We start from the raw sequence: 57,069 nt of genomic DNA on the forward strand, positions 1-57,069 counted from the left end.
CGCGGCCTGCCTGACGTACCGCGATTACTGATTTTACGACTGCTTCGCAGCCGAACGCAGCCTCGCGGGCTCGGCAGCTGCTACAGATCGCGTTACCGAATAGGGCGAGTGCCCGTCTTTCGCGTTCACGGCGCACCAGTAAGGCGCCTCTGTATGCGGACCAGGCGCGAGGCTGGAATGCGAACTCAGTCCCTTGATGTCCAGCTCGGCCGGGATCTTGTTCAGTCCGCCGCTCTTCAAAGATCAACACGCAAACCAGGCCATCGGAGTAGGCACCCAGCAGTTCGCATTGGTCTTTCGAAAACAGGAATTTTAAATGAATCGCTGCCAAAGGGGCTTTGGACTTGGCCCTGGCAACCGTTGCGGATGTGGCGATAGGAGGTGGGAAATTGTCGCTTCGAAGGTGACCGGACCAGTGCCGAATCAAATCGCAGGCATAAAAAAACCCTGAATCTTTCGATTCAGGGTTTTCGGTATTTGGTGCCAGAGACGGAATCGAACCACGATCTAAAAGTCTTGTTTTTAAGAGTTTTACTGCTTTGTTGGAAATGAAATGACCCTAAAAGTGTCCCTAAAACAAAATGTACCCTCCCCCAGTACGACTTCACTCACACAAAACCGTGTCTGCGGGTTACCAAAAAACTATGGATTAGTGTTTGAACGTGACAGGGAACGGTCTTTGAGTTGAATGGTCTGGACTTTTTATCCTCCCCCCTGGTAGGCGGTGTGCGCACGTTCACTCTCAAGGGCCGGTCAAGGCTCATGCCGGTCGTCACTGACCGTAGTAACCCGATGCTTTCAATAAATGATGGGCCACGGCACAGCCATCAATCGCGTTTTTATTTCAGCACCGTAAACGGGCTCAATCTGACTTGCATATGCCGCGAGCCCAAGCAAATGGTTGCGCAGCCCGGCAACAGCTGAAAAACCACGGTGCTGTGCATGTCTTACTGGGCCAATGTCTTCATGCTCAAGGTAGTGGAGATGCATGCGCATTTTGTTCTTGAACTCACGAGTCAGACACGGTGCGTCTCGGTCTGCCAATAGTCCGAGGACTATCTTCCGTGCTCGCGGCGGAACTACTTGAGTCTTCGCAAGATTTGGTTCGAGTCCAAATCGCCCAAGCACTTGATAGACCTGCTGAATGAGAGAGCCTGCGGCAGCTCTGTCGAACTTAGGCTTAGTTGTAGAAAAGGTCAGGTCGTCAGCGTACCGCGTGAAATTGAGGCCGTACGATTTGGCAATCTTGGAAAGTTCGATGTCCGCTTCGCGCATCACCAAGTTCGCGAGCATTGGACTGGTGGGGGCGCCTTGGGGTAGGTGCCCGAGTCGTGGAAGCGCGTAGTTCCTAATAGTTGAGACGTGCAACGGCGCTCGTCGCCACCAGCGCTGCGTTCGAGTAAGCCATGTGTTGGGACCAACACGTGTGCATAGCCTTGCAAGCTCAAGGGAAACGAGAGGTTGATAACCAAGGCGCCTAAAGACTTTGTATACAGAAATCTCCGATATTGACTCGAAGAACCTACGCACATCAATCTTGATGAGCCAGCGGCTGCCACAATGAGGGCGAACCGCATCAATTAGCCTTGCCTTCGGTGCAAACGCGGTGCTTGCCGAATGCGGCCGGCCATGGACGAGCACGTGCCGAGCTATCCATCGCTGGGCGTCGCCAAGTCTCGCGTCGGGTACGCAAATTACTCTGAACCTCAAACGTCCGTCTGGTTGAGGGCGCTTACGAACACGGAAAACCTTGTACGGGTCTGGCTCGTCACGGCTCACGAAGCTACGCAGGTCTTGGTATGAAACGCCGCTCAAATGGGACAGATGCCCAAGTGTCAAAATGGGAGGGAGGGATGTGTGAACGGCAACTACTGCCTCGCTAGCAGCGATTGCCGCTTCGAGCACAGCCTCTGAGACTCCCAGTTCCTCAGCGGCACGGCGATAGGGTTGAGGCTTCCAATCTGTCATCTACTTTGACACCCGCAGGGTGAGGGCTCCCGCCGCAAGCCGAAGCCCTCGCCACGTAGCCTTGTGGCGGGAGCGCTTAGCCGTAAGCGGGGGCTAAAACATAGAGCAGCAGTAGTCTGCGCCCGGTTGATGCGTCGAAACGCATCAATGGTGGTTGCGTCCTTAACAACAACGCGCACCGAATCTAGACTTCTGAGATTGGTTGCCTCAACGATTTCGGATAGTACGGTGTTTGTTGAATTTGGCCAACACGCTGTAGACGTTCTTGCATCTGTTCATCCACTTTCCTGCGAGCGTGCCGAAGTTGCCCCACCCCCGCGTCGGTCAGTCGACGTTGAGAGTCAATCCACTTGTAGCTGGCCATCAGTCGGCAAAGGCGCGCCACAGTATGGGTAGGCAAACCTGTTCGGCGGGACAGCACGCTGTCATTGAGTCTTGGGGGGCGGGAAAGAGCGCCAAGCAAAAGAAACACTTCGCCTGTTGGAATGTTGGACTTCACGACAGCAGCTGACCTAGCCAGGGCAGCATGTCCAATGCTTTCCAAGCGTTGCTGTATCTTCCCGCTAGTCATGCTGACTCCAAAGGAGCTGCTGTCGATTCCGGCCGTCACCCGGGAAGGGAACAGCGGAACCCACTGCGAGTCTTTGCGCTTGGAAGCCTTGTGGAACATCAGCGGTACGTTGTTCGGTGCCCCGTGAGCGAACACTAGAAGTGTTCCGGTACCGCCATAACCTAGGCTGGCGCTTCCCGAAGACCAGGGCGCGATATCTGGGTCACCAACTGTGGGGTCGTATGTTTCGCACAGCCTCTTTATCTTTCCGGCCTTGATCTTTGACAAGGCGGTATCGATAGTGGGGCAAGGCATGACATGAATCACGTCCGGCCGGCAACGATGGCTTCGAACGTACCTTTCACCCATCTCTGTACTAGCGTACGTGACAACAGCGAACTTCAGAAAGCGGCCGGACCACCAACTGCGAACAGACCTAACTAGCCACGCTGCTTGAAGGTATCGGTAAGCGCGCTGGCCGCTGCCTACGATATCCGTTACAACCCAAAAGGCCCGAACCTTCTTTCGCCGAATTTGCTCAGGGCCGGGATGGCTTATGAACCGCCGGGGAAATTCGCGGCAAAGGTCTGTAATCAAGCGAGCGACGATGCCCTCGCTGCCTACAGATGGGTCATATGCCTTCGTTGCCTTGACCGCCGCTGGCCCGGCGCTGCCCTCAGCACGACGTGGTGGCTTGCGTGACGGTTCCTTAAAGAGCTTATGGGGGACGCCGAGGCGGTGTCTGAGTTCTCGCTCAGCGTAGAGCGCGATAACCCCACCAACTTTCTCAGCTCGTTCAAGGATAAGCGCTCGGAGGTGGTCATTAAAGTCGTCGCGCGAGACCAACAGAAAGGCTCCCAGCAGCTCCTCGGCAAGTGGACGGTCACCCATCGAAAACTGGTCGAGCCACTTTTGTCCTTGCTCGCTAATTATGACGGAGTGATGGTCGGACATGGGGACTTCCAAAGAGAATGCGCCAAGAGTAGCCCAGTTTTTCCATGTTCAGTCACTGCAACTCGCTTTTCAGCGATCCAACAGCGGAGATCAACGCTCGGTAACTTTGGGTCGAAAGTAACCGGTGACAGCTTCACCAGTTGACGATATGCCAATCAACCTGTTGCGGGTTCCAATCGGGAGCACTGTCGCTGCTATGCTGGGGCTTTCTTGAAAGGAATCGACACCCATGCCAAGCGATTACTCACTGCCAGATGTACTGGAAAGGCTGTACGAAAACCAGCAGGCTCTGGAGGCGGCCATTATGGAGTTGACACTGCTAGTTGAGGAGCAAGGGGCACGAGAAGTGGGCGGAAATGTCCGTGGTGCACTGTGCTCCATAGGTGAAAACGCTGGCCATATCAAACAAGGCATAGCTCGATTGAAGAAATTGGACATCGGTTGACCGATTGCACACCAAAGGCGCGTCGACAGTCATGTCGAGGTGAACTCGGTTCCAGTCTGGTTCACCTCACAGGCAGCTATCGGCCCAGAGCGGGAGGGTGGCTCTAGGTATATATCCACTTCGACATTGGCTGTCGAAGTTAATACGAGATGGCTTTCGAAAAGCAAGAAGAATGTTGCTAGCTAATGTACTTAGTCGCTTTAACTGACAAGTGAGATATGCGAGATGGATTTTTCGGGGGTTATAAATTCTATACTTCAGTTCGGTGTTAAGGTTAATCAAGTGCTCAACGAATTTGGATGTTGGGTAATAACTGCCGCGCGCGCAGCAATTGTAGACGAAAAAAGTGCGGTTTGGGTAACATTGGTAACTGATATAATTACCATTGCGGCAGCCTTGGGTGCACTTGCACTTCCAATATCTTTAAATGTCATCGAGGCGACTAGGACACGCTACAGAAGCCCTTCGCTATTAAAGATAACCTCTTCACTTTCAGGGATAGATGCCAAAAAATTAAATCAACATCTGTTCATGGTTTTAGCGGTTTCCCTCGCTGCTAAGTTGATCATATCAATTCGAGTATTCGATTTGATTTCCTTGGTTCCATATTTGTGCGGGCTAACGGTCTGGTTCGGGTCTGTGGTGTATCAAGTATATCGACATCTTAAGTTTACATACACTTTTATGTCGAATATAGAAGAGATACACGAACGCATCTATCGGAGCATTAATAATTATGCGCAGGCCAGCTTTCTACGGGCTGATGGTGGGCAGGGTCTATTGTTCTCCAGGTCACTAAGAATAAAAGGGCTGTTTTCTAAAAAAGTGAGGATTCAGGATAACATTGCTGCCTTGATAGAACTCGAGTCCTATTTGCTCTGCACTGACCCGGCCAAAGTTACCTTGGATAGCCGAATCACAGATATTTCGTACAAGGCGTTTAATAATCTAGATAATTATGAAGCAAACGAGTTTGCGCGTCACTTGCTGGCTTCTCTCCCGTCGGTCTTGGCCGCAGTTGAAGTCTCCAGAGAAGTAGATGTTTACCAATCCATAGCAGGGTTTTATTTGTATCTTGTAATGGGGGCGATCCTTTCCAAAGAAGAATATAGATCACAGATTGGTGTGATTGAAAGGATCGCGAGGTTCAGGGAGGAAAAACTTCCCTCGTACGGCCGTTTTTGCAGAAATGGTCGTTTATTTCTTAATTTTGCTAATAAAACAAAGTCTAGCAATGAGGCGTACACGTATCTCCAGGAGCATTTTAATTTTCTAATTGAGACCTCTGTTCGCGAGCAGCCAGCAAATATACCGGAGCTTTTGAGTAATGTCCGTTATGTAATACAGTTCAAGAGCAATTATCAAGAAGGTGGGTGGGGTCTCCCTAAACATGTTGCAGAGTTGTGGGGGTGCTCATGTTTACCGGATTTCGATAGCGACGTTGCTGATACATATGCCGGGCGTACAACAACAGACGAGCTTAAAGAAAAAATTGAAAATAAATATAAGCCGGAGATGCAAGCATATCTCGAAGTAAAAATCTCGGACAAGGAATTAATTAAGGAGAAGTTTGAAGCTATAGATGTGGCGTTAGGCAAGTGCTGGAAAGGTATAGCATTAAAAAAATTCTCCAGTGAAATAGAAACTGGGACTTTGAGAGCTCTAGCCACATTGCTGTCCACACATCCGGAGATAGTGGTCGAGTGTAGGGAGTTGCGTAATCCAGCTGGGTCGCGTTCGTTCAATGTGGGTCACTCACCGGTTCCAACATCTTTGGGTGAATGTATCGGAGCATTTTTATCTTCGAAGAATTTTGGCGAGTTTTATACGCTCCGCCTGGACGACCTCCAGGAATATAAAATAGTAGATGCCATAGGGGCACTTATAGTCTACGAGCTTTGGAATACTTACATATTGGGTGCAACTGGCGCTACCATCAAACCTGAAATGTCTACACCTACAATTCCAACTAGCTTGTTGGGTGAGCTGAAAGACGCTACTCAAAGAGTCCCGTTGCTAAAAACGTCACTACTTAAAACTTTAGCCAACGTTAGATTTATTGACAGGCTTGGAGTTTTGCCAGAGCAAGCGTTAAGCTTGCGAGAATATGCTTGTAAGTTTTGCGATTTGTTGGGAGAGGCGCTTGAGCAAAAGACAAAGTCTCAGATTGCCAGTCAGAAACTGGACCTCGTATCGTTGGAAAGATTTAAGCGTGAGGTTATAGAGCAACTCGGCTCGTCCGTAAGTGAATATTCTTTGTTCAAAAGACTCACGCTAGGTCAAGTGCAACCTATAGTTTCACATTTCAGCCTACCGCGCGTAGCTTTTCTTTCGGGAACTGATACTCATTACTTTTTCGATATGTATGGCTCAGATTTAGCTCGGGAAGTTCATGACTGGTTAAGTGCTCAAATACTACTCTACAATCACCGGACTGAAAACTCAGAATTTACACTCCCTACTCGTAAAGCTGAATGGATGATTTGCTCTTCCGGTGCGCTGAAGAAATTTTTATCAGTCGGATTTGCGACTTCGGGTAGAAATATTATATGGCCCGATGGAAAAGGAAGAATGAAATTCATCGAGGTAGATTGCGATGGCACTGGGTATTACCTGGTTTTATCGGGTGAAAGCCTACTTACAGTAAGTTATGAACATCTAGAAAGCGGACTGCCTATAGATATTAGCTTCACCGATAATGGTGAAAGTGTCAGCTTTAAAATTGAATACTTCGTTAACGCGCGACGCTGACTCTTTATATTGAACCCATTGGCCACTCAAAAAAGCCTAACGGCAGCATGGCAGGTTTGGAATAGCGGCTCACCATCGCCCCATCAGCGCTGTTGTTAGCCGCGCTGTCTTCTATGCGGGTGGTGGCGCCCGGCGGCAATGCAGGCCAGGGTCATGGTTTCATTCTCGAACATGTTTTTGTCGAGGGGGCAAAGGGGATGAAGGGGGCAGCCAGTAATGGCGCGGTCTGTAGCGGCCCCCTACGTTTTTTCAGTGAGGGGACAGAGGGGGCAAAGTTGTTCGTGTGTCCCCGCTGTCCCCTTTGAGTTTTCTGAGGTGGGGGCGGCACTAGCCCTTGCGGCACTGGGGCGCCCCCTTTGTCCCCGCTGTACCCAGCAGAAAAAGCAAAGGGCGTTTAAGTTTCTGGCTCTAGCTTCGTCGGATCGATGAAATACAGCTTCAGCTTGGTGCCGTCGGGCAGCCGCTTGGTCGCTTGTGCTCGGCCTGCTTCCCGCTTAGTAATTGCTCCGACTGAATCAAGCGCCAGCACTACACGGCCAAGATCGTAACCTTTGGCGGCTTCCTCCAGGCCGGGGCGGTTGAACAGGAATAGACGTCCGCTCGGGGCGTCTTCCCAGTAGCCGGCGCGGTCCCTGGCTTCGCTGTGCAGATTGTCAGCACCAGAGAAACGAGTATCGCCATGTCGGGCGATGAAGTCGGCAATACTCTTAAGAATCTGGTGATTCTCGCTTGGACCTTCACCACGGCCAGCACGCCACACGTCGAACAGGTCCAGTATGGCGGCTAGGGCGGTGCCTGCTGGGATGGTAAGAACGCCGAATTTAATAGCCAGCTCACCAGCTAATGCGACCAAGGCAAAGCGTTCCGCGGCGCGGCCTTCTTGCCCATTGGTGCTGGGAAACTTAGCGACCATAGAAGCCAGCCACTCAGGTAACTTACCAACGTCACCTGACGCCAACAGCTTGCGGATAAACTCTGGTCCGGCGTGCCCGTAGTCGGTCACACTTGCGCGCTGGATGGCGTCGGAAAACTCCCGGCCCCCGCTCATGCCGTGCAAGTTGTCCCAAGCTCCAAAGGCGCGACGCGCTGGAATATCCAGAAGACGGATTTCTTGACCGGCACGGCTGCGCTTACCGCCTTCGGCCATCAGTGCTGATAGCCCCAGTTCACCCGATGAAAACAGCATGACGCGCCAGCGTTTGATTGCCCGTGCTACTCCGTTGCGGCTGGCTCTGGTCTTTCCGCTGCCGTTGGCCATTGCGTAGACCACGTTGCCTATTTCCCGAGGGTCCGCTTCGCCTATTTCGTCCAGGGCTAACACCGTGTCATTGCGCTGGCTGGCGATTCCTTCCAGACCGTTGCCAGTGGCGCGCCATGTGCGCTTGAAGTCTTCACCGTGCCCCCATACCGAGGCGCCGGCCAGAATGGCGGAACTCTTACCAGTGCTTGAGTCACCAAAGATGTGAAACCCACCACCTTGGCGCTGGACATGAAACAGCAGCGCACCGGCCAGTGACGCGCAGACGCTCAGCACCAACAGCGGGTTGCCTTCACAGCGTGCGCCAATGTTCGACTGCCATCCGGCCAAGGTGCCAGCGTGCCGGTAATCGTCTCCATTGGCGGCCTCACTCTGAAAAATAGCGTCACCTATACCGATGTTCTGCCGGGGCATGATGAACAGCTCGGGCGTGTGCCAGCCGGTAGATGTCGCAGCGATAACCCGACGTTGCGGGTTTTGGCTGGCGATGAACTGGCAAACTTGGTAGCGACGCTTGTAATCAACGTCTAGGCCCATGCTCAACAGGGCAGCCAGAATCGAATCAGGCTTGCCGGCCAGCAGTTCGTTGGGCATGGCCCAAGTCAGCCAGCGGTTATCGGAATTGCGAAAGCGCAACAGCCGGCCATAGTCGCCGTCCTTGCCTTCGTTGCGGGTGACGGCATCTACATGCAAAGGCGCGCACAGCCACTCATCGAACGGCATGCGGTCGCCGGTTGCCTTGTCTTCCTTGTTGCCGTGATACCAGACGCCAGCCCGAAGCGTGGAGCCGTCCAAGGTGAGTGGATGGTCATAAACACGATACTCCGGGCGGTCTATTGGGGCGGCGGCGGAGTCAGGAATCAGCGGGGTAATGGTGGCGGCTGTCATTGGCAAAGCTCCCGCCATTGGCGCAGATCGTTGAAGTCGGAAAGATTTTGCGGTGCGTCGGCGGGCCACTGCGGCAGCACCAAACCACAACCCAGCACGGTGGCTGCTTTGGTGGCGTAGCTGCGCCCCGGATTGCCCTCGGTCTGTCGGTCGTCGTCACCTGCCACGATCAGTATGGAGTCGGGGTGCTGGCGCTGGAGTTTCCGGCCAACCTCCAGCAGGTTTCCGGCGTTCATCGCACAGGCCACCGCAGCACCAGTTTCGGTGTGGATCGTCGCGCCGGTGGCCCAGCCCTCACACAGGTACAACGGCTGGTCGGCGGTGATGCTGCCCAGTGGCGAACAGCAGCCCTTCACCATGCCACCAGACAGAAAACGCTTGGCGCCGTCCGGGTAGATGCGTTGCAGGTTCACAATTTTCCCGGCAGAGGTCAGTGGCACCAGCAGCATGTCACCCGACTGGCGCAGGGCAAAAGCACGTACCCCCTTTGCGACCAGATACGGGTGGTCGGGATCGGCACGGCGGGAGTCACGCCATAGGCGATTGGCATATTCAGCCGTGGATTGCTGGCGCTGGTGTATCTCGGCTTCGCGCTGACGCTGAGCCTGCTCGATACGCTGGTGAATCAATAGTGCTTCTTGGTGATTGGCTGGTTCACGACTGCGCCAAGTGTGTGATTTGCCAGCCTTCCAGGACCCAAAACAGCCGGACGAGATGCCGTCAGCGAATAGCAGATACCAACCGTTCAGTGTGCCTTGCCGGTCGCCGGAAATGTGGAAGCGGTGAATATCGCCGTCAGGAATGGGTACCAGATCAAGCGGCCCATAGTGGCTCTGTAGAAAATCACGAAACAGAATCACGCAATCCATAAGGTCACCTCAATAACGATCAACAGAACAAGGTCAGCACTCGCGGAGGCTAGGGTGAACAGATAGCGGTGAGCCAAATTTGGGCAAACCTTCGGCGTCGGCGGGGTAGTGCCGTTTTGAACTTTCATGGGTTATGCCTCGGTTTGGGCAGGCGCGGCGCTGGGGCTCAGGAAGTACAGCGCGATACCGTGATGGGTGCGGCCTTGATCATCTGTAAGGCTGATGCGCTGGGTTTGGATCGAATGGCCGGCTGCGCGCAGTTCGGCGACACGCCCCCCTGGGTGAATAATGTTCAGCTCACGTCGAGCGGTGAAAGTGTCCACTGGTTCTAGTTTGAGTTGCGCGAGCAGCCGGGCGCGTTGCGCGGTGGTGCTGGTATCATTGGCGGGTGAATTGTTGGGGCTGGACGTTTGGTTGGCACTTTTTTTTGTGCTCATGTTAGGCAACCTCCCCGCGACATGCGGCGATGCGGTCTTCGCACCACTTGTGTACTTCACTTGCCAGCCACGCTACGGACTTCGGGCCGAGGGTGACCTGAGCAGGGAAGGTGCCGGCTGCAATGCGCCGGTAAATCTCGGATGTTGAAAGAGTGGTCAGGGCTTTGACTTCGACCAGCTTGATAAAGCAGCGTGGGAGTTGGGAGGTGGCGGTGTGTGCGGTCATGGGTTTTCTCCAGACGAAAAAAAACCCGCACGATGGCGGGCCGAAATGAAGAAGCCCGCATTAGGCGGGCTTCTGGGTATGTGGCGAATTTTGAGCACAAAAAAACCGGCTCCTTGGCCGGTTTATTTACTCAGTGCGCAGATACCACACACTAGGGTTTAAAATACGCCATCCGGACATTCCGTGCAATACCTAAACCGCCCAATCAATTCTTTTGTGGTGTTTTTTGATATGCAATCTTTCTCGCCGCCCAGTCTAGGCAGGTTCGACATACCCTAAAAGTCGAGCCTGTCGAGTCTCTGATTTTCTCGGAATCTTTGGCTGTAGCTGGTTTCTTGCAGGTGCTGCAAGTCATTTTTCTTCCCCGGCTGGATATGGTTCTTAGGTTTTCTGGCCTGAGGTCAAAAGGATTGCCGCTTATGACTTCGACTTTTTGTCCTTTGATGTGTGTCCCATTGGCAATCAACTCGGCTAGTGGAAAACCACCAGTGGCATATTCGCCAGCCAGCCGAACAGATAGGGGGGCGTCCCATGGTCTCGACGTTGTCAGGTTGTCTACGATGCTTTGCAGCCATTCCGCGTGGGTGCCTTGCGATCCAAAATCCTCCGCAAGCCTCATTTTACCTTTGTTGGTTAGGCTGCTAAATACTGCGCCTGGGGTGATGTGCGTTTGCAGTCCGCTAACTTCAACCTTAAGTCCGAGCCGCTCACTTGGTTCATCCGTGTCGGGGAGGACAATCCATTGTTCCGGCTGATAATGCGTATTATTTGTAGAGCGGCCTAGATAAATCCAGTGCTCGCCGTAGCGGAAGAATCCGCAAAGCATTAGCTCCAGAAGTCTTGATGGTGGCGGCGCGATGAACTCGGCAGTGGCCGGTTCGCCTTGTTTGGTCAGGTATTGAACTGAGTACGATCTACGTGCCCCGGTAGCGGGTGATAGTAGGCTGCTGGGTTTTGGGTGGATGAAAACCTTGTCCAGTCCGCAGATGAATTGCGCCTCATCTTTCAGTGATTCCAGCTTATGCCCCTGCAATCCGAAAAGAGCCCACCACTGACTCGCAGCTTTTCGCTCTAGCTTTTCGCGTATTCGTTGGGCTATGCCTTTGTCCAAGAAAGCATTTTCCTCAGCAGAAAGGCTGCCGGCCTCTCTGGCTTTTTCTTTGAGCCAGGACTGTTTTTTTTCCCAGTTAGATAAATCGACGTCAGGGGGCATCTGTTAAGCCTCGCGCTTAATGCTTACTACGTTAGTGCCTGCGCATAGCGCGTCGATTGAGTCGGCCCAGTTTTGCATCATTTCCCGTCGCTGCTCCAGGTAAGCGGCGTGGTTGTAGGTGGCGCGGATTTCATCCTTATCGCCGTGGGCCAGTTGGCGCTCTATCCAGTCTTTGTGGTAGTTGCGCCCGTTCAATTCAGTGCTAAGTAGGTGCCGGAATCCGTGGCCGGTCTGGCGGTCTTTGTACCCCATCAGGCATAGCGCCTTGTTGATGGTGTTTTCGCTCATTGGTCTTTCCGGATTTTGCTGGCCAGCGAACACCAGCGGATAACGCCCGGTGATTTCCTTAAGCTGGCGCAAGATGGCGACGGCCTGGTGCGGCAACGGCACCATGTGCGTGCGTCGGGCTTTCATGCGTTCTTTCGGGATCGTCCAAGTCTCCGTGTCTAAATCGAACTCGGCCCAAGGCGCTGCGCGCAGTTCGCCGGGGCGAACGGCAGTTAGTATTAGTAGGCGGATGGCGCAGCGGGTCAGGGTGTTGATGTTGGTGGTGTCGATCTTGCTTAGCAGTTCGGGGAGTTCGGCAAAGGTGACGTGCGGGTGATGGCGGGCGGACTTGGCTGGTGCGGCCACCACGTCCAGATCGGTGGCAGGGTTGGTGTCGACAGCACCGCGAGCTAGTCCGAAGCGAAATATCTGGTGCAGCCACTGGCGAATTTTGCCAGCGGCATTCAGCTTGCCCCGTGCTTCCACCTTGCGGACTAGTTCAACCAGCTCGGGGCGGGTAATAGCTTTGAGTGGGCGCGAACCGATACCCGGTATCATGTCATTTTCCATGTACAGCTTCGCCTTGTAGGCTGTGCTCTCTGCCCAGCGTGGCGAGTTGTAGGCATACCATTCCCGCGCTAGTGCCTCGAATGTCAGTCCGATGACCTTTCGTGCCTGCTTGTCGGCTCTCTTTTGCTCACCAGGGTCTATGCCATTCGCCAGTTGTTCGCGTGCCTCTGTGCGCTTCTGGCGGGCCTTGACCAGGGAGAGGTCCGGGTATGCGCCAAGGGATAGCGGGGTTTTCTCTTGGTCGGCAAATCGGTACTTGAAGCGCCACAGCTTTGAGCCGGTCGGTTTAATGTCCAAGTACAGGCCTTGGCCGTCAGTCAGCTTGTAGGGCTTCTCTTTGGGCTTTGCTGCCTTGATGGCGGAGTCTGTCAGAGGCGAGACTTTGCGAGGCATAGGGCACCTTCGTAGGGTCGTCGGAGATGATCGAACCGGTGACGTCCTTAAAGATGACCCTAAAACTTTGGGCTTGCAAGGGAGGGTAGGGGAATCACAGACAACAAAAAACCCGCACTAGGCGGGTTCTTTGTGGGTTGTCAGGTGTTTTTGGTGCCACCTGAAAACGAAAGGTGGTGCCCAGAGACGGAATCGAACCGCCGACACGGGGATTTTCAATCCCCTGCTCTACCGACTGAGCTATCTGGGCAACGGGGCGCATTAAACGGGTTTTTCAGGGGGTCGTCAAGCAAGTTTTCAAAAAAATTTTAATTATTACCGTCGCTTACGTTCCGACCCCCGATAAATCGGGGTTATTCCGATGGCGGTACGTAGCCTTCGGCCTTGGCGTAATCCTCGCCGGAGAAGTACTTGTCCATCTCGCCCTGAAGATATTTGCGATCTTCGGCGTTCATCATGTTCAGGCGTTTTTCGTTGATCAGCAGGGTCTGGTGTTTCTGCCAGTCGGCCCAGGCCTTTTGCGAGACGTGGTCAAAAATGTCCTGGCCTTTGGCGCCCGGGAAGGGAGCACGCTCCAGGCCTGGCAATTCTTCTTTGTACTTGCGGCACATGATGGTGCGGGTCATGACGACTCTCCTGCGTTCAATACGGCGGCCGCGCGTTCGAGCAAGGTTTTGACCGGGGCGGCAAGGCCCAGGCGCGGCGGGGTGGCGAGGTTATACCAGAGCCAGTCAGCCTCGGCCACGTGATGGCCGCTCTCCTGGACCTGAACCAGCCAGGGTTCGATGGATAACTGAAAATGGCTGAAGGTGTGCACCAGGCTCGGCAATGCCTGCTGGGTGCCCAGCTCCAGCGAGTGCTGCGCTGCCAGATGTTCCAGGTCGTCGAGTTCGTCGAGTTCCGGCAGGCTCCACAAACCGCCCCACAGGCCCGTGGAGGGGCGACGGTAAAGCAGAATGGCGCCTTCGGCGTTGGCAAGCATCGGCATCAGCGTGCGCTTTTGCGGGATGGCCTTGCGCGGCTTGGGGATCGGGTAACGGGTTTCCAGACCGAGCATGTGCGCCTCACAGCCTTTTTCCAGCGGGCACAGCAGGCAGCTCGGTTTGCTGCGGGTGCAGAGCGTGGCCCCCAGGTCCATCATCGCCTGGGTGTAGGCGTTGACGCGGTCGTGCGGCGTGAAGCGCTCAGCGTTGGCCCAGAGCTGTTTGGCGACCTTCGGTTCGCCGGGGTAGCCCTCTTGCGCGGTAAAGCGCGCCAGCACGCGTTTGACGTTGCCGTCGAGGATCGGCGCGCGCAGGCCCATGCTGATGCTGGCAATGGCACCGGCGGTGGACAGGCCGATCCCCGGCAGGTCGGTGAGTTTTTCCACGTCCCGGGGAAATTCGCCGCCGTACTGTTCGACGACGATCTTCGCGGTCTTCTGCAAATTGCGCGCGCGGGTGTAGTAACCCAGGCCCGTCCACAGGTGCAGCACTTCGTCCTCCGGCGCCGCAGCCAGGGCTTCGACCGTTGGCAACGAGGCCATGAAGCGGTCGAAGTAGTTCAGCACGGTGCTGACCTGGGTTTGCTGCAACATGATTTCCGAGACCCACACCCGATACGGGTTGATGTCCTGTTGCCAGGGCAAATCGTGACGGCCGTGGCGGTCGAACCAGTCCAGCACCGCCGTTGAAAACTGCTCGGCTCTCATCGCTTGAACAGCTCCTTGAGCGCGTCTTTCAGTTTCGGGTTGACCTTGTCGCCCCATTTCTCGTCGATTTTTTCGCTGATCCTGTCGCCAGCCAACTTGGTCGCGACCTGGCTCATGCGTTCGTTATCCACGCGGCAAGCCTTGGCGCCCAGCTCCAGCGGGCCACGGCAACGCAGCGGCCACTCGATGCCGATAAACTTGTCACCCACCTGGCATGCCGGGTCCGGCATGGCGCTGGTATCGCCTTCGACGATGATGCCGACGCGGTAGTCCATGCCCAGCACTCGCAGGTCGATGTCGCCGTCACCGTTGACGGTCATGCCCGGGATGCGCACTTTCAGGTCCGGGTTGCTGGCCACGCCGTTGCGCAATGTCAGGTTGCCCTTGAGTTCCTGAAACGGTGTGTCTTTGCCCCGGGGTTCGCCGCTGAGGGTTTTGCGGTTGAGTGTGGCGATGCCTTTGCACAGCTGTTGTTCAAGGTTGGCATTGAGCAACACGCCATTGTTGATGACGAAACTGGCATTGCCATTGAGGGTTTCGATCAACGCTTTCTGGCTGTTGCCGTTGCCGGTCAGGCTGCTGTTGAGCGTGACCAGGCCTTTGACCGGCGGATTCTTGCCCTGGCTTTCGAGGATTTTTTCCACCGGCACACGGGTGATCTTCGTCTGCAGGTTCAGCGCCGGCACTGGCTGGCGCACATCGAGCGTGCCGGTGGTTTCGAAGTTGCCCTCGTACAGCTCGCCGCGCAGGTTGGCCAGCGTCAGCAGGCCGCCCTGACCGGTAGCCTTGAGCGCAGCGTTATGGATCGGCAGTTTTTGCAGGGTCAACTGGCCGAAGGTCAGGTCGGCGTCCACATCGAGCTTGCTCAAGCGTTCCACTGGCAACAGGCGCTCGTTGCTCCACGCGTCCTTGGTCGGTGCTGGTGGCAACGGCGAGTTGCCGGCGCCGACCATGGCATCGGCTTCGGTGCTGGCGACTTCGGCCTGACGCACTTGCGTCGCGCTATTGGCCTCGGCGGACTTCGGCGGCAGGTAACGGTCGACGTTGAAGGTGTCGGCCTTGAGCACTGCGCGTAGCGATTGCCTGGCGAAGTCTTCGACGGCAATGCGCCCGCTGAAGGTGCTGTCGTCGACTTTCAGGTTGATGTTGTCGAGCGCCAGGCTGGTCGGTGTCGCTGCCAATCGGCTGACCAGCTCGACTTTACTCAGGCTGCCTTCGGCCATGGCCGGGAGCTTCTGGCCAATGCTTTCGACGAATTTCGGCAGGTCGAACTGGGCAATCGAGATGCCGCCGCTGACTTGTGGGGTCTTGTCGAGGTCGTTGACCTTCAGTTCTCCCAGCGCCCGCAGTTGGTTGGCGGAAATTTTGATACCGGTCCACTCGGCGACATTGGCGGCCTTGTCCAGCACCAGTTGGCCCTGGGCGGAGAAGGTCATGGTCTTGCCTTGCAATGGGTCGCCGGTCACCTCACCTGAAAATCTCATGTCTTCGAACTGATAGCGCTGCAGTGCACGTGCGATGCGCAGCTCACCATTGAGCTCGGTGCGCACTCGCAATGCGGGCTGGTTGGCTGACAGGAAAGCCGTGAGCTTGAGCGGGATGTTGACGGAGTCGTGAACCGCACCGGTGCTCAACTGAATACTCTCGGCGCTGAAACTCTTGCCGGTTTGTTCGTCGCTGTATTCGACCCGTGCGTTGTTCACGGTCAGGCTGTCGATATCCAGGCGGATCGGCTGCGGCGGTTTTTCCGCCGCGACGCTGGCTGCGGGTGCAGGTTCAGCCGCAGCGGGCGGAGTGCTGGTCGCGCCGGAGTTGGCCGGTGCCGGCAGCTTGCCGACGTCTTCCCAATTGCCGTGGCCGTCCTTGTCGCGGTTCAGGCGCAGGTTCAGGCCTTCGACGCGCACGTCGCTCATCTGCACTTCACGGCGCAGCAGCGGTATTACGCGCACCGACAGGCCGAGCATCTGCAAGTCGGCAAACGGTTCAGTCGGTTTGATCAGGGTCGCCACACTGGCGTCGTGCAGCTCCAGGCCCAGCCACGGGAACAGGCTCCAGCCGATATCGCCATTGAGCGTCAGCTCGATGTGGGCCTTGTCGCGGGCAATCTGGCGAATCTCGTCTTTGTAGTCGTTGGGATCGAAGAGGTGGGTCAGGGCAAAGCCCAGCGCCACAATGATCAGCAACAGCCCGAGAAGTACCAGACCCAGGATTTTGCCGAACGCTTTCATGGGCGAGTCCTTGTAATTAATCGAATTCAAAATTTAGCCGAGGAGTATAGCGCTCCGGAACGGACGACCGGTCAGCGATCATGCCGGCAGTACATCCAGCGGCAGTTTCAGCTTGGCAGCCAGTGCCTGAGCCTCCAGATGCCCGGCAGGCGCGAGCAGGCGCAGGGTCATGCCCGATTGCGCGGCCATTTTTTGGGCTTCGGCAACCAGTCGCTCGGCGACACCACGGCGACGGGTAATTTTTCGCACACAAATTAGTGACAAGTGCCAGGCGTCTTGGTGCCGTTGCAAGCGGGCGGCGCCCAGCAGGCGATCATTGAAGCGTCCGGCGATCAGTGTGCCGTCGCGCAAACAGTCTTCGATCAACTGCGTGGCCCCGGAAAAAGGGGCGAACAGCCAGTCCGGGGCATCGCAGTAGATCTTCTGCAGATCCTGCCGATCCTGGGAAGTGGCTTGGTTCAGCGGCTCGACAATGATCGGCATGGTGATTCCTGTGAGGTCATGAAGTGATAGAGATCAGATGACGTACAAAAGGTGATGTCAGTTTGGTTTTCCTGTCACTTGCAGATGGTAACCTTTGCCCGTTCGTCCGTCCTTCTGCGACCTGTTGTCGCACAACTGGGTGCTCCACCAAAAAAACGGTCATGTCTGCGTGCATAAAGGCCGGGAGTGAACTGTGGCTGGCGAACCATACTGATAATTGGGGGATACACAATGACCACGAGCATCACGGCGGACGGCTTCGGCGCCGACCAGCCTGCGTTCCTGTCCAAGGAGCGGATCATCGCCAAGCCTGGTTTCAACCGTTGGCTGGTGCCACCGGCCGCGTTGGCCATCCACTTGTGCATTGGCATGGCCTACGGCTTTTCGGTGTTCTGGCTGCCGCTGTCCAAGGCGCTGGGCATCACGGCTCCAGTGGCCTGCGCGCCAGACATGAGTTTTATCACACAAGTCTTTTCGTCCCAGTGTGACTGGCCGATCTCGATGCTCGGCTGGATCTACACCCTGTTCTTCATCTTCCTGGGTTGCTCGGCCGCCATCTGGGGTGGCTGGCTGGAGCATGCCGGACCGCGCAAGGCTGGCGTAGTGTCGGCATTGTGCTGGTGCGGCGGTCTGCTGATTTCGGCGCTGGGGGTGTATACCCACCAGATCTGGCTGATGTGGATCGGCTCCGGGGTCATCGGCGGTATCGGCCTGGGACTGGGCTATATCTCGCCGGTGTCGACCCTGATCAAGTGGTTCCCGGACAAGCGCGGCATGGCCACCGGCATGGCGATCATGGGCTTCGGCGGTGGCGCAATGGTCGGCGCTCCGCTGGCGGCGGCGCTGATGGGACATTTTGCCTCGCCAACCAGCGTCGGTGTCTGGCAGAGCTTTCTGGTTATGGCCGCGATCTACTTCGTGTTCATGATCGGTGGCGCGTTGTCCTATCGTGTTCCGCCAACCGGCTGGAAACCGGAAGGCTGGACGGCACCGGCGAAAAAAACCTCGAACGCGATGATCACCCATCGTCATGTTCACGTGAATGTGGCCTGGAAAACGCCGCAGTTCCGTCTGGTGTGGCTGGTGCTGTGCCTGAACGTATCGGCCGGTATCGGCATCCTCGGCATGGCGTCACCGCTGTTGCAGGAAGTGTTCGCTGGCAAGTTGCTGGGCAATGACCTGGCGTTCGGCCAACTCGACGCTTCGCAACTGGCTTCGATTGCCGCCATCGCTGCCGGCTTCACCGGTTTGCTCAGTCTGTTCAACATCGGTGGCCGATTCTTCTGGGCTTCGTTCTCGGATTATCTGGGCCGTAAAAACACCTATTTCGTGTTCTTCGCCCTTGGTTTTGCGCTGTACGGACTCATTCCAAACCTCGGTCACCTGGGCAGTGTCGCGCTGTTCGTGGCGGCGTTCTGCGTCATCCTGTCGATGTACGGCGGTGGTTTCGCGACGGTCCCGGCGTATCTGGCGGACCTGTTCGGTACGCAAATGGTCGGTGCGATTCACGGTCGTCTGCTGACGGCGTGGGCTGCCGCCGGTGTGCTCGGTCCGGTGCTGGTGAACTACCTGCGTGAGTATCAGTTGAGCATCGGTGTCGAGCGTGCGGCGGCTTACGACATCACCCTGTACATCCTCGCCGGCCTGCTGGTACTGGGTTTCCTGTGCAACCTGCTGGTGCGTCCGGTGGCGGACAAATACTTCATGACCGACGCCGAACTGGCCGCCGAACAGGCGCTGGGCCATGACAAAGGTGCTGACAGCAGCACCGTGCTGGAGTGGAAAGCCGCGCCGGGCAGCAAGCCGCTGGCGATTGCCGCTTGGCTGGTGGTGGGCATTCCGCTGGCGTGGGGTGTGTGGGTGACCCTGCAGAAGACTGCGGTACTGTTCCACTAACGCAGGTCCCTGTGGGAGCGGGCTTGCTCGCGAAGAGGGAGTATCAGTCGACACAAGTGTGGGCTGACCCACCGCTTTCGCGAGCAAGCCCGCTCCCACATTTGTTCTGTGTGACCTCAAATAGCTTGTACTGACATGTACACCCTCGGCTGTGCTTGATTCACTCCGTCAGGGATATCACCTCCCGTGTTTCTGTTTGGCGCCCGCAAGCCTATAATGGCTGCCTTTTTCGCCCAATGATTTTGCGGAGCTGGTGATGGCCGAACGTAAGGCGTCTGTCGAGCGCGACACTCTGGAAACCCAGATCAAAGCCTCGATCAACCTCGATGGCACCGGAAAGGCCCGATTCGATATCGGTGTACCTTTTCTTGAGCACATGCTGGACCAGATCGCCCGTCACGGGCTGATCGACCTGGATATTGTCAGCAAGGGCGACCTGCATATCGATGACCACCACACCGTGGAAGACGTCGGTATCACCCTCGGCCAGGCCTTCACCAAAGCCATCGGCGACAAGAAAGGCATCCGTCGCTACGGTCATGCCTACGTGCCGCTCGATGAAGCGCTGTCGCGCGTGGTGATCGATTTCTCCGGCCGTCCCGGCCTGCAGATGCATGTTCCGTACACCCGTGCCACCGTCGGCGGCTTCGACGTTGACCTGTTCCAGGAATTCTTCCAGGGCTTCGTCAACCACGCCAACGTCACCTTGCACATCGACAATCTGCGTGGGCACAACACCCACCACCAGATCGAAACCGTGTTCAAGGCTTTCGGCCGCGCCCTGCGCATGGCCGTCGAGCTCGATGACCGCATGGCCGGGCAAATGCCTTCGACCAAGGGCGTCCTGTAATGCAGACAGTCGCGGTTATCGATTACGGCATGGGCAACCTGCACTCGGTGGCCAAGGCCCTCGAGCACGTGGGTGCCGGCAAGGTGCTGATCACCAGCGATGCCAACGTGATTCGCGAAGCCGACCGGGTGGTTTTCCCCGGCGTCGGCGCCATTCGCGATTGCATGGCGGAGATCCGTCGCCTCGGTTTCGATTCGCTGGTGCGTGAAGTCAGCCAGGACCGTCCATTCCTCGGCATCTGTGTCGGCATGCAAGCCTTGCTCGACACCAGCGAAGAGAACGACGGCGTCGACTGCATCGGTCTGTTCCCGGGCCAGGTGAAGTTCTTCGGCAAGGATCTGGTCGAGGACGGTGAACACCTGAAAGTGCCGCACATGGGCTGGAACGAAGTGAAGCAGAAGGTGAGTCACCCGCTGTGGCACGACATTCCAGACCTGGCGCGGTTTTACTTCGTGCACAGCTACTACATCGCTGCCGCCAACGCGCGTCAGGTCGTGGGTGGCGGTCACTACGGTGTCGATTTCGCCGCGGCGCTGGCCGAAGGCTCGCGTTTCGCCGTGCAGTTCCACCCGGAGAAAAGCCATACCCATGGCCTGCAGTTGCTGCAGAACTTCGCTGCGTGGGACGGTCGCTGGTAAATGGCCGTCAAGAAGAAGCCGCCGATTCTGACCCTCACTCCCGAGCAGGAGAGTGAGGCCAATCGCAAGATCAAGCGTTTCATGGAAGACCGCTTCGAACTCGACCTCGGCTCGTTCGAGGCGGCGGAGATTCTTGAGCTGTTTACCCGTGAAATTGCTCCGCACTATTACAACAGGGCGATATTCGATGTGCAGGCGCACCTCAAAGAGAGGTTCGAAAGCATCGAAAGCGACCTGTGGGCGCTCGAGAAAAACTGATTTCCGAGCCAAGCTGAACATTCAATTCTGAAGGTTTGCCAGATGCTGATTATTCCCGCTATCGATCTTAAAGACGGTGCCTGTGTTCGTCTGCGCCAGGGCCGCATGGAAGATTCCACGGTGTTCTCCGATGATCCGGTGAGCATGGCTGCCAAGTGGGTGGAGGGCGGTTGCCGCCGTCTGCATCTGGTCGACCTGAACGGCGCATTCGAAGGCCAGCCGGTCAACGGCGAAGTGGTCACCGCCATCGCCAAACGCTACCCGAACCTGCCGATCCAGATCGGCGGCGGTATCCGCTCTCTGGAAACCATCGAGCACTACGTGAAAGCGGGCGTGAGCTACGTGATCATCGGCACCAAGGCTGTGAAAGATCCGGCCTTCGTTGCCGAAGCCTGCCGTGCGTTTCCAGGCAAGGTGATCGTCGGCCTGGACGCCAAGGACGGTTTCGTTGCCACCGACGGCTGGGCTGAAATCAGCACCATCCAGGTGATCGACCTGGCGAAGCAGTTCGAAGCCGACGGCGTCTCCGCCATCGTTTACACCGACATCGCCAAAGACGGCATGATGCAGGGCTGCAACGTTCCGTTCACCGCGGCGCTGGCTGCTGCAACGAAGATCCCGGTGATCGCTTCCGGCGGCATCCACAACCTGGGCGACATCAAGACCCTGCTCGACGCCAAGGCGCCGGGCATCATCGGCGCCATTACCGGGCGTGCGATTTACGAAGGCACCCTCGATGTCGCCGAAGCGCAAGCTTTCTGCGATTCGTACAAAGGCTGAGGAAACGACCATGGCCCTGGCCAAACGCATCATCCCTTGCCTGGACGTGGACAACGGCCGGGTGGTCAAGGGTGTGAAATTCGAAAACATCCGCGACGCCGGCGACCCGGTGGAAATCGCCCGTCGTTATGACGAGCAAGGCGCCGACGAGATTACCTTTCTCGACATCACTGCCAGCGTCGACGGCCGCGACACCACGCTGCACACCGTCGAGCGCATGGCCAGCCAGGTATTCATCCCGCTGACCGTGGGCGGTGGCGTGCGTACCGTGCAGGACATCCGCAACCTGCTCAATGCCGGTGCGGACAAGGTGTCGATCAACACTGCCGCGGTGTTCAACCCGGAATTCGTCGGCGAAGCCGCGCAGCATTTCGGTTCGCAATGCATCGTGGTTGCCATCGACGCGAAGAAGGTATCCGGTCCGGGCGAAACCCCGCGTTGGGAGATCTTCACCCACGGCGGACGCAAGCCGACCGGCCTCGATGCGGTCGAGTGGGCAAAGAAAATGGAAGGCCTGGGCGCCGGTGAGATCCTGCTGACCAGCATGGACCAGGACGGCATGAAAAACGGTTTCGACCTGGGCGTTACCCGAGCGATCAGTGATGCGCTGGGCATTCCAGTGATTGCCTCTGGCGGCGTTGGCAACCTGCAGCACCTGGCTGACGGCATTATCGAAGGCCACGCCAGCGCTGTACTGGCGGCGAGTATTTTCCACTTCGGCGAATACACGGTGCAGGAAGCCAAGGCTTACATGGCCCATCGCGGAATTGTGATGCGCTAAACGCCAAAAACGATACAGGCCAGTGGACACCATGGCGGGCCCAAGGCACTCTTGGGTACGCCATGGATTTCGGTAGCCAGACATGCTCAGACGCTTTCTTCTCGTCCTTGCCAGCGCTTCTCTGTTGTTGATCAACGGAGCACACGCTAAAGACAGCCCCGATACAGACCTGGTGTTGCTGACGGAAAACTTCCCGCCGTACAACATGGCGAAGAACGGCAAGAACTTCGCTCAGGACGAGAACATCAATGGCATTGCCACCGATATCGTCCGCGAGATGTTCAAGCGCGCCGACATTACCTACAGCCTGACGCTGCGTTTCCCTTGGGAGCGAATCTACAAACTCACCCTGGAAAAGCCCGGTTACGGCGTATTCGTCATGGCGCGGCTGCCGGACCGCGAGAAGCTATTCAAATGGGTCGGCCCAATTGGCCCGGACGACTGGATCATGCTGGCCAAGGCGGACAGCAAGATCACCCTCGAAACTTTGAATGACGCGCGCAAATACAAGATCGGCGCATACAAGGGCGACGCGATTGCCGAGACGCTGGCCAAGCAGGGGCTCAACCCGATCGTTGTACTGCGCGATCAGGACAACGCGAAAAAACTGGTCAACGGTCAGATCGACCTGTGGGCCACCGGTGACCCGGCCGGGCGCTATCTGGCTCGCCAGGAAGGAGTCAACGGGTTGAAAACCGTACTGCGCTTCAACAGTGCCGAGTTGTACCTGGCGTTGAATAAAGATGTGCCGGATGAGGTCGTGGCCAAGCTGCAAGCGGCACTGGATCAGATGCGCAAGGAAGGCGTGGTGGATGAGATTATGGGACGGTATCTGTAATCATCGCTTCGATAGCCTGAGACGGAGTGTCCGGCGTCGCGCTCAAGTACACGGCACTTGTAAACACGTTGTTCAACGTCGCCCTTGTCAGCTGCTGTTCCCCTGAGCTGACACCAATAATGCAGAGCGCAGATGCGCCGCTTTGCGGGCCGATTTCAGTATTGATGTAAGCATCTTCAGTGCTGATCGCGGCGCTATAGTTATTTGGCACCTGACAATCCCGAGCGTTATGGACCGTTTTATAGCGATAGAAGGGCGCCTCGAGGGAGAACCTGAAGTCCCGCGTAGGCAATACGATCTGCCCAACCGCGTTTTGCGTTCTATGAACGTATGACTTGAGTTTCCAGGGCTCCATGACAGTCAGCTCGACCGGCTCCAACGAACAGTCCGCCCCATCGCGGGTGAAGACGCCGTCAATAAAGCACTTGTGCAGGAAGTTGGCCGAGTAGCTGTAGTTGAAACGCGCAGCCGTGCAAGACGTCGAGTGCTCACAATCGGGCGGCACCGGGATATTGCGCCACATCGCGATTTTACTGACGATGCCGGTGATTTCATTGGTGCGGCGGTTCAGCATCGGGCTACCGGAGCTGCCAGCGTGAAGGTCGCAGTTGTTTTTCATGGCCAAAGGGAACACCCCGGGGTGATCGATGAACGTTCCGGCGGTTTGTTCAGCGCAGGCACTCAATCGAAGCCCGTCTTCGGCAAAGCCAGCCGGCGCGCCAACGTTAAGCACATCCTGACTCTCGTAGGTTTGATGGGACGCCAGTTTGAGCGGGTTGACCCCGGCCTGTATCAGCGACGCCAATGTCGCGTCGACTTCGAGTACTGCAAGATCGGTCCCGACCAGACTGCTCCATCGGGCCGTTCGGATGGCGTATTGGCGCTTTCGCTGTGGCACGTCATGAAAGTAGTGGAACGTGACGCTGGCTTTCAAAGGCAGATTGGTCCGCGCCGAACCGTACTCAAAGAACACACAATGACCGCTGGTAAGCAGGTAAGCAGGGCCAGTTGCTTGGCCTTGTCTGTTGCGCGTGTCCAGCAGCACGGCGCTGCAGGTCTCGCCCGATTGGAGGCTGAGTCGTCCCACGCCGCTCCAGATTTCATAAAAATGCTCACTGTTTTGCAAGGCTCTTGATGGTGAACCGTTGACGGTGCCTTCGCCCAAGTCGCGGGCTTGTGCGGCGGAAATAGCCAACAGGCCAATCAGGCCGGTGAAGCAAAAGAAGCTGAGATATTTCATGTCCATTCCTTGGTGATGAAATTCGGGGTGAGCGCTATCGTGGCACGCGTCTGTGTGCCGAAAGGTATAAATAGTTATCGCGAAATGGAGTGGGCGGCGAAGAATTACCGCGCGGTCGGGAGGCGGTACTGGCCATCCTTGCCGTGAGCTGCGGTCGCCTGATTGCCGCGCACACTGATCATCTGCCGGATATCAATCCACTCGATGCCCTGAGCCTTGAGCTTGGGCAATTCGCGCTCCAGCACCGAAAGTGTCTGCGGATACGGATGCCCGATCATCACCGCCGAGCCTTGCTTGTGCGCAAGGCTGATCGCTATCTGCAACTGAGTGAAGATCGCAGCTTCAGTACGCTCATCGTCGAGGAACACGTCCCGCGAAACGCTGGCCAAACCGATCTTCTGCGCTTCGGCAGCGGCCACGGTCAGGGCGCTGGTGCGGCTGTCGACGAAAAACTTGTGCCGTCGTTGCAAGTCCGCCATCAACCAGGCCATCGCCGCTGGTTGCGCGGTCATGCGGCTGCCCATGTGATTGTTGATGCCGCTGGTGTACGGGACCATTTTGAACGCGGCGTTCAGGCGCTTTTCCAGCTCATCGACCGGCAGCTCGGGATGCCAGGCGAACGGTCCGGTGGCCGGATCCATGGGCATGTGCAGAATGACGATCTTGCCGGCGCGATGGGCTTCCCGGGCGAATTCGGTCGCGTGGGGCGTGTCGGGCATGATCGCCGTGGTCACCGGGCCGGGCAGGGCCAGCACGCGACGATCCCGGGGCAGGTTCTGCCCCAGGTCATCGATGATCAGACTCAGGTAGGCTTTGTGGGGCGTTGATTCGGCGGGTTCTGCGTGAGCAACACCCGCCAGGCAACACAACAGACCGATCAACAACCGCAGAAGCATCTCAGCGGCCGGACGTGATGCTCAGCCCTTTGAGCAGGCTCAGGGCCTGGGCCAGTTGGTAATCGTCGTCCTGCGGCATGGATTTGGCTTTACCGCTGGAGCCGGTCGGTTTGTCGGCACCGCCGTTGCCATTGCCCAGGTGACCTTGCAGATCGGCTTCCTTGAAGTAGTCGCTGTCCTGCTCGCTGGTAATCTTGGCCTTGCGTACTTCGATGTCCGGGACGATGCCCTGGGCCTGGATCGAGCGGCCGTTCGGCGTGTAGTACAACGCCGTGGTGATCTTCAAGGCGCGTTCATTGTTCAGCGGCAGCACGGTTTGCACCGAGCCCTTGCCGAAACTGGTGGTGCCCATCAGCACGGCGCGTTTCTGATCCTGCAGGGCGCCGGCGACAATTTCCGAAGCCGAGGCGCTGCCGCCGTTGATCAGCACGACCATTGGCACGGCTTCGCTTTCGTCCTTGCCGGTGGCCGAGAAGCGCAGCTCCGAATTGGCGATGCGGCCCTTGGTGTAGACGATCAGGCCCTTGGTGATGAAGTGATCGACCACTTCCACCGCTGCCTGCAACACGCCACCCGGGTTGTTGCGCAGGTCGAGGATGATGCCTTTGAGCTTCTTGCCGTTGTCCTTGCGCAGCTTGGCCAGGGCCTTGGAAACCTCTTCGCCGGTCTTGACCTGGAACTGGGTAATGCGGATGTAGCCGTAGCCGGATTCCAGCAACTGGCTCTTCACGCTCTTCACCTGGATGACGGCGCGAGACAGGGTCACGTCGAACGGCGTGCCGCCGTCGCGCACCAGGGTCAGGGTGATTTTCTGGCCGATCTTGCCGCGCATTTTGTCCACGGCTTCGGTCATGCTCTGGCCACGGGTGGGCTGGCCGTTGATCTTGACGATGAAGTCGCCGGCCTGGATGCCGGCCTTGGAGGCCGGGGTGTCGTCAATGGGCGACACCACTTTGATGAAGCCATCTTCGGCTCCGACTTCGATGCCAAGGCCGCCGAACTCACCGCTGGTGCTTTCCTGCAACTCGGCGAAATCTTCAGGGCCCAGGTAGGCGGAGTGCGGGTCGAGGTTGCTGAGCATGCCCTTGATGGCGTTTTCCAGCAGGGTCTTGTCGTCTACCGGTTCGACATAAGCGGCTTTGATCCGGTCCATCACCTCGGCAAAGGTGCGCAACTCGTCCAGCGGCAGTGGCGCCTTGGTGGTTGCGGCAGTGCCCGCAGGCGCAACCGCCGGGGCTGGTTGAGCGGCAAACGCCAGAGGCGCGCCGATCACCAGGGCGATCGTCAGGGCCAGCGAGGTAAGGCGGGACAAATGCAGCATGTCGAACGAACTCCTAATGTAGGTGACTCTACGCCTATCCTTGCGCGTGGCACCATTGCGCAGGGTCACTCGGGTGACCCTGCTGACGAATTGCGAAATACAGCGCTGGTGTGTCCTGCCCGCCACTGTTACCGACAGTGGAAATAGGTTCACCGGCTTTTACAACGTCACCCGCAGACTTGAGCAGCGTCTGGTTGTGACCGTACAGACTCAAATAACCATTGCCGTGGTCGAGAATCACCAGCAGCCCGGCGCCACGCAACCAGTCGGCGAACACCACGCGGCCACCGTGCACGGCATGTACCGCACTGCCGGCAGACGCGCCGATCATCACGCCGTCCCACTTGGTCCGGGCATCGTCGCCACGGTTTTCACCGAAACGCGCCAACAGTCGACCATCGACAGGCCAGGGAAGTTTGCCGCGGGCTGATACAAACGGACCGCCAAAGGTCTCGCCGGAGCTGGAAACCAGTGCGCCAGGTGTCGACTTGACCGGTTTGCGCGGGGCGTCGTCGCTGGCATCTGCCTGCGCCTGGGCCTCACGTAAACGCTTTTTTTCGGCTTCCTGCTGGGCAATCAGCGCTTTTTGCCGCGCTTCTTCTGCCTCACGGGCCTGGCGGGCCAGGGTTTCCTCAATGGTTTTAAGGACTTTAGACAGGTCTGCCTGATCCTGCTCGCGTGCCGCCAGCTTCTGATCGCGAGCCTTTACGTCGTCATTGAGTTTGGCCAGGACTTGCTGGCGCTCCTTGCGGACTTTCTCGAGCTCGTCACGCTGGGTGTCGAGGCTGCTTTGCTGCACCAGCAGTTGCGCCTGCTGCATGGCGATGTCTTTCTCGACATTGGAAAGTTGGCGCAGGGTTTCGTTGAAGTTCTTCAACTGCTCCAGGCGAGCCTGGCTCAGGTAGTCGTAATAGGTGAGGGTGCGGGCGAATCTTTCCGGATTCTGCTGGTTGAGCAGCAGCTTGAGGTATTCCTGGCGACCGTTCTGGTAGGCCGCCCTGGCCTGAATGGCGATCAGTCGTTGCTGTTCAGTGCGCGCGCTCTGGAGTTTTTTTTTCTCCGCATCGAGCCGCTGCAGCTCGGCTTCGCTTTTCTTCAGCTCTTTCTGCAGGGCTTCGACCTGCTTCTCGAGCTTGCCCATTTCGGTTTCGGTGCCTTTGAGCTCTTTCTGCACACCGGACTTTTCTTCCTGCAGCTTGCCCAGCAGTTTCTTCAGCTCGGCAATGTCCTGACGCGTGGCGTCCAACTGTTGTTGGGTGTCTGCGCGCTCGTCGGCAAAGGCCGGTTGGAGCAGGCATGTCAGGGCTAGGGCTATCAGGACGCGAAGCATAGGGGCGGGCGGCACCAGGGAAAGGGACGGCCTAGTATGCCCGCCATGGGCGGCAAAAAAAATGCCCATTTCTGACTGTGTGATAACTGGAGCGAAGTTGCCCTTGAAAACACCCCAAACCAATGTGGGAGCGGGCTTGCTCGCGAAAGCGGTGTGTCAGGCAACATTAATGTCGACTGGCACAATGCCTTCGCGAGCAAGCCCGCTCCCACTTTGGTTTTGCGGTGTTTGAGTGGCCCGGTTATACCAGAATCGAACTCCCGGTCATTTCTGCCGGTTGCTCAAGGCCCAGCAACTTCAGCATGGTTGGCGCCACGTCCGCCAGCACGCCACCTTCGCGGACTTTCAAGTCGCGCTTGCCGACATAGATGAACGGCACCGGCTCGCTGGTGTGCGCAGTGTGCGCCTGGCCAGTGGTTTCATCGGACATTTGCTCGACGTTGCCATGGTCGGCGGTGATCAAGGCTTCGCCGCCGACTTTTTCCAGGGCATCGACGATGCGGCCCACGCACAGGTCCAGGCATTCAACAGCCTTGACCGCCGCTTCGAACACGCCGCTGTGACCGACCATGTCGCCGTTGGCGTAGTTGACCACGATCACGTCGTAACGCTGGTTTTCGATGGCGTCGACGATGCGGTCGGTGACTTCCGGTGCGCTCATTTCCGGCTGCAAGTCATAGGTAGCGACTTTCGGCGACGGAATCAGGATGCGTTCTTCGCCCGGGAACGGTTCTTCGCGACCGCCGGAGAAGAAGAAGGTCACGTGGGCATATTTTTCGGTTTCGGCAATACGCAGCTGGGTCTTGCCGTTTTTCGCCAGGTAGTCGCCCAGCACGTTTTCCAGGCTGCCGGCAGCGAAAGCCGACGGCGCAGGGATGCTGGCGGCGTATTGGGTCAGCATGACGAAACCGGCCAGTTTCGGCTGGCGGGCACGTTCGAACTCACTGAAGTTGTCTTCGACGAACACGCGGGTCAGCTCGCGGGCGCGGTCGGCGCGGAAGTTCATGAACACCACGGCATCGCCGTCTTCGACTTTTACCGGCTCACCGATGGAGGTGGCCTTGACGAACTCGTCGCTCTCGCCACGCTCGTATGCCGCTTGCAGGCCTTCCTGAGCGGTGGCGGCGTTGAATTCGCCCTGGCCATCGACAATCAGGTTGTAGGCCTGGGACACACGGTCCCAACGGTTGTCGCGGTCCATGGCGTAGTAACGGCCGATCAGGCTGGCGATCCGGCCTTTGCCCAGGGCCTGGAAGGTCGCGTCGAGCAGTTCGATCGACGACTGCGCGCTTTTCGGCGGAGTGTCGCGGCCATCGAGGAAGGCGTGCAGATAGATGTTTTGAGCGCCGCGCTTGTAGGCCAGTTCGGCCATGGCGACCAGGTGATCCTGGTGGCTATGCACGCCGCCATCGGACAGCAGGCCCATGAAATGCACGGCTTTGCCGGCGGCGACGGCTTTGTCCACGGCGGCGCAGATGGTCGGGTTCTCGAAGAACTCACCGTCGCGGATCGATTTGGTGACGCGAGTGAAGTCCTGGTACACCACGCGGCCGGCGCCCAGGTTCATGTGGCCGACTTCGGAGTTGCCCATCTGGCCGTCCGGCAGGCCGACGTCCATGCCGCTGCCCGAGATCAGGCCGTTTGGCACGGTGGCCCACAGACGATCCAGTACAGGCTTCTTCGCCGCGAAAATGGCATTGGATTCGGGGTTGTCGCTGTGACCGAAGCCGTCGAGAATCATCAGGACCAAAGGTTTAGGCGTGGTAGTCATGGAATTCGCTCTGGCTTAAGTAAAAAGGGGCGATGGAAAAGGGAGTCGCAGTTTAAAGCGAAGTTCCGGCCGCGTCACCGCCGGACGGGGTTTGGCCCACCATAGTGGCTGTGTATACTGGCCGACATTTTAACGCCCTGGAACCTCCTTCGATGGTTGCTCACCTGATTGAATTCGCCACTAACCACTACATTCTCGTCGGTATCTTCGTCGTACTGCTGGCGTTGCTGATTGCCTATCAAATGCAGGGCGGCGGCCGTAGCCTGAGCACCGGCGAACTGACCGGCCTGGTCAACAAGGACGCTGGCGTCGTGGTTGATATCCGTCCGAGCAAGGATTTCGCCGCCGGTCACATTGTCGGTGCGGTGAACATTCCCCAGGACAAACTGGCCGCCCGTGTTGGCGAACTGGAAAAACACAAGGCCAAGACCATCATCCTGGTCGACGCCATGGGCCAGACTGCCGGCACCCACGCCCGCGAATTGATGAAATCCGGCTTCACCGCCGCCAAGCTGTCCGGCGGTATCTCCAGCTGGAAAGCCGACAATCTGCCGCTGGTGAAGTGATATGAGTAGCGTCGTCGTCTATTCCAGCGATTACTGCCCTTACTGCTCGCGAGCCAAGTACCTGCTCGAGAACAAAGGCGTGGCCTTCGAAGAGATCAAGGTCGATGGCAAGCCGCAGGTGCGCGCTGCAATGGCCCAGAAGGCCGGACGTACGTCCGTGCCGCAAATCTGGATCGGCAGCACCCACGTGGGCGGTTGTGATGACTTGTTCGCCCTGGAGCGCGCGGGCAAACTCGACGCGCTGCTCGAGGCCTGACGGTTATACCCCAAACAAGCAAACCTAAAAGAACCCTGGATCAAGAAGGATCTGCGATGACTGACCAACAGAACACTGCTGCGAACGAAGAAGAAACTGCACCGCAATTCTCCTTGCAGCGCATTTATGTGCGTGACCTGTCCTTCGAAGCTCCGAAAAGCCCGGCGATCTTCCGCCAGCAGTGGGAGCCGAGCGTCGCCCTGGATCTGAACACCCGTCAAAAGACGCTGGAATCCGACTTCCACGAAGTCGTGCTGACCCTGTCGGTTACCGTGAAAAACGGTGACGAAGTGGCGTTCATCGCCGAAGTGCAGCAGGCCGGTATCTTCCTGATCAAGAATCTGGATGACGCTTCGATGAGCCACACCCTGGGTGCGTTCTGCCCGAACATCCTGTTCCCGTACGCTCGCGAAACCCTGGACAGCCTGGTGACCCGCGGTTCGTTCCCAGCACTGATGCTGGCTCCGGTGAACTTCGACGCGCTGTACGCGCAAGAGCTGCAACGCATGCAGGCTGCCGGCGAGACTCCGACCGTTCAGTAAGCATTCCTGAACGTCGAGGCAAGTCCAATGTGGGAGCGGGCTTGCTCGCGAAAGTGGTTGATCATTCAACATCAATGTTGACTGACACGACGCCTTCGCGAGCAAGCCCGCTCCCACATTTGTTATGCGGTGTTACTTGAAGCCGTTTTGGCGCCAGGCTTCGTAAACTGCCACTGCGACAGTGTTCGACAGGTTCAGGCTACGGCAGCCCTCGCGCATCGGCAGGCGCAGGCGTTGTTCGGCGGGCAGGGCATCCAGCACCTCGGCCGGCAGGCCACGGCTTTCCGGGCCGAACAGGAACGCGTCGCCCGGGGCGAAGCTGGCATCGTGGAACGGCCGCGAGCCTTTGGTGGTGAACGCGAACACCCGCGGGTGACCGAGGCTTTCCAGGCAGCTGGCCAGGTCCGCATGGCGTTGCAGAGTGGCATACTCGTGGTAGTCGAGACCGGCCCGGCGCAGGCGTTTGTCGTCCATCTCGAAGCCCAGCGGTTCGATCAAATGCAGGTGGCAGCCACTGTTGGCGCACAGCCTGATAACGTTGCCGGTATTCGGCGGAATTTCTGGTTGGAAAAGGATGACGTGAAACATGCACGGCTCCGAAGGTAAAGATGACGCGCATTCTACGCCGCCAGAAGGCGTGCGTTCGAAACTATTCCTGCGGGTAATGGGCTCGCTGGCGATTGTCGGGATGATGGTCGGGATGATGATCGGTCGCCTGACCGCGCCAGACCCCAGTCAGTTGCAGCAGGTTGAAGTGACGAGCGATGGACTGGTGGTGTGGTTCAACAACGAGCCCGAAACCCACGGCGAAATGGTGGACGGCAGTGTCGCGCTGCTGTTTGGCGCCGAGGGCAAGGCGCAGAAAGGCCAGCTCAAGCTCGGCGGCAAGGACGTGAACTGGCGGGTACGTTTGAGCGATGGGGGGTTGTTGCTGACACTGGTGGCGGCCCGGCCCCTGCAGGGCGAGTGGGCCGGTAGCGAGGTCGATGACCGCTGGCGGCTGGAGATCCATCTCCGGGAGCAATAAAAGAGGGAATCCCCGGCCTGCCTGTACCAAGGTTCCCGAAACGGGAGGCTCGTCGCGAGTGCGGTTTGAGCCTGGTGTAAAGAAGGAACCCCTGACCTGCCTGTATCAAGGGCCCCAAAACGGTCGGGCTCGTCGCAGCTGCGGTGTGAGCCCGGTGTTAAAGAGGGGAATCCCCGGCCTGCCTGTACCAAGGTCCCCGAAACCGGGTGGGTGAACTGATTCACTTGAAAGGGTTATTGCAGGGGGCGTGCCAGTTTTCACAATGAGAAACAAAAAACTGGTTTGAAACGCTGAAAGCCCCGAGATTCGGGGCTTTCGTGTTTTTTCGAAAGGGATTCGATTGTGAAAGCAGGTGGGGATGCGAAGCTGTTTTTGTGCGCGATTGCGGTTCACGGTGCATTCAGGCGGTGCACGCAGCTTTGAATGTGGGAGCGGGCTTGCTCGCGAAAGCGGTGTAACAGTCAACAATGATGTTGAATGTTATGGCCCCTTCGCGAGCAAGCCCGCTCCCACAGGATCGTGTGCTCAGTGAGTAATCAGGCTTCGTCGCCCTCGTCATCATCCCCACCATCAACCTTCATCCCCAATTCCTTGATCTTGCGCGTCAGGGTGTTGCGGCCCCAACCCAGCAAAACGGCGGCATCGCGGCGGCGACCGGCGGTGTGTTTGAGGGCGGTCTCGATCATGATCCGCTCGAAGGCCGGCACGGCACTGTCGAGCAGGCTCGACTGGCCACGGGCCAGCGCCTGGTCGGCCCACTGGCGCAGGGCCTGTTCCCAGTTGGTCACGGGTGCCGAATCCTGCGGCAGGCTCAGCAGCTCCGGCGGCAGGTCGCCGATGTGCACTTCGCGACCCGAAGCCATCACCGTGATCCAGCGGCAAGTGTTCTCCAGTTGCCGCACGTTGCCGGGCCACGGCAGGTTCTTCAGGTATTCCTCGGTTTCGTTTTTCAGCAGTTTTGGCTCGACGGCCAGTTCTTGCGCGGCGCGGCCGAGGAAGTGCTTGGCCAGGGTCGGGATGTCTTCGCGACGGTCCGACAGGCGCGGGATGTGGATGCGGATCACATTCAGGCGATGGAACAAGTCCTCACGGAATTTCCCGGCATGCACCAGGGTTTCCAGGTTCTGGTGGGTCGCAGCAATGATGCGCACATCGACTTTCACCGGCACATGGCCGCCGACGCGGTAGAACTCGCCATCGGCCAGTACGCGCAGCAAACGGGTCTGGGTGTCGGCTGGCATGTCGCCGATTTCATCGAGGAACAGCGTGCCGCCGTCGGCCTGTTCAAAGCGCCCGCGACGCAGATTGGCCGCGCCGGTGAACGCGCCTTTCTCGTGGCCGAACAGTTCGGATTCCATCAGGTCTTTCGGGATCGCCGCCATGTTCAGCGCGATGAACGGCGAAGCGGCGCGCGGGCTGTGCCGGTGCAGGGCGTGGGCCACCAGTTCTTTACCGGTACCGGACTCGCCGTTGATCAGCACGGTGATGTTGGAGTGGCTCAGGCGGCCGATGGCGCGAAACACCTCCTGCATCGCCGGCGCTTCACCGATGATTTCCGGCGTGCGGGTCAGTGCCGGGGCGACTTCCAGGCCCTGCTGCTCCTGAGCGTGCTGGTTGGCGCGTTTGACCAGGGAGACCGCTTCGTCGACATCGAACGGCTTCGGCAGGTACTCGAAGGCGCCGCCCTGATAGGACGCGACAGCGCTGTCCAGATCGGAGTGAGCGGTCATGATGATGACCGGCAACCGTGGATGCTGCTCGCGAATCCGCGCCAGAAGGTCCAGGCCGCTGGCGCCGGGCATGCGGATGTCGGAAATGATCACGTCCGGCTGCTGACGCGCCAGGCGGCTCATCACGCCATCGGCGCTGTCGAAGCTTTGCGTGGTCATGCCTTCCTGCTGCAGGGCTTTTTCCAGGACCCAACGGATAGAACGGTCGTCATCGACGATCCACACGGTTTCACTACGGCTCATGTCGATGTGGCTCCTTGTTCCAGTGGCAGAAAGATCGAGAAAGTGGTGTGGCCGGGGTGGCTGTCACATTCGATCAGGCCCTGGTGCTGGCTGATGATGTTCTGGGTAATGGCCAGGCCCAGCCCGGTACCGTCCGGACGACCGCTGACCATGGGAAAGAAGATGGTTTCCTGAAGTTCCGCAGGAATGCCCGGGCCGTTGTCGATGATCTCGATCTTGGTCACCAGGCGATGGCGCACATGGCCGATGGTGAACTGGCGCATGGTGCGGGTGCGCAGGCTGATGCGCCCCAGGCGCAGCTCGTTCTGGCTGCTGATGGCCTGCATGGCGTTGCGCACGATGTTCAGGACCGCCTGGATCATTTGCTCGCGGTCTATCAGCACGTCCGGAATGCTTGGGTCGTAATCGCGCACCAAGGTGATGCAGCCCTGGCTTTCGGCCTCTACGAGATGGCAGACGCGCTCCAGCACTTCGTGGACATTGCACGGCGCCAGTGACGGCAACTTGTTGGAGCCGAGCATTCGATCCACCAGGTTACGCAGGCGGTCGGCTTCTTCGATGATGACGTTGGTGTAGTCGCGCAGGCTTTCTTCCGGCAGTTCCCGGGCCAGCAATTGTGCCGCGCCGCGAATCCCGCCCAACGGGTTCTTGATTTCATGGGCGAGGCCGCGCACCAGCATCTTGCTGGTTTCCTGCTTCGACAGCTGCGCTTCTTCCTTGGTGATCCGCAGCAAGCGGTCACGGGGGTGGACTTCGAGCAGCAGCATCGTGTCGCCGTTGCTCAGAATCGGCGTTACCGCGTAGTCGACGGTCAGGGTCTGGCCGGTGAGGGCGGTGAGCATGGCTTCGCGCTTGGTGAAGGGGTGCGCTTGTTCGACAGCCTGGCGCAACGAGTTCAGCGCTTCGGCCGATTCGGTAAACAATTCGCTGATGAACTGCCCGTGGCTGCGCTGACCGCTGATGGCCAGCAGCATCTCCGCCGCCGGGTTCATGTACTCGAGGCGCAGTCCGGCGTCGAGCAGGATGGTGGCGGTGGTGAGGTTGTCGAGTAGCAAACGGTGGAGTGCGTCGCTAATGGTCATCGGGACCTCTTTTAGAGCAGAGCATGCGCAAGAAAAAAGCGCTGGTACGGGCAAAATGCAAAAACCAAACCAAGGCTCCGAAAAGAAGCGTTCAGCGCCTGAAACAGGCGTTTGACGCTCGTTTGCGTGGCGTTCTGCCGGCTTTTACGGGTACTTTCGAACCAAAATGGGTTGGAATGTGAGTACGGTGCAAGTATTTGCACCAATATAGTGCGCAAACCTGAACGAGGTTAGAAAAGTCGCAGGAAAGGATTTTTTTCTTCGGCGGGTTTGTCGCCGGGCGGACATTCCGGCCGCTGGCCGTAGTCTTCGAGGGAGCAGGGTTTGATCTTGCGCCTCTGGGCAAGCGACGTGCGCTGCATATGGAAGGGTTGGCTGGCGGTACGTTCGACAATGCGCCCCTGTTCGTCGAGGATTTCCACGGACAGGGTGTGACTGCCGCGATCGATGTTGCTCAACGGGAACACCGGGCTCAGGCCGGGTTCGGCGGTGGGCTGGCCGTCGAGCAGCAACCGGTAGTGGTGACCAGGTTGCAGGGCGGGTTCGTTGGTGGTGCTGACGATGACTTCGCCGGCGCTGCTGTGGATGGTCGCGTCGGGTTCCGGGACCAGGATGCGCAGCACGTCATAGTGGAACAGCGCTTGTTCTTCGGGATTGCTCTCGGCAAGCAACGGCGCTGCGCTGGTGGGGGTGGCTGCTATTCGATTGGTCATTGTCAGCGGTACACGCCTGGCGTTACCGGTTTTGGGTTGGTCGGTGAAAACCCGATTGCCTTGGTGGTCGACGTACGTAAAGACCTCCGCCGCGGCGGGCAGCGCGATGAAACAGGCGATCAGCAACCAGGCCTTCAAGGCGTGTGCACTCGTTGCACGGTGAAGGTCACGGTGGGGCTCTGCTGCACAACGTTTTCGCCATCGATCACTTGCACCGCGAGGCGGTGTTCGCCGCGATCGATGTTCACCAGTTGCAGGATCGGCACATTGCCTGGCTGGCCGTAGGGTTGATCGTCCAGCAGCAGCCGCAACAGATGCGGGCTTTGCAGGCGTGGCTTGATCTGTACGTTAACGGTGAACGTGCCGTTGTTGGCACGCAGGGCTTCGGTGGTCGGCAGGCCTGTCAGCTCAAGCACTTCATAGGTCTTGCGAGGTTGTTCATTGCGAGCGGTTTCAGCAGCAGGTGCGGCTTCGCCGGGAGGCTGGCGCTCAATGCTGTTGAGAGGTGGCAAGAGCACCGGTTGGGCACTGGTGCCGTCAGGCGGTTGATTGCTGTACGCGGTGGCGCCGTTGGCGTCTGTGTATTTGTAGATCTGCGCCATGGCGGGCAGGGCGATCAACAGCAGGATGAAGAGAAAACCACGACCCATGGAATCGACCGGAAACGAAAGCGTTGGGTTGCAGCATAGGTCAGGCTGTGTGTTTGAACCAAGCCGCTAAACATTTGGGTATGGTTTGCGAGATATTCCAGGCGCCACAAAACCCTGTGGGAGCGGGCTTGCTCGCGAAGACGTCAGTACACTCAACATCTGCTTATCAGACAGACCGCTTTCGCGAGCAAGCCCGCTCCCACAGGGATGTGCGTCAGCCGTTGAATCGTGGGCAATAAAAAAGGCCTCCCGAAGGAGGCCTCTTTTTGTCACGCCGCTTGCGCAGGCGCTACCGGATCAGCAGCTGTAGTACAGCTCGTATTCCAGTGGGTGTACGAAGGTACGTACCTTGATTTCTTCTTCGCTCTTCAGGGCGATGTAAGCGTCGATGAAGTCGTCGCTGAAAACGCCGCCTTTGGTCAGGAACGCACGACCTTTGTCCAGCTCTTCCAGGGCTTCCTTCAGGCTGCCGCAAACTTGTGGAATCTCTTTCGCCTCTTCAGGCGGCAGGTCGTACAGGTTTTTGTCAGCGGCGTCGCCAGGGTGGATCTTGTTCTGGATGCCGTCCAGGCCAGCCATCAACAGTGCGGCGAAGCACAGGTACGGGTTGGCAGCCGGATCCGGGAAGCGTGCTTCGATACGGCGGGCTTTCGGGCTCGACACGTAAGGAATACGGATCGAAGCGGAACGGTTGCGAGCCGAGTAGGCCAGCATCACTGGAGCTTCGAAGCCTGGAACCAGACGCTTGTAGGAGTTGGTTGCCGGGTTGGTGAAGCCGTTCAGGGCCTTACCGTGCTTGATGATGCCGCCGATGAAGTACAGGGCGGTGTCGGACAGGCCGGCATAGCCTTCGCCAGCGAAGGTGTTCTTGCCATCTTTCCAGATGGACATGTGTACGTGCATACCCGAGCCGTTGTCGCCGTACAGAGGCTTAGGCATGAAGGTCGCGGTGCGGCCGTAGGCATCGGCTACGTTGTGCACGACGTACTTCAGGGTTTGGGTTTCGTCGGCTTTCTTCACCAGGGTGTTGAACTTGACGCCGATTTCGTTCTGGCCGGCAGTCGCCACTTCGTGGTGGTGAACTTCGACGGTCAGGCCCATTTCTTCCAGTGCGTTGCACATGGAGGTACGGATTTCGTGGTCGTGGTCGAACGGTGGAACCGGGAAGTAGCCGCCTTTGACGCCTGGGCGGTGGCCTTTGTTGCCGCCTTCGATGTCCTGGTCGGACATCCACGAACCTTGTTCAGAGTAGATCTTGAACATGGAGCCGGAAATGTCGGACTTGAACTTGACCTGGTCGAAGATGAAGAACTCTGGCTCTGGACCGGCGAATACGGTGTCACCGATACCGGTGGCTTTCAGGTGTTCTTCGGCGCGCTTGGCGATCGCACGTGGGTCGCGATCGTAGCCTTGCATGCTCGAAGGCTCGATGATGTCGCAGACCAGGATCAGGGTCGGTTCTTCGGTGAACGGATCCAGAACAGCGGTGGAGTCGTCCGGCATCAGGATCATGTCGGAGGCTTCGATGCCTTTCCAGCCAGCGATGGAGGAACCGTCGAACATTTTGCCGACTTCGAAGAAGTCGTCATCCAGCGCATCGCGAGCCGGCATGGTCACGTGGTGCTGAGTGCCTTTGGTGTCCGTGAAGCGCAGATCAATCCACTTGACGTCATGATCTTTGATGAGTTGAACCGACTTCGACATAGTGTCCTCCGGGTGGCTTCGGGCTAGTAATGGATGCCCTTAAATGTGGGTGATGCCGGCGCGAATACTCTGCCAAGGCAACCTGCCTCACAAGGGAGCAAATTGCATGCCAGTGCCCCACCATGGGTTTTTTGCCCCAAAAACACGCTAGTGAGGGCATTTTGCGCTTTAAAGCAGAAAATCTCGCCCTGTAATGTGGCGCTAAATCCAATAAGTGACCTGTTTTGGTGCGCGCAAAACCTTCTGCACATTAACTGGTTAAACCTTGAGCAATTTCCGCTATAATCCGCGCCCCCCTTTTTCGGCAGGCCCTGCGCGCGCTGTTTCCATGAAATTAATCGTAAAAGTCTTCCCCGAGATCACCATCAAGAGCCGCCCGGTACGGATGCGTTTCATCCGTCAATTGGCCAAGAACATCCGTGCCGTGCTCCGCGATCTGGACCCGGCCGTGGTGGTGAACGGCGTGTGGGACAACCTCGAGCTGGAAACCCGCGTCACCGAGCCCAAAGCCTTGAAAGAGATGGGCGAGCGCCTGAGCTGCATGCCGGGCATCGCGCATTTCCTGCAGGTCGATGAATACCCGTACGTCGACTTCGACGACGTGCTTGAAAAGTGCAAGCTGCACTATGGCGATGCGCTGGCCGGCAAGATCTTTTCGGTGCGCTGCAAGCGCGCGGGCAAGCACCCGTTCAGCTCCATGGATGTCGAAAAATACGTCGGCAGCCAGTTGCGTCGCCAGTGCGGCGCCGCCGGAATTGACCTGAAAAACCCGGAAATCGAAGTCCGTATCGAAATTCGCGACCAACGGTTGTTTGTGATCCATAACCAGCATAACGGCATTGGCGGTTATCCGCTGGGCGCGCTGGAGCAGACGCTGGTGCTGATGTCCGGCGGCTTCGACTCCACCGTGGCGGCCTACCAGATCATGCGCCGCGGCCTGATGGCGCATTTCTGCTTCTTCAACCTGGGCGGACGTGCCCATGAACTGGGCGTCATGGAAGTCGCGCATTTCATCTGGAAGAAGTACGGCAGCTCCCAGCGCGTGTTATTTGTCAGTGTGCCGTTCGAAGAAGTGCTGGGCGAAATTCTCGGCAAAGTCGATAACAGTCATATGGGCGTAGTATTGAAGCGTATGATGTTGCGCGCTTCGTCCCAAATTGCCGATCGACTGCACATCGAGGCACTGGTCACCGGTGAGGCGATCTCCCAGGTGTCGAGCCAGACATTGCCGAACCTGTCGGTGATTGATTGCGTGACCGACAAACTGGTCTTGCGCCCGCTGATCGCCAGCCACAAACAGGACATCATCGATACGGCCAACGAAATCGGCACCGCCGATTTCGCCCGGCACATGCCGGAGTACTGCGGCGTCATCTCGGTCAATCCGAAGACGGCCGCCAAGCGCTACCGTGTCGAGCACGAAGAGAAAGAATTCGATATGGCGGTGCTCGAGCGTGCGCTCGAAAACGCCAAGCTGGTGCCGATCGATCGGGTGATCGACGAATTGGGCCAGGACCTGCAGATTGAAGAAGTCAGCGAAGCGCTGGCCGGTCAGATCGTCATCGACATCCGTCACCCGGATGCCGCTGAAGACGACCCGCTGGACCTTGCTGGCATCGAGGTACAAACGATGCCGTTTTATGCACTGAACGCTCGTTTCAAGGAACTGGACCCTACTCGCCAGTACCTGCTGTATTGCGACAAAGGCGTGATGAGTCGCCTGCATGCCCACCATTTGCTCAGTGAGGGGCATGCCAATGTGCGCGTTTATCGACCGAGCTAAGTGCCCGGGGCTGTTTGCCTGTGGCCTGCGTCACCGGCCCCCCGATGCCACCGTCAAGCTGTAACGGCTTTCACGGACGCTACTGTTAATCGCTGCCAAGACTTGTCAGCACACCGAATCCTCTGATCGAGATACACAAGTGATCGAAAATCTACGTAACATCGCCATCATTGCCCACGTTGACCATGGTAAAACCACCCTGGTAGACAAACTCCTGCGTCAATCCGGCACCCTGGAGCGCAACGAGCTCAACGACGAGCGCGTGATGGACTCCAACGACCAGGAAAAAGAGCGCGGTATTACCATTCTGGCGAAAAACACCGCCATCAACTGGAACGGCTACCACATCAACATCGTGGACACCCCGGGCCACGCCGACTTCGGCGGCGAAGTTGAACGCGTAATGTCGATGGTTGACTCCGTTCTGCTGCTGGTTGACGCTCAAGACGGCCCTATGCCGCAAACCCGTTTCGTGACCAAGAAGGCTTTCGAAGCCGGCCTGCGTCCAATCGTGTGCATCAACAAGGTTGACCGTCCAGGCGCGCGTCCGGACTGGGTTCTGGACCAGATCTTCGACCTGTTCGACAACCTGGGCGCCACCGAAGAACAGCTGGACTTCAAAGTCGTCTACGCCTCGGCCCTGAACGGTATTGCCGGTCTGGACCACACCGAAATGGCTGAAGACATGACCCCGCTGTACCAGTCGATCGTCGACAACGTACCGGCGCCGGCTGTTGACCGTGAAGGTCCGTTCCAGATGCAAATCTCCGCACTGGACTACAACAGCTTCCTGGGTGTTATCGGCGTTGGCCGTATCGCTCGTGGTCGCGTCAAGCCGAACACCCCGGTTGTCGCTATCGGCGCCGACGGCAAGAAGCGTAACGGTCGTATCCTGAAGCTGATGGGTCACCACGGTCTGCACCGTGTAGACGTTGAAGAAGCTGCTGCAGGCGACATCGTATGCATCAGCGGTATGGACTCGCTGTTCATCTCCGACACCCTGTGCCACCCGGACACCGTTGAAGCGATGAAGCCGTTGACCGTCGACGAGCCAACCGTTTCCATGACCTTCCAGGTAAACGACTCGCCATTCTGCGGTAAAGAAGGCAAGTTCGTGACTTCCCGTAACATCAAGGAACGTCTGGACAAAGAGCTGCTGTACAACGTTGCACTGCGCGTTGAAGAAGGCGACTCGGCTGACAAGTTCAAGGTTTCCGGCCGTGGCGAGCTGCACCTCTCGGTACTGATCGAAACCATGCGTCGCGAAGGCTTCGAAATGGCTGTAGGCCGTCCGGAAGTGATCATCCGTCTGGTTGACGGCGTGAAGCACGAACCGTTTGAAAACGTCACCATCGACCTGCCGGAAGAATCCCAGGGCAAGGTGATGGAAGAGATGGGCCTGCGTAAGGGCGACCTGACCAACATGGTGCCGGATGGCAAGGGCCGTGTACGTCTGGAATACAACATCCCTGCTCGTGGTCTGATCGGTTTCCGTAACCAGTTCCTGACCCTGACCAACGGCGCTGGCATCCTGACCTCGATCTTCGACCGTTACGACGTGATGAAGTCCGGCGACATGTCCGGCCGTCAGAACGGCGTTCTGGTTTCGGTTGAAACCGGCAAGGCACTGACCTACTCCCTGGAAACCCTGCAGGCGCGTGGCAAGCTGTTCGTTGAACACGGTCAGGAAATCTACAACGGTCAGATCGTTGGCCTGAACAGCCGTGACAACGACCTGGGCGTCAACCCTACCAAGGGCAAGAAGCTCGACAACATGCGTGCTTCGGGTAAAGACGAAACCATCGCCCTGGTTCCACCTGTTCGCTTCACCCTGGAACAGGCTCTGGAATTCATCCAGGACGATGAATTGTGTGAAGTGACTCCAAAGTCGATTCGCCTGCGTAAGAAAATTCTTGACGAAAGCGAGCGTACCCGCGCTGCCAAGAAAGCCAAGGCATAAGATTTAGCCCCGGCTGAACGAAAACGCCCCCGGTCGAAAGGCCGGGGGCGTTTTTGTTTGTGTGGCCGTAGCAGCTGCCGAGCCTGCGAGGCTGCGTTCGGGCGCGCAGCGGCCGCAAAACGCTTACGACTGCTTCGCAGCCGAACGCGGCCTCGCTGGGGCTCGACCGCTGCTACATCGAGCAGTAACGGTCGTTAAAACTTTTCGAGGGTTTGGCGGATCACTGCGCTCGAACAAGCCAAGGCATAAGATTTAGCCCCGGCTGAACGAAAACGCTCCCGGTCGAAAGGCCGGGGGCGTTTTTGTTTGTGTGGGATTTATGCGGTGTTTGTGCCGGCCCCTTCGCGGGCAAGCCCGCTCCCACAGGGTTTTGTGTCGTACATATAATTTATGTCCGGCACCCATCAATGTGGGAGCGGGCTTGCCCGCGAAGGCGGCCGATCAACCGCCGAAAATGTCAGGAGGTATCAGAACCGCTCGATACTCCGCGAATTCCGCTCGCGCTCCACTTCTTTCGGCTTGTACGCGCAATACCCCGGCCGCGGGCCGATTTTCGGGTGGTTGCGGCAAGTATCCGGGCGCTTTTCATAAATAGTGCACAGACGGCTCTTACGATCCAGGTACAGGCAATCGTTGTTGCTCATGCGCTGCAGGGTGAAGATTTCCGACTTCTGGTTGTAACGCTCGACGATCCCTTCCTTTTGCAGGCGCTTGGCAATGTTCTTCGGCGGATCACCGCGCTCGAACTCGTCGACGATACCGATGCGGATCAGATCCTTGATCTTGACCTCGACGGGCAGGGTGCAGCAGCTGGACATGCACGAGCCGCACATCGGGGCAGAGTACTTGGCCCAGGTATCGAGGCGGTCGATCTCTGCGGCAGCGATCAGGTTCGGCTTCATCATCGTTTGTTACCAGCGTGTGCATCAGGGCGCGCGATCATACCGGGACTGGTGGATTTTTGAACAACCTTTCGCCAGATTTTTTTCGCGGGCGGTGCAAACAACCGGAAAATAGGCACGGGCCCTGCATTCATTCAGGCACATGACAACGCATTGTCGGACCAGCTCGTATTCAAAGGAAAAACTGCCGAACCAGAGCCTCTACCGCCTGTCAGACCGTCTAGGCTCAGACAACCCAAGCTCGCTCGAGGTCCTATCGATGACTCAAGAACCACTTGTTCGCGAAGCAGAGGTGGCCGCATTCCGCGACGCCGTCTTGACCAAACTCACTTATGCAGTGGGTAAAGACCCGGATCACGCCTTCGACCATGACTGGTTCGAAGCCATTGCCCTGGCCGCGCGGGATCACATGGTCGAGCACTGGATGGACCACACGCGGCAGATTTACCGCAAAGGCCAGAAGCGCGTTTATTACCTTTCCCTGGAGTTTCTCATCGGCCGGCTGCTCTTCGACAGCCTGAGCAACCTCGGCCTGCTCGATGTGGCCCGTGAAGCCCTGACCGAACTCGGCGTCGACCTTGAGCGCATCCGCTTGCTGGAGCCCGATGCGGCTCTGGGCAACGGCGGCCTCGGGCGTCTGGCGGCGTGTTTCCTGGAAAGCATGTCGACTCTCGGCATCGCCGGTCATGGCTACGGCATCCGCTATGAGCACGGGTTGTTCCGCCAGGCGATTGTCGACGGCTGGCAGCAGGAGCAGACCGAACACTGGCTGGATTTCGGCAACCCCTGGGAGTTCGAGCGGCCGGAAGTGGTTTACACCATCGGTTTTGGCGGCAGTGTCCAGACCCTGACCGACGACGCCGGCAAATCCCGGCAAATCTGGTCCCCGGCGGAAACCGTGCGGGCGATTGCCTACGACACGCCGGTGGTCGGCTGGCGCGGGGCGAGCGTCAACACGCTGCGCCTGTGGCGCGCCCGGGCCATGGAAGATTTGCACCTTGAACGATTCAACGCCGGTGACCATCTGGGTGCCGTGGCCGAAGTGGCCCGGGCCGAAAGTATTTCCCGGGTGCTGTACCCGGCGGACAGCACCGAGGCTGGCCAGGAGTTGCGCCTGCGCCAGGAGTATTTCTTCGTCGCCGCCTCATTGCAGGATTTGCTGCGCCGCCATCGCAACATGCACACCTCAGTGCTGACCCTGGGCGATCACGCCTCGATCCAGCTCAACGACACCCACCCCTCGATTGCCGTGGCCGAACTGATGCGGCAATTGGTCGACGTGTATGACGTGGCGTGGGATGCGGCCTGGCAGGTCACCGTCGATACGTTGTCCTACACCAACCACACCTTGCTTCCCGAAGCGCTGGAAACCTGGCCGGTCGGCTTGATGGAGCGCATGTTGCCGCGGCACATGCAGATCATTTACCTGATCAACGCCCACCACATCGACTCCCTGCGGGCCAAAGGCATCCACGACTTCGACGTACTGCGCGCGGTGTCGCTGATCGAGGAAGACAACGGTCGCCGGGTACGCATGGGCAACCTGGCGTTTCTCGGCTCCCACAGCGTCAACGGCGTGTCCGGTTTGCACACGCAACTGATGCGCAAGACGGTGTTCTCCGAACTGCACAAGCTCTACCCGGAGCGGATCAACAACAAAACCAACGGCATCACCTTTCGTCGTTGGTTGTATCAGGCCAACCCCGAGCTGACCTCGATGCTGGTCGATGCCCTCGGGCCTGAAGTGCTGGATAACCCGGAAGAGCGCTTGCTCGCCCTCGAACCGTTCGCCGAGAAAAGCGCGTTTCGCAAGGCGTTTGCCGAGCAACGCCTGCACAGCAAGAAAGCCTTGGCGTACCTGATTCATGAGCGCTTGGGTGTCGCGGTGAACCCGGCGGCGATGTTCGACGTACAGGTCAAGCGTATCCACGAATACAAACGCCAGTTGCTCAACCTGATGCACACCGTGGCGTTGTACCAGGCGATCCGCGCGGAGCCGGAAATCGACTGGGTGCCTCGGGTGAAGATCTTCGCCGGCAAGGCGGCAGCCAGTTATCACCAGGCCAAACTGATCATCAAGCTGACCAACGACATCGCCCGGGTGGTGAACAACGACCCGACCGTGCGCGGCTTGCTCAAGGTGGTGTTCCTGCCCAACTACAACGTCAGCCTGGCGGAGAGCATCATTCCGGCGGCGGATTTGTCCGAGCAGATTTCCACCGCCGGTTTCGAAGCATCCGGTACCAGCAACATGAAATTCGGCCTGAACGGCGCGCTCACCATCGGCACTCTGGACGGGGCCAACGTGGAAATGTGCGAGCGCATCGGCGCCGAACACATGTTCATCTTCGGCCTCAGTGCGCAGCAGGTGGAAGCACGCAAGCAGAACCATGAGTTTAGTGCCGTACCGGACATCGCCGCATCCCATCGTCTGAACGATGTGCTGCAAGCGATTCGCGGCGGGGTGTTCTCGCCGGATGATCCGTCCCGTTACACCGGGTTGATCGATTCGCTGGTGGACTACGACCGCTTTCTGGTCTGTGCCGACTTCGATTCCTACTGGAACGCGCAGATGCGCGTCGAAGCCCATTGGCACGATTCGAAAGAATGGTGGCGTTCAGCGGTGTTGAACACGGCGCGGATGGGTTGGTTCTCGTCCGACCGGACCATCCGCGAGTACGCCACGGAGATCTGGAAGGCGCTGGAGTAGTTTTACCCCCGTATTGCCGGGCTAGGTCGATATACTAAGCGTCATCTTCACCCCCTGTGGGAGCGGGCTTGCTCGCGAAAGCGGACTGACATTCACTATCAATGGTGAATGTGATGTCCCCTTCGCGAGCAAGCCCGCTCCCACTTTGGGTTTGTGGTGCAGATGTAATCTGCTCTCACACTGGATTCCGGGTGTCTGGCCACTAGACTGAACCAGACGCTGTACCACCCGGATTTGCCCCGCGATGGGGCTGCTTAGGGATATCAACCATGCAATGGATTTTTATGCTCGTCGGGCTGGTGCTTGGCTGGATACTCGACGAGTCATTCAGTGATGCGCTGCTGGGCGCATTACTCGGATTGGGTATCGGCCAGGCGATTGGCATTGCGCGTTTAGGGTCTAAGGCGGTAGAGCAGCAGCGCCTGCTGGAACAGGCGCAGATAGCGCTGCAAGCGGTCGAGCAACGGCTGGCGGCGCTCGAAGCGTCAGGCGTCAAGGCGCCGGAAACCCGCGAACCATTTGTATCACCTGAAACCATCCTTGATGAAGTACCTGCCGCAGCCACGGAATTGATCTGGGAATTGCCGCCAGAGCTCGAGCCGATCGCCGCAGCGGCCAGCGAAACCAGTCGTCCACAGCCTGTCGATGCCTGGAAGCCCGAGCCGATCGCTCGCGCAGCACAACCACCTGTCCCCCCGCGTGGCCCGAATCTCATTGACCGCGCCATCAGCCGCGCCCGCGCCTGGCTGTTCGGCGGCAATACCGTGTTGCGGGTCGGCGTGGTGCTGCTGTTCCTCGGCCTGGCCTTTTTGTTGCGCTACGCCACCGAAGGCATGGTGGTGCCGGTTGAGTTGCGCTACGCAGGCGTTGCGGCGGCAGCATTGGGTTTGCTTGGGCTGGGTTGGTGGTTGAGAACCCGCAACAGCAGTTATGCGTTGATCCTGCAAGGCGCCGGGATCGCCGTGTTGTACCTGACAGTGTTTGCCGCGATGCGCCTGCATCCGTTGCTCGACCCCACGGCGGCATTTGGCCTGTTGGTGGCAGTGACGGTCTGTTCGGCAATCCTCGCCATTACCCAGGATTCCCTGGGGCTGGCTGCCGCTGCCGCACTGGGCGGATTCGCCGCGCCTATCCTGGCCTCCACCGGCGCCGGCAACCACGTCGCGCTATTCAGTTACTTTGCCCTGCTCAACACCGGCATCCTCGCCATTGCCTGGTTCAAGGCCTGGCGGCTGTTGAATGTCATCGGGTTCAGCGGCACCTTCGGCATCGGTTTCGCCTGGGGCCTGCGCTCCTACTCGCCGGAGCTGCTGTGGAGCACCGAGCCGTTTCTGACTGTGTTTTTCCTGATGTACCTGGCCATTGGACTGCTGTTCGCCCGGCGCAAGCTGATGGAGATGGGCGATGCACCGACAGAGAACAGTCGCGAAGCGCTGCTGCAGTGGTCGGCGCGCAAGGGAGACTACGTCGACGGCACGTTGCTGTTCGGTCCGCCGCTGGTGGGTTTCGGCTTGCAGTTCGCACTGGTGCAGCATCTGGAATTCGCCGCGGCGTTCAGTGCCTTGGCGCTGGGTATGATTTACATGGGGTTCGCCCGTTGGCTGATGGCCGGGCGCACCCTGTTGCTGGGGGAAACCTGCCTGGCCTTGGGCGTGATCTTCGCCAGCCTGGCGATTCCGCTGGGGCTCGATGCACGCTGGACGACGGCGGCGTGGGCGGTGGAAGGCGCGGGGATCTTCTGGCTCGGCCTGCGCCAACAAAGGCCCTTGGCCCGGGCCTTTGCCTTGCTCCTGCAACTGGGTTCGGCACTGGCGTTTCTCAGCGAGTTGCACAGCAGCGAGAGCAGCCTGCTCGGCGGTGTGCCATTAGGCGCGCTGTTGCTGGGCATCGCATTGCTGTTCAGTTTCCATCAGTTGCGTAAAGCCTTGCCGGAACAGATCAGGCCTTGGGAACTAAAGGGCCTGCCGGTATTGGCTTGCCTCGGGCTGGCGTTTCTCTATTTGCTGGCACCGTTGTTTTTCTTCAGCCACGGCACGGTAATCAGTTGGGCCTTGGCCGGGGCGCTGACATTGTTTGTCGGCCTGCAGCTGCAATCGCGCACGTTCCTGTTCACCGCGCTGGCTGTGCAATGGTTGGGTGGCGCGCTGTTCCTGGTGACAGGACCGCAGTTCAGTGACGGCCTGCAACCCTTGGCCCATGGCGGATTCTGGGCGCCGCTGGTGCTGGGATTGGCCGCGATGGTCGGTGCCTGGCGTTTGCAGATGGGTCGTTCGCCCGGAGCGTTCGAAGGACTGAGTCTATTGCGGTTGTCCCAGGCGTTGCTGGTGTGGGGCGCAGGCTGGTGGGCGTTGGCCTGGGTCATCGACGTGCTGCACTTTGCGCCGTTGCCGATGCAGGCGACCTTGTTGTTGAGCGTCGCTGCCGTGAGTGTTGCGTTGTGGACGATATTGGCACTGCGCCTGAGTTGGCCGTCGCTGGGGGGACTCTGCACGGTGTTGATTCCTGTTGCGGCGCTGGTGCTGCTCGCGGCCTGGCATTCGCGTTATCACCCGGCCGCCAACTTCGGCTGGCTGGCGTGGGCCGCGGTGTTCGCGGTGCATTTCATGTCCCTGCGACGCCTGGCGCCAATGCTGCCGACACAGGCATCGAGTGTCGCCCATGTGTTTGGTTGCTGGCTGTTGATTGGCGTGCTGGCCCTGGAGATGCGTTACGGCTTGCTGGTGTTGTCCGAGCAATACAACGCCTGGCGCTGGTTGGGCTGGGCGATTCTGCCAAGTCTCTATCTGCTGTTGATGGCGGCACCTCGCGCGTGGCCTTGGCCGGTGTCGGCGTACCCACGCGAATACCGCGTATACGCTGCCGCGCCACTGGCGTTGTTGATGCTCGGTTGGTTCTGGCTGGCGAATATGGCCAGTGACGGCAACGCCGAGCCATTGCCCTACGTGCCATTGATCAACCCGCTGGAGCTGGGCCTGTTGTTTGCGTTGTTCGGCGTCTATGTCTGGTCCCGCAGCGCCATGACGCAACTGGCGGTCCGCGAGGATTACGCCGCCAACGCCACGCAATGGGTCGCAGGTGCTTCGCTGTTCGTGTTCTTTACTGCGCTGGTGATGCGCACGGCGCACCATTGGAGCGCCGTGCCCTATGAGCTGGATCTGTTGCTGGAGTCGATGCGGGTACAAGCCGGGCTGTCCATCGTCTGGACCTTGATGGCCCTGAGCCTGATGATCGGCGGCCATTTGCGTCGCCGCCGCGAAGTCTGGCTGATCGGCGCCGCCTTGATCGGCGTGGTGGTGGCCAAACTGTTCTTTGTCGAATTGAGTAATCGCGGCGGGCTGGCGCGGATCGTGTCGTTTATCGGTGTCGGTGTGTTGCTGCTGGTGGTGGGCTATTTCGCCCCGCTACCGCCCAAACGCGCCGAAGCTGTGCCGGATACCGAGAAACCGGTCCCGGAATCCGAAGGAGTGTCATCTTGAATCAGAAGCTGAACCTGGGCTGGCTGGGCGCTGTTGCAATGGGTGTGGTGTTGTCGACGGTTGCGCAGGAAAAACCGGCGGACTTCACCACGCAAGTGCCCTTGTCGGTGACGGGCGAAGGCCCTTGGTATCGCCTTGAGCTGCCCCTGAGCGTACAACTGAACGCACGGCAGGCTGACCTGAGCGATGTGCGTGTGTTCAATGCCGTGGGTGATGTTCAGGCTTATGCCCTGGCCCGGCAGTCGGCGCAGAGCAGTGAAACCCGCACCTTGACCGAGGTGAAATGGTTTGCGCTGTACAGCTCGGTGGACGCCACTGAAACCGCGCCGAGCGTGCGGGTGCAAACGAGCGCCAACGGCACGTTGGTCGAGGTACAGCCCTCCAGTCAGCTGGAGGCGGGTGAGGAGGAGTTGCGCGGCTGGCTGCTCGACGCTTCCGCTATCAAGGCACCGTTGCAGCAGTTGATTCTCGACTGGACCAGCGAGCACGACGGCTTCCAGCGTTTCACTCTCGAAGCCAGCGACGATTTGCAGCATTGGCGGTCCTGGGGCGAAGGGCAGGTGGCGCGCCTGACCTTTGCCGACGAGCGGGTCGAACAGCGTGCAATCAGCCTGCCGGGCCAGTCGGCGCGCTACTTGCGGTTACTGTGGATCACACCGCATTCGGCGCCGACGTTGACTTCGGCGCAACTGCAAAGCGCCAGCACCCGCAGCCTGCCGCTGCCGTTGGTCTGGTCCCAGGCATTAGCCGGCAGCAGCGTGAAGGCGGGTGAATACACCTGGCAGTTGCCGATGGGGCTGTATGTCGAGCGGGTGCAGGTTGAGTTGAGCCAGCCCAACAGCCTGGCGCCGGTGAGCCTGGCCGGTCGTCGCGACAGCAGCCTGCCGTGGCAGCCAGCGGTCAGCGGTTTGCTCTATCGCCTGACCCAGAACGGTCAGGACGTAGTGCAAAACGAATTGTCGTTGTCAGGGCAATTCGTACAGCAATTGAAACTGACCGTGGATGAACGCGGTGGCGGCCTGGGTGTTCAGGCGCCGACGCTGAAGTTTGCCGTGCGCGCCACGCAACTGGTGTTCCTGGCGCGCGGGCCAGGGCCTTATACGCTGGTCGTGGGAAATTCGACGGCGAAGGCGGCGAACCTGCCGCTGTCGACGCTGATTCCGGATTACAGCCCGGAGAAGCTGGCGACCCTGGGCCGGGCCATGGTGGATGTCGGGGCGGTGGCCTCTAAGGCAACGACGGAGAAAACGCTGGCGACGACGGACATCCACTGGAAGAAGTTCGGCTTGTGGGCGGTGTTGTTGCTCAGTGTCTTGTTCCTGGCGGCGATGGCGTTCAGTTTGCTGCGCAAGCCGTCTGCCAAATCCTGAAGAAGGCTGGCGCTTCGCGCCATTCGCGAGCAAGCCCGCTCCCACATTGGACCAGCTGTGCACACAGCATTTTTGTGCCACGCAGCAGATCCAGTGTGGGAGCGGGCTTGCTCGCGAATACGGTCTGCCGATCACTAAAGATATTGAAATCTGCTATCCATTCGAGCTCCACGCGCAGCCCATTTCCAACTACGCTCATCCCCGCACATGAACTCTCTTTGACCGATCACGTCTGATAGGAGGAAATGCGCCTCGACTCGCGCTAAACTGCGCGGGTTTTTAGCCCCCCCATTCCACCGGAGCCTTCCATGTCCCGCGTTACCTTGAGTCGCTATTTGATTGAGCAGACCCGCAGCAACAACACTCCTGCCGATCTGCGCTTCCTGATCGAAGTGGTGGCGCGTGCCTGCAAGGAGATCAACCACGCCGTGTCCAAAGGCGCCCTGGGTGGCGTTCTGGGCAGCATGGGCACTGAAAACGTCCAGGGCGAAGTGCAGAAGAAGCTCGACGTGATCTCCAACGAGATCCTGCTCGAAGCCAACGAGTGGGGCGGTCACCTGGCCGGCATGGCGTCCGAAGAAATGGACAATGCCTACCAGATCCCGGGCAAATACCCGAAAGGCGCGTACCTGCTGGTATTCGACCCGCTGGACGGTTCGTCGAACATCGACATCAACGCCCCGGTCGGCACCATCTTCTCGGTACTGCGTTGCCCGAACGAATACCTGAGCCAGAACGAGCCCTTGAATGAAAAGGCCTTCCTGCAGCCAGGCACCCAGCAAGTGGCCGCCGGTTACGCGATCTACGGTCCGCAGACCATGCTGATCCTGACCCTGGGCGACGGCGTGAAAGGCTTCACCCTGGACCGTGAAATGGGCAGCTTCGTGCTGACCCACGAAAACATCACCATTCCTGAAGCCACCCAGGAATTTGCCATCAACGCTTCCAACCAGCGTCACTGGGAAGTACCGGTACAGCGCTACGTCAGCGAATTGCTGGCAGGCGATGAAGGCCCGCTGAAAAAGAACTACAACATGCGTTGGGTTGCCGCGATGGTCGCCGACGTGCACCGAATCCTGACCCGCGGCGGTCTGTTCATGTACCCACGTGACAGCCGCGAGCCGTCGAAGCCGGGCAAACTGCGCCTGATGTACGAAGCCAACCCGATGTCGTTCCTGGTGGAACAAGCGGGCGGCGCGTCCACCGACGGCCACCAGCGCATCCTCGACATCCAGCCGGAAGGCCTGCACCAGCGTGTTGCGGTGTTCCTCGGTTCGAAAGAAGAAGTTGCCCGCGTCACGGCTTACCACAAGGAATAAACCATGACCGCGCCCTGGCAGCCGTTGCTTGATTGGTGGTTCGGAAGCTCTGAATCAGCGAGCGAAGTGGCGGCGCAGAAGGGCAAGTTGTGGTTCGGCAAGCGCGACAGCCAGGACCTCGAAGCGCGCGAGCGTTTCGGGGACTGGGTCGAGCAGGCACTGGCCGGCGGATTGACCGAGTGGATGCAACGTCCCGAAGGTTGGCTGGCCCTGGTGTTGTTGCTCGATCAAATCCCGCGAATGATCTTTCGCGATACTCCCAAAGCCTTTTCAGGCGATCTCCGGGCGCAAAAGCTGGTGGCCCAAGGCATTGCCGCGGATTTCGACCGGCAGTTGCAACCGATCCAGCGGGTGTTCATCTACCTGGTGTTCGAGCACAGCGAAAACCTTGCGGTGCAGAACGAAGGCGTCTCGCGCTACATCGAGTTGGTGGCGCAGCAGCCGGAAGTCGATCGGGCGCTGTTCAGCGATTACCTGGACTATGCCGAGCGACACCAGAGGGTGATTGCGCAATTTGGACGGTTTCCGCATCGCAATGCGGTGTTGGGAAGGGAGTCTACGGCTGAGGAGTTGGTGTTTCTCTCCAAGCCGGGGTCAAGGTTCTAGATCTTCATGGCGGCTGATGCCGCCTTCGCGGGCAAGCCCGCTCCCACAGGGATCTTTGTCGCACTGAAGATCAAATGTGGGAGCGGGCTTGCTCGCGAAGGGGCCCGAGAGAACAATTAGATCCTGAAGCTACCCACCAACTGCTTCAACCGCGCCGCCTGCTGCTCAAGATCGGCACACGCACGCAAGGTCGACTGCAGGTTCTCCACACCTTCCTGGTTCAGTGTGTTGATCTCGGTGATGTCGACGTTGATCGATTCCACCACGGCGGTTTGTTCTTCGGTGGCCGTCGCTACCGACTGGTTCATGCCATCGATCTCGCCGATGCGCTGGGTCACGCTGCCCAGGCGTTCGCCTGCCTGGTTGGCGATGCCGACGCTGCTTTCGCTCTGGCGCTGGCTGTCGGTCATGATGCCCACCGCTGCGCGAGCACCGACTTGCAGCTCTTCGATCATCGTCTGCACTTGCTGCGCCGAGTCCTGGGTACGGTGGGCCAGGTTGCGTACCTCGTCGGCCACCACCGCAAAACCACGCCCGGCTTCACCGGCGCGGGCCGCTTCGATGGCGGCGTTCAGGGCCAGCAGGTTGGTTTGCTGGGAAATGCTGGTAATCACTTCCAGAATCTGCCCGATGTTGACCGTGTTGCTGTTGAGGGTTTCGATGTTGCCGCACGAATCGCTGATCTTCGCCGACAACTGCTGCATCGCCGCGATGGTTTTATCCACCACTTGCTGGCCGTCTTCGGCCAGGCTGCGGGCATCGCTGGAATGTTGCGAGGCGAGGGCGGCATTCTGGGCGATTTCCTGGGCGGCGGCACCGAGCTGGTTGATCGCCGCGGCGACGCTGCTGGTGCGCGAGGCTTGCTGGTCGGAGTTGAACATCGACGAGTTCGAGGCGGCGACTACACGCAACGCCACTTCGTTGACCTGACCGGTGGCCGAGGATACTTCGATGATCGAGGTGTGAATGCGCTCGACGAAGCGGTTGAACGACAGCCCCAGTGCGCCGAATTCGTCGTGGCCGTGGATGGTCAGGCGTTTGGTCAGGTCACCTTCGCCTTCGGCGATGTCGTGCATGGCGCGACCCATGGTCAGCAGTGGCTGCATCAACAGGCTGATCAGCATGCCCAGCAGGACGATGATGATCACCACGGCAATCACCATGGCGATGATCGCCGAGGTGCGGAACTCGCTGAGCATCGAGAACGCCGTTTCCTGGTCGAGCACCAGTGCCACGTACCAGTCCGCCGATGGCACGCCGTTGACGTGGGTGAAGGAGATGAACTGGCGCTTGCCGTCGACCTCGACTTCTTTCAGGCCCGGGCTGACTTTCGGCGTGTCGCCCGGATAGGCCTCAGCCAGGCTCTTGAGTACCAGCTTGCTGTCCGGGTGAATCAGGATCTTGCCGTCGGCACCGACGATGAACGCATGACCGTGACCGCCGAAGTTCAGCGAGTTGATGATCGCGCTGACGCTGGACAGGTCGATGTCGGCCCCGGCCACGCCAATCATCTGGCCCTGGTGCTGTACCGGAGTGGCCACGGTGATCACCAGTTTGCCGGAAGAGGCGGCGATATACGGTTCGGTGACGATGGTCTTTTGCGCGTTATTGGCCGCCTTGTACCAGCCACGGGCGCGTGGGTCGTAGTCCGCTGCGCGGTTGCCCGCCGGGACCGAGAACATCACGCCGTCGGCGCCACCGAAGTAACTCAGCTGGAAGTTGCCGGTGTAGGCGGGCAGGTCGATGATCCGTTTCAGGCTGGCGGCAGCATTGCCATCGGCGCTGACCTGTTGGGCCATCGATTGCAGCAATTGCATGCGGCTTTCCAGCCAGGTCTGGATGTTGCTGGTGGTCAGGCTGCCGAGTTCCTGCATCGAGGCTTCGGTACTGTTACGCAAGGTTTCGCGCTGGCGATAGTCGTTGAACAGGATGAAACAAGCGAATGCGACGGCTACCACGAGGGCGGCAGCCAGCAATATCTTGTGGCTGAACTTCATGTTTCTGGTCATGGATGAGCTACCGCACAGGGGCTGTTTTACAAAATGAGGGAGCAAATGCCACCGATGTGGCTTTGTGTTGCATTTATGTCGACTGAACGGCGCCAAAGATTAGGCTGATTTTCTGAAAAACGACGAAATGCCCGGTAAACACGGAAAGTGGCTGATTTTCGGCAAAAGGTAGACGAGTGGCCCGATAAATAGCCTGCCGGGCAGGGAACCTGACAGGGCTTTTCTCTTCTAAGCTTCAGCTTGGCAGCCATGCCAATCCCCTACGCCCCCCGGAGTTTCACCATGTCGCTGCGTTCCATCGCCCTGCTTTCGTTCTGCGTATTGCTCGCTGCCTGCAGCAAGGTCAATCAGGAAAACTACTCGAAACTCTCGGCCGGCATGGCCAAGGCCGATGTGGAGATCCTGTTGGGCAAACCTGCCGATTGTTCAGGCGCGCTCGGCATGTCCAGTTGCACCTGGGGCGACAAGAACAGCTTTATCAGCGTGCAGTTCGCCGGTGACAAAGTGCTGATGTTTTCCGGCCAAGGCCTGAAGTAAACCGGGGCGATTGCCCACGGGAGAAAAATAATGAAGCGGTTATTGATCATCCTTTTTGCCGGCCTGATGTTGGCCGGCTGTGCTACGTCTGGCCTGGACCCATTGGCCCCCAAGACGGTCAAAAGCGTCAACCTCAAGCGCTACCAGGGTACCTGGTATGAGTTGGCCCGCATGCCGATGTACTTCCAGCGTGACTGCGCGCAATCCGAAGCCCATTACACGCTCAAGCCTGACGGTAACGTGGCGGTGCTGAACCGCTGCCTGACGGCGCAGTGGCAATGGGAGGAGGTCAAGGGCACGGCTTATCCACAGGAGCCCGGCAAGAACGACAAGCTGTGGGTCGAGTTTGATACCTGGTTCTCCAGGCTGATCCCGGGTACGGCGAAGGGCGAATACTGGGTGCTGTACGTCAGCGATGACTACAAGACCGCCATCGTCGGTGACCCGAGCCGGAAATATTTGTGGCTGTTGTCGCGCACGCCGACCGTGAACGGTGTGGTGCGTGAGGAGCTGCTGAGCAAGGCGCGTCAGCAGGGTTACGACACCACGCGACTGATCTGGCGGGCGTCGGAACAGCAGATGGCCGAGACCTCGAACTAACCGTCAGCGCATATCCAAATGTGGGAGCGGGCTTGCTCGCGAAGGCGGACTGTCAGTCAACATCTCTGTTGAATGTGATGTCCTCTTCGCGAGCAAGCCCGCTCCCACATTTTGTTTTGTATCAGCCTAAAAGTTCGCGCAGGACTTGGGCGAAGGCGCGATTGCTTTCTTCTTCATCAGCATGGCGCCCATCACGCACCACCCACTGGCCGTTCACCAACACATCCCGCACCTGACGATCGCCACCGGCAAACAGCCAGCGGTTGAGAATCCCGTCGCCGCTGGCCGTTGCCAGATACGGATCGTTGCCGTCGAGCACCAGCCAGTCGGCGCGCTTGCCGACTTCCAGTGCGCCAATCGGCTGGCCCAGCGCCTGAGCACCGCCATCCAGCGCGGCATCAAACAACGTGCGGCCGACCATTGGCTGCTCTGCGCCATACAAACGATTTCGCCGCTGGTCACGCAGTCGCTGGCCGTATTCCAGCCAGCGCAATTCTTCCACCACGCTCAACGACACATGGCTGTCGGAACCGATGCCCATGCGCCCGCCCTGGGCAAGGAAGTCCACCGCCGGGAAAATCCCGTCGCCGAGGTTGGCTTCGGTGGTCAGGCACAGGCCGGCGATGGCGCGGCTCCTGGCCATCGACGTGACTTCTTCCGGGTTGGCGTGGGTCGCGTGGACCAGGCACCAGCGCTGGTCGACTTCGACGTTTTCGTACAGCCATTGCAGCGGGCGACGACCGCTCCAGGTCAGGCAGTCGTCGACTTCTTTCTGCTGCTCGGCGATGTGAATGTGCACCGGGCATTGCTTGTCGCTGGCCGCCAGCACTTCGCTGATCTGCTGCGGCGTGACCGCACGCAACGAGTGAAAACACAGGCCCAGGGTTTGCGCCGGTTGTTGCGCCAGGACCGGTTGCAGACGCGATTGCAGCTTGAGGTAGTTTTCGGTGCTGTTGATAAAGCGGCGCTGACCGTCGTTCGGCGCTTGGCCACCGAAACCGGAATGGCTGTAGAGCACCGGCAACAGGGTCAAGCCGATACCCGCGGAACGGGCAGCCTGGCTGATACGCAGGGCCAGTTCGGCCGGATCCGCGTAAGGCTGGCCACTGATGTCGTGATGCACGTAGTGAAATTCCGCCACCGAGGTGTAACCGGCCTTGAGCATTTCGATGTACAACTGACGGGCGATGACGCCGAGTTGTTCCGGGCTGATTTTTCCGACGAGGCGATACATCAGGTCGCGCCAGGTCCAGAAACTGTCGTTCGGATTACCCGCCACTTCCGCCAGCCCGGCCATGGCCCGCTGGAAGGCGTGTGAGTGCAGGTTCGGCATGCCCGGCAGCAGCGGACCGCTCAGCCGCTCGGCGCCATCTGCATGGGAATTGGCCTGGACATGGGTCAATACGCCGTCGGCGCTGACCTCAAGACGTACATTGTTGGCCCATCCACTAGGCAGCAGCGCGCGTTCGGCAAAGAAGGCGGACATGGTTCAGCA

The 57,069-nt window shown here is 58.7% G+C and carries 49 protein-coding genes, 1 tRNA gene and 1 pseudogene; 23 read left to right on the forward strand and 28 right to left on the reverse strand.

All coding sequences use genetic code 11. From position 1 onward, the window contains the following. Positions 1-798: 798 nt before the first annotated feature. Both PMI28_RS29825 and PMI28_RS09360 read right to left on the reverse strand, forming a co-directional pair. Entirely contained in the window at positions 799-1,968 is a 1,170-nt protein-coding gene (locus PMI28_RS29825; protein WP_007989163.1) for a reverse transcriptase family protein, read from the reverse strand. 184 nt (positions 1,969-2,152) lie between these two features. Further along, positions 2,153-3,472 (reverse strand): phosphoribosyltransferase-like protein, encoded by a 1,320-nt coding sequence (locus PMI28_RS09360; protein ID WP_007989165.1) that lies wholly within the window; start codon positions 3,470-3,472, stop codon positions 2,153-2,155. 229 nt (positions 3,473-3,701) lie between these two features. Between PMI28_RS09360 and PMI28_RS09355 the strand changes: the two genes are divergently transcribed. Further along, a complete protein-coding gene (locus tag PMI28_RS09355) occupies positions 3,702-3,917 on the forward strand; it encodes a hypothetical protein (protein ID WP_007989168.1) in 216 nt (71 codons plus the stop codon). Positions 3,918-4,199: 282 nt separating this feature from the next. Continuing rightward, the gene (locus PMI28_RS09350) at positions 4,200-6,668 is read left to right on the forward strand and encodes a hypothetical protein (protein WP_238540705.1); all 2,469 of its coding nucleotides are present in this window, start codon (positions 4,200-4,202) and stop codon (positions 6,666-6,668) included. 394 nt (positions 6,669-7,062) lie between these two features. On the opposite strand, the gene PMI28_RS09345 is transcribed toward PMI28_RS09350, so the two are convergent. From PMI28_RS09345 to PMI28_RS09295, 11 genes are all read right to left on the reverse strand, one after another. Further along, on the reverse strand, positions 7,063-8,814 hold the full coding sequence (locus PMI28_RS09345) for a DUF927 domain-containing protein (RefSeq protein WP_007989172.1): 1,752 nt from the start codon (positions 8,812-8,814) through the stop codon (positions 7,063-7,065). Then, positions 8,811-9,683: a toprim domain-containing protein gene (locus PMI28_RS09340; RefSeq protein ID WP_007989176.1), complete on the reverse strand. Its 873-nt coding sequence runs from the start codon at positions 9,681-9,683 to the stop codon at positions 8,811-8,813. Before PMI28_RS09340 ends, PMI28_RS09345 begins: the two co-directional genes overlap by 4 nt. A 131-nt stretch (positions 9,684-9,814) precedes the next feature. After that, the gene (locus PMI28_RS09335) at positions 9,815-10,120 is read right to left on the reverse strand and encodes a helix-turn-helix domain-containing protein (RefSeq protein ID WP_007989179.1); all 306 of its coding nucleotides are present in this window, start codon (positions 10,118-10,120) and stop codon (positions 9,815-9,817) included. 1 nt (position 10,121) lies between these two features. Beyond that, on the reverse strand, positions 10,122-10,346 hold the full coding sequence (locus PMI28_RS09330; protein ID WP_007989182.1) for a helix-turn-helix transcriptional regulator: 225 nt from the start codon (positions 10,344-10,346) through the stop codon (positions 10,122-10,124). Positions 10,347-10,551: 205 nt separating this feature from the next. Next, positions 10,552-11,559 (reverse strand): hypothetical protein, encoded by a 1,008-nt coding sequence (locus PMI28_RS09325; RefSeq protein WP_007989184.1) that lies wholly within the window; start codon positions 11,557-11,559, stop codon positions 10,552-10,554. A 3-nt stretch (positions 11,560-11,562) separates the two neighbouring features. Further along, positions 11,563-12,789: a tyrosine-type recombinase/integrase gene (locus tag PMI28_RS09320; protein WP_007989186.1), complete on the reverse strand. Its 1,227-nt coding sequence runs from the start codon at positions 12,787-12,789 to the stop codon at positions 11,563-11,565. Positions 12,790-12,963: 174 nt separating this feature from the next. Then, positions 12,964-13,039 (reverse strand) — tRNA-Phe (locus PMI28_RS09315). 103 nt (positions 13,040-13,142) lie between these two features. Then, positions 13,143-13,415: an oxidative damage protection protein gene (locus PMI28_RS09310; RefSeq protein ID WP_007989188.1), complete on the reverse strand. Its 273-nt coding sequence runs from the start codon at positions 13,413-13,415 to the stop codon at positions 13,143-13,145. After that, entirely contained in the window at positions 13,412-14,479 is a 1,068-nt protein-coding gene (gene mutY / locus PMI28_RS09305; RefSeq protein WP_007989190.1) for an A/G-specific adenine glycosylase, read from the reverse strand. Before mutY ends, PMI28_RS09310 begins: the two co-directional genes overlap by 4 nt. Next, positions 14,476-16,707 (reverse strand): AsmA family protein, encoded by a 2,232-nt coding sequence (locus tag PMI28_RS09300; protein WP_007989192.1) that lies wholly within the window; start codon positions 16,705-16,707, stop codon positions 14,476-14,478. The genes mutY and PMI28_RS09300 overlap by 4 nt, the downstream gene beginning before the upstream one ends. A gap of 78 nt (positions 16,708-16,785) precedes the next feature. Then, positions 16,786-17,190 carry an acetyl-CoA sensor PanZ family protein gene (locus PMI28_RS09295; protein WP_007989194.1) on the reverse strand — a complete coding sequence of 135 codons (405 nt, stop codon included), beginning with the start codon at positions 17,188-17,190 and terminating at the stop codon, positions 16,786-16,788. Positions 17,191-17,421: 231 nt separating this feature from the next. Between PMI28_RS09295 and PMI28_RS09290 the strand changes: the two genes are divergently transcribed. From PMI28_RS09290 to PMI28_RS09260, 7 genes are all read left to right on the forward strand, one after another. Beyond that, positions 17,422-19,086 (forward strand): OFA family MFS transporter, encoded by a 1,665-nt coding sequence (locus PMI28_RS09290; protein ID WP_007989196.1) that lies wholly within the window; start codon positions 17,422-17,424, stop codon positions 19,084-19,086. Between the two features lie 256 nt (positions 19,087-19,342). Continuing rightward, a complete protein-coding gene (gene hisB, locus PMI28_RS09285) occupies positions 19,343-19,936 on the forward strand; it encodes an imidazoleglycerol-phosphate dehydratase HisB (RefSeq protein ID WP_003186751.1) in 594 nt (197 codons plus the stop codon). Further along, positions 19,936-20,574, forward strand: coding sequence for an imidazole glycerol phosphate synthase subunit HisH (gene hisH, locus PMI28_RS09280; protein WP_007989198.1), 639 nt, complete (start codon positions 19,936-19,938; stop codon positions 20,572-20,574). The genes hisB and hisH overlap by 1 nt, the downstream gene beginning before the upstream one ends. After that, positions 20,575-20,832: a DUF2164 domain-containing protein gene (locus tag PMI28_RS09275; protein WP_007989200.1), complete on the forward strand. Its 258-nt coding sequence runs from the start codon at positions 20,575-20,577 to the stop codon at positions 20,830-20,832. Between the two features lie 42 nt (positions 20,833-20,874). After that, on the forward strand, positions 20,875-21,612 hold the full coding sequence (gene hisA, locus PMI28_RS09270; protein ID WP_007972753.1) for a 1-(5-phosphoribosyl)-5-[(5-phosphoribosylamino)methylideneamino]imidazole-4-carboxamide isomerase: 738 nt from the start codon (positions 20,875-20,877) through the stop codon (positions 21,610-21,612). Positions 21,613-21,622: 10 nt separating this feature from the next. Next, positions 21,623-22,393, forward strand: a complete 771-nt coding sequence (gene hisF, locus PMI28_RS09265; protein ID WP_007972752.1) for an imidazole glycerol phosphate synthase subunit HisF — start codon at positions 21,623-21,625, stop codon at positions 22,391-22,393. 82 nt (positions 22,394-22,475) lie between these two features. Next, the gene (locus tag PMI28_RS09260; protein WP_007989203.1) at positions 22,476-23,231 is read left to right on the forward strand and encodes a substrate-binding periplasmic protein; all 756 of its coding nucleotides are present in this window, start codon (positions 22,476-22,478) and stop codon (positions 23,229-23,231) included. Here PMI28_RS09260 and PMI28_RS09255 read toward each other — a convergent pair. From PMI28_RS09255 to gpmI, 5 genes are all read right to left on the reverse strand, one after another. After that, complete coding sequence (locus PMI28_RS09255; RefSeq protein ID WP_007989205.1) at positions 23,212-24,471, reverse strand: trypsin-like serine peptidase; 1,260 nt, start codon at positions 24,469-24,471, stop codon at positions 23,212-23,214. The two genes, PMI28_RS09260 and PMI28_RS09255, sit on opposite strands and share 20 nt — an antisense overlap. A gap of 104 nt (positions 24,472-24,575) precedes the next feature. After that, a complete protein-coding gene (locus PMI28_RS09250) occupies positions 24,576-25,367 on the reverse strand; it encodes a divergent polysaccharide deacetylase family protein (protein WP_007989207.1) in 792 nt (263 codons plus the stop codon). Between the two features lies 1 nt (position 25,368). Next, positions 25,369-26,688: a S41 family peptidase gene (locus tag PMI28_RS09245; RefSeq protein WP_007989209.1), complete on the reverse strand. Its 1,320-nt coding sequence runs from the start codon at positions 26,686-26,688 to the stop codon at positions 25,369-25,371. A gap of 34 nt (positions 26,689-26,722) precedes the next feature. Further along, complete coding sequence (locus PMI28_RS09240; protein ID WP_033063493.1) at positions 26,723-28,018, reverse strand: murein hydrolase activator EnvC family protein; 1,296 nt, start codon at positions 28,016-28,018, stop codon at positions 26,723-26,725. Positions 28,019-28,259: 241 nt separating this feature from the next. Beyond that, positions 28,260-29,789, reverse strand: a complete 1,530-nt coding sequence (gene gpmI, locus PMI28_RS09235; RefSeq protein WP_007989214.1) for a 2,3-bisphosphoglycerate-independent phosphoglycerate mutase — start codon at positions 29,787-29,789, stop codon at positions 28,260-28,262. Positions 29,790-29,941: 152 nt separating this feature from the next. On the opposite strand from gpmI, the gene PMI28_RS09230 reads away from it, so the two are divergent. Genes PMI28_RS09230 through secB form a run of 3 tightly spaced genes read left to right on the forward strand, consistent with a single transcriptional unit; the run spans position 29,942 to position 31,153 of the window. Next, positions 29,942-30,355, forward strand: a complete 414-nt coding sequence (locus PMI28_RS09230) for a rhodanese-like domain-containing protein (protein WP_007989216.1) — start codon at positions 29,942-29,944, stop codon at positions 30,353-30,355. Position 30,356: 1 nt separating this feature from the next. Then, positions 30,357-30,611, forward strand: coding sequence for a glutaredoxin 3 (grxC, locus tag PMI28_RS09225; RefSeq protein WP_007989217.1), 255 nt, complete (start codon positions 30,357-30,359; stop codon positions 30,609-30,611). A 56-nt stretch (positions 30,612-30,667) separates the two neighbouring features. After that, on the forward strand, positions 30,668-31,153 hold the full coding sequence (secB, locus tag PMI28_RS09220; RefSeq protein WP_007972740.1) for a protein-export chaperone SecB: 486 nt from the start codon (positions 30,668-30,670) through the stop codon (positions 31,151-31,153). A gap of 132 nt (positions 31,154-31,285) precedes the next feature. On the opposite strand, the gene trmL is transcribed toward secB, so the two are convergent. Beyond that, a complete protein-coding gene (trmL, locus tag PMI28_RS09215; RefSeq protein ID WP_007989218.1) occupies positions 31,286-31,741 on the reverse strand; it encodes a tRNA (uridine(34)/cytosine(34)/5-carboxymethylaminomethyluridine(34)-2'-O)-methyltransferase TrmL in 456 nt (151 codons plus the stop codon). Here trmL and PMI28_RS09210 point away from each other — a divergent pair. Further along, positions 31,740-32,180, forward strand: a complete 441-nt coding sequence (locus tag PMI28_RS09210) for a hypothetical protein (protein ID WP_033052685.1) — start codon at positions 31,740-31,742, stop codon at positions 32,178-32,180. The genes trmL and PMI28_RS09210 overlap by 2 nt on opposite strands. Positions 32,181-32,716: 536 nt before the next feature. Here the strand turns inward: PMI28_RS09210 and ntrC are convergent. Further along, positions 32,717-34,153: a nitrogen regulation protein NR(I) gene (ntrC, locus tag PMI28_RS09205; protein ID WP_007989220.1), complete on the reverse strand. Its 1,437-nt coding sequence runs from the start codon at positions 34,151-34,153 to the stop codon at positions 32,717-32,719. Next, entirely contained in the window at positions 34,150-35,235 is a 1,086-nt protein-coding gene (gene glnL / locus PMI28_RS09200) for a nitrogen regulation protein NR(II) (protein WP_007989221.1), read from the reverse strand. Before glnL ends, ntrC begins: the two co-directional genes overlap by 4 nt. Positions 35,236-35,258: 23 nt before the next feature. Here glnL and PMI28_RS30565 point away from each other — a divergent pair, with 23 nt between their 5' ends. Continuing rightward, on the forward strand, positions 35,259-35,417 hold the full coding sequence (locus PMI28_RS30565) for a hypothetical protein (RefSeq protein ID WP_157395778.1): 159 nt from the start codon (positions 35,259-35,261) through the stop codon (positions 35,415-35,417). A 48-nt stretch (positions 35,418-35,465) separates the two neighbouring features. Here PMI28_RS30565 and PMI28_RS09195 read toward each other — a convergent pair whose 3' ends face one another. From PMI28_RS09195 to glnA, 3 genes are all read right to left on the reverse strand, one after another. After that, positions 35,466-36,086, reverse strand: coding sequence for a DUF4124 domain-containing protein (locus PMI28_RS09195; RefSeq protein ID WP_007989222.1), 621 nt, complete (start codon positions 36,084-36,086; stop codon positions 35,466-35,468). Beyond that, on the reverse strand, positions 36,083-36,598 hold the full coding sequence (locus PMI28_RS09190) for a DUF4124 domain-containing protein (RefSeq protein ID WP_007989223.1): 516 nt from the start codon (positions 36,596-36,598) through the stop codon (positions 36,083-36,085). The genes PMI28_RS09195 and PMI28_RS09190 overlap by 4 nt, the downstream gene beginning before the upstream one ends. 297 nt (positions 36,599-36,895) lie before the next feature. Further along, the gene (glnA, locus tag PMI28_RS09185; protein ID WP_007970634.1) at positions 36,896-38,302 is read right to left on the reverse strand and encodes a glutamate--ammonia ligase; all 1,407 of its coding nucleotides are present in this window, start codon (positions 38,300-38,302) and stop codon (positions 36,896-36,898) included. A gap of 328 nt (positions 38,303-38,630) precedes the next feature. Here glnA and thiI point away from each other — a divergent pair, with 328 nt between their 5' ends. Further along, entirely contained in the window at positions 38,631-40,085 is a 1,455-nt protein-coding gene (thiI, locus tag PMI28_RS09180) for a tRNA uracil 4-sulfurtransferase ThiI (RefSeq protein WP_007989224.1), read from the forward strand. Between the two features lie 139 nt (positions 40,086-40,224). Continuing rightward, on the forward strand, positions 40,225-42,045 hold the full coding sequence (gene typA / locus PMI28_RS09175; protein ID WP_007989225.1) for a translational GTPase TypA: 1,821 nt from the start codon (positions 40,225-40,227) through the stop codon (positions 42,043-42,045). Between the two features lie 467 nt (positions 42,046-42,512). On the opposite strand, the gene PMI28_RS09170 is transcribed toward typA, so the two are convergent. After that, positions 42,513-42,950 (reverse strand): YkgJ family cysteine cluster protein, encoded by a 438-nt coding sequence (locus PMI28_RS09170; RefSeq protein WP_007989226.1) that lies wholly within the window; start codon positions 42,948-42,950, stop codon positions 42,513-42,515. A 256-nt stretch (positions 42,951-43,206) separates the two neighbouring features. On the opposite strand from PMI28_RS09170, the gene PMI28_RS09165 reads away from it, so the two are divergent. The 5 genes from PMI28_RS09165 (at position 43,207) to PMI28_RS09145 (ending at position 52,428) form a co-directional block, all read left to right on the forward strand. Then, on the forward strand, positions 43,207-45,657 hold the full coding sequence (locus PMI28_RS09165; RefSeq protein WP_007989227.1) for a glycogen/starch/alpha-glucan phosphorylase: 2,451 nt from the start codon (positions 43,207-43,209) through the stop codon (positions 45,655-45,657). 269 nt (positions 45,658-45,926) lie between these two features. After that, complete coding sequence (locus PMI28_RS09160; RefSeq protein ID WP_007989228.1) at positions 45,927-49,133, forward strand: DUF2339 domain-containing protein; 3,207 nt, start codon at positions 45,927-45,929, stop codon at positions 49,131-49,133. Continuing rightward, a complete protein-coding gene (locus PMI28_RS09155; protein ID WP_007989229.1) occupies positions 49,130-50,503 on the forward strand; it encodes a DUF3999 domain-containing protein in 1,374 nt (457 codons plus the stop codon). The genes PMI28_RS09160 and PMI28_RS09155 overlap by 4 nt, the downstream gene beginning before the upstream one ends. Before the next feature lie 308 nt (positions 50,504-50,811). Further along, a complete protein-coding gene (locus tag PMI28_RS09150; RefSeq protein ID WP_007989230.1) occupies positions 50,812-51,822 on the forward strand; it encodes a class 1 fructose-bisphosphatase in 1,011 nt (336 codons plus the stop codon). Between the two features lie 3 nt (positions 51,823-51,825). Then, positions 51,826-52,428, forward strand: coding sequence for a DUF924 family protein (locus PMI28_RS09145; protein ID WP_007989231.1), 603 nt, complete (start codon positions 51,826-51,828; stop codon positions 52,426-52,428). Between the two features lie 116 nt (positions 52,429-52,544). On the opposite strand, the gene PMI28_RS31640 is transcribed toward PMI28_RS09145, so the two are convergent. Together PMI28_RS31640 and PMI28_RS31645 are read right to left on the reverse strand one after the other, a co-directional pair. Next, positions 52,545-53,309 (reverse strand): methyl-accepting chemotaxis protein, encoded by a 765-nt coding sequence (locus PMI28_RS31640; RefSeq protein WP_371318464.1) that lies wholly within the window; start codon positions 53,307-53,309, stop codon positions 52,545-52,547. 93 nt (positions 53,310-53,402) lie between these two features. Next, positions 53,403-54,437, reverse strand: a pseudogene (locus tag PMI28_RS31645) (HAMP domain-containing protein); the annotation flags it as partial. Between the two features lie 282 nt (positions 54,438-54,719). Here PMI28_RS31645 and PMI28_RS09135 point away from each other — a divergent pair. Next, the gene (locus tag PMI28_RS09135) at positions 54,720-54,974 is read left to right on the forward strand and encodes a hypothetical protein (protein ID WP_007989235.1); all 255 of its coding nucleotides are present in this window, start codon (positions 54,720-54,722) and stop codon (positions 54,972-54,974) included. A 30-nt stretch (positions 54,975-55,004) separates the two neighbouring features. Continuing rightward, positions 55,005-55,574: a lipocalin family protein gene (locus PMI28_RS09130; RefSeq protein ID WP_007989238.1), complete on the forward strand. Its 570-nt coding sequence runs from the start codon at positions 55,005-55,007 to the stop codon at positions 55,572-55,574. Positions 55,575-55,695: 121 nt separating this feature from the next. Here PMI28_RS09130 and PMI28_RS09125 read toward each other — a convergent pair whose 3' ends face one another. After that, entirely contained in the window at positions 55,696-57,060 is a 1,365-nt protein-coding gene (locus tag PMI28_RS09125; protein WP_007989240.1) for a formimidoylglutamate deiminase, read from the reverse strand. Positions 57,061-57,069 lie beyond the last annotated feature (9 nt).

Source organism: Pseudomonas sp. GM48, from assembly GCF_000282335.1.
Classification (GTDB): domain Bacteria; phylum Pseudomonadota; class Gammaproteobacteria; order Pseudomonadales; family Pseudomonadaceae; genus Aquipseudomonas.

What these genes read in the sequence shown, in the direction of transcription:
- PMI28_RS09320 (WP_007989186.1), bottom strand. Translation starts at nt 12,789, where the DNA reads ATGCCTCGCAAAGTCTCGCCTCTGACAGACTCCGCCATCAAGGCAGCA.
- PMI28_RS09355 (WP_007989168.1), top strand. Translation starts at nt 3,702, where the DNA reads ATGCCAAGCGATTACTCACTGCCAGATGTACTGGAAAGGCTGTACGAA.
- PMI28_RS09210 (WP_033052685.1), top strand. Translation starts at nt 31,740, where the DNA reads ATGCACGGCTCCGAAGGTAAAGATGACGCGCATTCTACGCCGCCAGAA.
- PMI28_RS09330 (WP_007989182.1), bottom strand. Translation starts at nt 10,346, where the DNA reads ATGACCGCACACACCGCCACCTCCCAACTCCCACGCTGCTTTATCAAG.
- PMI28_RS09230 (WP_007989216.1), top strand. Translation starts at nt 29,942, where the DNA reads ATGGTTGCTCACCTGATTGAATTCGCCACTAACCACTACATTCTCGTC.
- PMI28_RS09150 (WP_007989230.1), top strand. Translation starts at nt 50,812, where the DNA reads ATGTCCCGCGTTACCTTGAGTCGCTATTTGATTGAGCAGACCCGCAGC.
- secB (WP_007972740.1), top strand. Translation starts at nt 30,668, where the DNA reads ATGACTGACCAACAGAACACTGCTGCGAACGAAGAAGAAACTGCACCG.
- PMI28_RS09295 (WP_007989194.1), bottom strand. Translation starts at nt 17,190, where the DNA reads ATGCCGATCATTGTCGAGCCGCTGAACCAAGCCACTTCCCAGGATCGG.
- hisB (WP_003186751.1), top strand. Translation starts at nt 19,343, where the DNA reads ATGGCCGAACGTAAGGCGTCTGTCGAGCGCGACACTCTGGAAACCCAG.
- PMI28_RS09145 (WP_007989231.1), top strand. Translation starts at nt 51,826, where the DNA reads ATGACCGCGCCCTGGCAGCCGTTGCTTGATTGGTGGTTCGGAAGCTCT.
- PMI28_RS09345 (WP_007989172.1), bottom strand. Translation starts at nt 8,814, where the DNA reads ATGACAGCCGCCACCATTACCCCGCTGATTCCTGACTCCGCCGCCGCC.
- PMI28_RS09360 (WP_007989165.1), bottom strand. Translation starts at nt 3,472, where the DNA reads ATGTCCGACCATCACTCCGTCATAATTAGCGAGCAAGGACAAAAGTGG.
- PMI28_RS09290 (WP_007989196.1), top strand. Translation starts at nt 17,422, where the DNA reads ATGACCACGAGCATCACGGCGGACGGCTTCGGCGCCGACCAGCCTGCG.
- PMI28_RS09165 (WP_007989227.1), top strand. Translation starts at nt 43,207, where the DNA reads ATGACTCAAGAACCACTTGTTCGCGAAGCAGAGGTGGCCGCATTCCGC.
- hisA (WP_007972753.1), top strand. Translation starts at nt 20,875, where the DNA reads ATGCTGATTATTCCCGCTATCGATCTTAAAGACGGTGCCTGTGTTCGT.
- hisH (WP_007989198.1), top strand. Translation starts at nt 19,936, where the DNA reads ATGCAGACAGTCGCGGTTATCGATTACGGCATGGGCAACCTGCACTCG.
- PMI28_RS09130 (WP_007989238.1), top strand. Translation starts at nt 55,005, where the DNA reads ATGAAGCGGTTATTGATCATCCTTTTTGCCGGCCTGATGTTGGCCGGC.
- PMI28_RS09340 (WP_007989176.1), bottom strand. Translation starts at nt 9,683, where the DNA reads ATGGATTGCGTGATTCTGTTTCGTGATTTTCTACAGAGCCACTATGGG.
- PMI28_RS09135 (WP_007989235.1), top strand. Translation starts at nt 54,720, where the DNA reads ATGTCGCTGCGTTCCATCGCCCTGCTTTCGTTCTGCGTATTGCTCGCT.
- PMI28_RS09240 (WP_033063493.1), bottom strand. Translation starts at nt 28,018, where the DNA reads ATGCTTCGCGTCCTGATAGCCCTAGCCCTGACATGCCTGCTCCAACCG.
- PMI28_RS29825 (WP_007989163.1), bottom strand. Translation starts at nt 1,968, where the DNA reads ATGACAGATTGGAAGCCTCAACCCTATCGCCGTGCCGCTGAGGAACTG.
- PMI28_RS09250 (WP_007989207.1), bottom strand. Translation starts at nt 25,367, where the DNA reads ATGCTTCTGCGGTTGTTGATCGGTCTGTTGTGTTGCCTGGCGGGTGTT.
- PMI28_RS09190 (WP_007989223.1), bottom strand. Translation starts at nt 36,598, where the DNA reads ATGGGTCGTGGTTTTCTCTTCATCCTGCTGTTGATCGCCCTGCCCGCC.
- PMI28_RS09245 (WP_007989209.1), bottom strand. Translation starts at nt 26,688, where the DNA reads ATGCTGCATTTGTCCCGCCTTACCTCGCTGGCCCTGACGATCGCCCTG.
- glnA (WP_007970634.1), bottom strand. Translation starts at nt 38,302, where the DNA reads ATGTCGAAGTCGGTTCAACTCATCAAAGATCATGACGTCAAGTGGATT.
- trmL (WP_007989218.1), bottom strand. Translation starts at nt 31,741, where the DNA reads ATGTTTCACGTCATCCTTTTCCAACCAGAAATTCCGCCGAATACCGGC.
- glnL (WP_007989221.1), bottom strand. Translation starts at nt 35,235, where the DNA reads ATGACCATTAGCGACGCACTCCACCGTTTGCTACTCGACAACCTCACC.
- PMI28_RS09160 (WP_007989228.1), top strand. Translation starts at nt 45,927, where the DNA reads ATGCAATGGATTTTTATGCTCGTCGGGCTGGTGCTTGGCTGGATACTC.
- PMI28_RS09300 (WP_007989192.1), bottom strand. Translation starts at nt 16,707, where the DNA reads ATGAAAGCGTTCGGCAAAATCCTGGGTCTGGTACTTCTCGGGCTGTTG.
- PMI28_RS31640 (WP_371318464.1), bottom strand. Translation starts at nt 53,309, where the DNA reads ATGTTCAACTCCGACCAGCAAGCCTCGCGCACCAGCAGCGTCGCCGCG.
- PMI28_RS09260 (WP_007989203.1), top strand. Translation starts at nt 22,476, where the DNA reads ATGCTCAGACGCTTTCTTCTCGTCCTTGCCAGCGCTTCTCTGTTGTTG.
- hisF (WP_007972752.1), top strand. Translation starts at nt 21,623, where the DNA reads ATGGCCCTGGCCAAACGCATCATCCCTTGCCTGGACGTGGACAACGGC.
- PMI28_RS09170 (WP_007989226.1), bottom strand. Translation starts at nt 42,950, where the DNA reads ATGATGAAGCCGAACCTGATCGCTGCCGCAGAGATCGACCGCCTCGAT.
- ntrC (WP_007989220.1), bottom strand. Translation starts at nt 34,153, where the DNA reads ATGAGCCGTAGTGAAACCGTGTGGATCGTCGATGACGACCGTTCTATC.
- PMI28_RS09325 (WP_007989184.1), bottom strand. Translation starts at nt 11,559, where the DNA reads ATGCCCCCTGACGTCGATTTATCTAACTGGGAAAAAAAACAGTCCTGG.
- PMI28_RS09310 (WP_007989188.1), bottom strand. Translation starts at nt 13,415, where the DNA reads ATGACCCGCACCATCATGTGCCGCAAGTACAAAGAAGAATTGCCAGGC.
- PMI28_RS09275 (WP_007989200.1), top strand. Translation starts at nt 20,575, where the DNA reads ATGGCCGTCAAGAAGAAGCCGCCGATTCTGACCCTCACTCCCGAGCAG.
- PMI28_RS30565 (WP_157395778.1), top strand. Translation starts at nt 35,259, where the DNA reads ATGCGCAAGAAAAAAGCGCTGGTACGGGCAAAATGCAAAAACCAAACC.
- PMI28_RS09335 (WP_007989179.1), bottom strand. Translation starts at nt 10,120, where the DNA reads ATGAGCACAAAAAAAAGTGCCAACCAAACGTCCAGCCCCAACAATTCA.
- PMI28_RS09125 (WP_007989240.1), bottom strand. Translation starts at nt 57,060, where the DNA reads ATGTCCGCCTTCTTTGCCGAACGCGCGCTGCTGCCTAGTGGATGGGCC.
- thiI (WP_007989224.1), top strand. Translation starts at nt 38,631, where the DNA reads ATGAAATTAATCGTAAAAGTCTTCCCCGAGATCACCATCAAGAGCCGC.
- mutY (WP_007989190.1), bottom strand. Translation starts at nt 14,479, where the DNA reads ATGAGAGCCGAGCAGTTTTCAACGGCGGTGCTGGACTGGTTCGACCGC.
- grxC (WP_007989217.1), top strand. Translation starts at nt 30,357, where the DNA reads ATGAGTAGCGTCGTCGTCTATTCCAGCGATTACTGCCCTTACTGCTCG.
- gpmI (WP_007989214.1), bottom strand. Translation starts at nt 29,789, where the DNA reads ATGACTACCACGCCTAAACCTTTGGTCCTGATGATTCTCGACGGCTTC.
- PMI28_RS09255 (WP_007989205.1), bottom strand. Translation starts at nt 24,471, where the DNA reads ATGAAATATCTCAGCTTCTTTTGCTTCACCGGCCTGATTGGCCTGTTG.